General features: G+C 67.6%; 45 protein-coding genes, 3 tRNA genes and 1 pseudogene. 32 read left to right on the plus strand and 17 right to left on the minus strand.

Annotated elements, in window-relative coordinates:
* Positions 1 to 179: 179 nt before the first annotated feature.
* Positions 180 to 1,223: pseudogene (locus Q5H94_RS14225) on the plus strand (RNB domain-containing ribonuclease); the annotation flags it as partial.
* On the opposite strand, the gene Q5H94_RS14230 reads toward Q5H94_RS14225, so the two are convergent.
* Positions 1,171 to 2,502 (minus strand): glycosyltransferase 87 family protein, encoded by a 1,332-nt coding sequence (locus tag Q5H94_RS14230; RefSeq protein WP_304561952.1) that lies wholly within the window; start codon positions 2,500 to 2,502, stop codon positions 1,171 to 1,173. The pseudogene Q5H94_RS14225 and the gene Q5H94_RS14230 sit on opposite strands and share 53 nt — an antisense overlap.
* A gap of 62 nt (positions 2,503 to 2,564) precedes the next feature.
* On the opposite strand from Q5H94_RS14230, the gene Q5H94_RS14235 reads away from it, so the two are divergent.
* Positions 2,565 to 3,305, plus strand: a complete 741-nt coding sequence (locus Q5H94_RS14235) for a 16S rRNA (uracil(1498)-N(3))-methyltransferase (RefSeq protein ID WP_304561953.1) — start codon at positions 2,565 to 2,567, stop codon at positions 3,303 to 3,305.
* Positions 3,306 to 3,471: 166 nt separating this feature from the next.
* Positions 3,472 to 4,860 carry a glutamate--cysteine ligase gene (locus Q5H94_RS14240; protein WP_304561954.1) on the plus strand — a complete coding sequence of 463 codons (1,389 nt, stop codon included), beginning with the start codon at positions 3,472 to 3,474 and terminating at the stop codon, positions 4,858 to 4,860.
* Between the two features lie 99 nt (positions 4,861 to 4,959).
* Here the strand turns inward: Q5H94_RS14240 and Q5H94_RS14245 are convergent, their stop codons facing one another.
* Positions 4,960 to 6,255 carry a methyltransferase family protein gene (locus tag Q5H94_RS14245; RefSeq protein ID WP_304561955.1) on the minus strand — a complete coding sequence of 432 codons (1,296 nt, stop codon included), beginning with the start codon at positions 6,253 to 6,255 and terminating at the stop codon, positions 4,960 to 4,962.
* Here Q5H94_RS14245 and Q5H94_RS14250 point away from each other — a divergent pair.
* From Q5H94_RS14250 to mtnA, 7 genes are all read left to right on the plus strand, one after another.
* Complete coding sequence (locus Q5H94_RS14250; RefSeq protein ID WP_304561956.1) at positions 6,185 to 6,664, plus strand: BrnT family toxin; 480 nt, start codon at positions 6,185 to 6,187, stop codon at positions 6,662 to 6,664. The genes Q5H94_RS14245 and Q5H94_RS14250 overlap by 71 nt on opposite strands.
* Complete coding sequence (locus Q5H94_RS14255; RefSeq protein WP_431312173.1) at positions 6,645 to 7,061, plus strand: BrnA antitoxin family protein; 417 nt, start codon at positions 6,645 to 6,647, stop codon at positions 7,059 to 7,061. The genes Q5H94_RS14250 and Q5H94_RS14255 overlap by 20 nt, the downstream gene beginning before the upstream one ends.
* Before the next feature lie 54 nt (positions 7,062 to 7,115).
* Positions 7,116 to 7,189, plus strand: a tRNA-Gly gene (locus tag Q5H94_RS14260).
* A gap of 20 nt (positions 7,190 to 7,209) precedes the next feature.
* Positions 7,210 to 7,827, plus strand: coding sequence for a methylthioribulose 1-phosphate dehydratase (locus Q5H94_RS14265; RefSeq protein WP_304561957.1), 618 nt, complete (start codon positions 7,210 to 7,212; stop codon positions 7,825 to 7,827).
* Positions 7,824 to 8,360: a 1,2-dihydroxy-3-keto-5-methylthiopentene dioxygenase gene (locus Q5H94_RS14270; RefSeq protein WP_304561958.1), complete on the plus strand. Its 537-nt coding sequence runs from the start codon at positions 7,824 to 7,826 to the stop codon at positions 8,358 to 8,360. Before Q5H94_RS14265 ends, Q5H94_RS14270 begins: the two co-directional genes overlap by 4 nt.
* Complete coding sequence (gene mtnC / locus Q5H94_RS14275; RefSeq protein ID WP_304561959.1) at positions 8,357 to 9,007, plus strand: acireductone synthase; 651 nt, start codon at positions 8,357 to 8,359, stop codon at positions 9,005 to 9,007. The genes Q5H94_RS14270 and mtnC overlap by 4 nt, the downstream gene beginning before the upstream one ends.
* Positions 9,004 to 10,035 (plus strand): S-methyl-5-thioribose-1-phosphate isomerase, encoded by a 1,032-nt coding sequence (gene mtnA, locus Q5H94_RS14280; RefSeq protein WP_304561960.1) that lies wholly within the window; start codon positions 9,004 to 9,006, stop codon positions 10,033 to 10,035. The genes mtnC and mtnA overlap by 4 nt, the downstream gene beginning before the upstream one ends.
* On the opposite strand, the gene Q5H94_RS14285 is transcribed toward mtnA, so the two are convergent.
* The gene (locus Q5H94_RS14285) at positions 10,032 to 11,174 is read right to left on the minus strand and encodes an aminotransferase (protein ID WP_304561961.1); all 1,143 of its coding nucleotides are present in this window, start codon (positions 11,172 to 11,174) and stop codon (positions 10,032 to 10,034) included. The two genes, mtnA and Q5H94_RS14285, sit on opposite strands and share 4 nt — an antisense overlap.
* 112 nt (positions 11,175 to 11,286) lie before the next feature.
* On the minus strand, positions 11,287 to 12,582 hold the full coding sequence (locus Q5H94_RS14290; protein ID WP_304561962.1) for an MFS transporter: 1,296 nt from the start codon (positions 12,580 to 12,582) through the stop codon (positions 11,287 to 11,289).
* 224 nt (positions 12,583 to 12,806) lie between these two features.
* Here Q5H94_RS14290 and Q5H94_RS14295 point away from each other — a divergent pair, with 224 nt between their 5' ends.
* The 3 genes from Q5H94_RS14295 to Q5H94_RS14305 are packed head-to-tail and all read left to right on the plus strand — an operon-like array spanning position 12,807 to position 18,474.
* Positions 12,807 to 15,140: a TonB-dependent receptor gene (locus Q5H94_RS14295; RefSeq protein WP_304561963.1), complete on the plus strand. Its 2,334-nt coding sequence runs from the start codon at positions 12,807 to 12,809 to the stop codon at positions 15,138 to 15,140.
* 60 nt (positions 15,141 to 15,200) lie between these two features.
* A complete protein-coding gene (locus Q5H94_RS14300) occupies positions 15,201 to 16,517 on the plus strand; it encodes an alpha/beta hydrolase family protein (protein WP_304561964.1) in 1,317 nt (438 codons plus the stop codon).
* Positions 16,518 to 16,554: 37 nt separating this feature from the next.
* Positions 16,555 to 18,474: a glycoside hydrolase family 2 protein gene (locus tag Q5H94_RS14305; protein ID WP_304561965.1), complete on the plus strand. Its 1,920-nt coding sequence runs from the start codon at positions 16,555 to 16,557 to the stop codon at positions 18,472 to 18,474.
* A 6-nt stretch (positions 18,475 to 18,480) separates the two neighbouring features.
* Here Q5H94_RS14305 and glpK read toward each other — a convergent pair whose 3' ends face one another.
* A complete protein-coding gene (gene glpK, locus Q5H94_RS14310) occupies positions 18,481 to 19,974 on the minus strand; it encodes a glycerol kinase GlpK (protein WP_431312174.1) in 1,494 nt (497 codons plus the stop codon).
* A 108-nt stretch (positions 19,975 to 20,082) separates the two neighbouring features.
* Here glpK and glpD point away from each other — a divergent pair, with 108 nt between their 5' ends.
* Positions 20,083 to 21,600, plus strand: a complete 1,518-nt coding sequence (glpD, locus tag Q5H94_RS14315; RefSeq protein ID WP_304561967.1) for a glycerol-3-phosphate dehydrogenase — start codon at positions 20,083 to 20,085, stop codon at positions 21,598 to 21,600.
* Here glpD and Q5H94_RS14320 read toward each other — a convergent pair.
* Genes Q5H94_RS14320 through uxaC form a run of 3 tightly spaced genes read right to left on the minus strand, consistent with a single transcriptional unit; the run spans position 21,592 to position 25,098 of the window.
* A complete protein-coding gene (locus Q5H94_RS14320) occupies positions 21,592 to 22,341 on the minus strand; it encodes a FadR/GntR family transcriptional regulator (RefSeq protein WP_304561968.1) in 750 nt (249 codons plus the stop codon). The genes glpD and Q5H94_RS14320 overlap by 9 nt on opposite strands.
* A gap of 31 nt (positions 22,342 to 22,372) precedes the next feature.
* Positions 22,373 to 23,686: a mannitol dehydrogenase family protein gene (locus Q5H94_RS14325; RefSeq protein WP_304561969.1), complete on the minus strand. Its 1,314-nt coding sequence runs from the start codon at positions 23,684 to 23,686 to the stop codon at positions 22,373 to 22,375.
* On the minus strand, positions 23,683 to 25,098 hold the full coding sequence (uxaC, locus tag Q5H94_RS14330; RefSeq protein ID WP_304561970.1) for a glucuronate isomerase: 1,416 nt from the start codon (positions 25,096 to 25,098) through the stop codon (positions 23,683 to 23,685). The genes Q5H94_RS14325 and uxaC overlap by 4 nt, the downstream gene beginning before the upstream one ends.
* A gap of 88 nt (positions 25,099 to 25,186) precedes the next feature.
* On the opposite strand from uxaC, the gene manD reads away from it, so the two are divergent.
* From manD to Q5H94_RS14355, 5 genes are all read left to right on the plus strand, one after another.
* A complete protein-coding gene (gene manD, locus Q5H94_RS14335; protein ID WP_304561971.1) occupies positions 25,187 to 26,395 on the plus strand; it encodes a D-mannonate dehydratase ManD in 1,209 nt (402 codons plus the stop codon).
* A 1-nt stretch (position 26,396) separates the two neighbouring features.
* Entirely contained in the window at positions 26,397 to 27,311 is a 915-nt protein-coding gene (locus tag Q5H94_RS14340) for a sugar kinase (RefSeq protein ID WP_304561972.1), read from the plus strand.
* Positions 27,311 to 28,567 (plus strand): MFS transporter, encoded by a 1,257-nt coding sequence (locus Q5H94_RS14345; protein WP_304562120.1) that lies wholly within the window; start codon positions 27,311 to 27,313, stop codon positions 28,565 to 28,567. Before Q5H94_RS14340 ends, Q5H94_RS14345 begins: the two co-directional genes overlap by 1 nt.
* Complete coding sequence (locus tag Q5H94_RS14350) at positions 28,567 to 30,963, plus strand: glycoside hydrolase family 31 protein (protein WP_304561973.1); 2,397 nt, start codon at positions 28,567 to 28,569, stop codon at positions 30,961 to 30,963. Before Q5H94_RS14345 ends, Q5H94_RS14350 begins: the two co-directional genes overlap by 1 nt.
* A gap of 287 nt (positions 30,964 to 31,250) precedes the next feature.
* Complete coding sequence (locus tag Q5H94_RS14355) at positions 31,251 to 33,752, plus strand: TonB-dependent receptor (RefSeq protein ID WP_304561974.1); 2,502 nt, start codon at positions 31,251 to 31,253, stop codon at positions 33,750 to 33,752.
* 48 nt (positions 33,753 to 33,800) lie between these two features.
* On the opposite strand, the gene Q5H94_RS14360 is transcribed toward Q5H94_RS14355, so the two are convergent.
* The 4 genes from Q5H94_RS14360 to paoA all read right to left on the minus strand — a co-directional run bounded on the left by Q5H94_RS14360 (position 33,801) and on the right by paoA (position 38,493).
* Positions 33,801 to 34,466, minus strand: a complete 666-nt coding sequence (locus Q5H94_RS14360) for a FadR/GntR family transcriptional regulator (RefSeq protein WP_304561975.1) — start codon at positions 34,464 to 34,466, stop codon at positions 33,801 to 33,803.
* 236 nt (positions 34,467 to 34,702) lie between these two features.
* A complete protein-coding gene (gene paoC / locus Q5H94_RS14365; RefSeq protein WP_304561976.1) occupies positions 34,703 to 36,910 on the minus strand; it encodes an aldehyde oxidoreductase molybdenum-binding subunit PaoC in 2,208 nt (735 codons plus the stop codon).
* 3 nt (positions 36,911 to 36,913) lie between these two features.
* A complete protein-coding gene (locus Q5H94_RS14370) occupies positions 36,914 to 37,864 on the minus strand; it encodes an FAD binding domain-containing protein (RefSeq protein WP_304561977.1) in 951 nt (316 codons plus the stop codon).
* Positions 37,861 to 38,493, minus strand: a complete 633-nt coding sequence (gene paoA, locus Q5H94_RS14375; protein WP_304561978.1) for an aldehyde dehydrogenase iron-sulfur subunit PaoA — start codon at positions 38,491 to 38,493, stop codon at positions 37,861 to 37,863. Before paoA ends, Q5H94_RS14370 begins: the two co-directional genes overlap by 4 nt.
* 242 nt (positions 38,494 to 38,735) lie before the next feature.
* Here paoA and Q5H94_RS14380 point away from each other — a divergent pair, with 242 nt between their 5' ends.
* Positions 38,736 to 39,299, plus strand: a complete 564-nt coding sequence (locus Q5H94_RS14380) for a biliverdin-producing heme oxygenase (protein WP_304561979.1) — start codon at positions 38,736 to 38,738, stop codon at positions 39,297 to 39,299.
* Here Q5H94_RS14380 and Q5H94_RS14385 read toward each other — a convergent pair.
* On the minus strand, positions 39,296 to 41,860 hold the full coding sequence (locus Q5H94_RS14385) for an HWE histidine kinase domain-containing protein (RefSeq protein ID WP_304561980.1): 2,565 nt from the start codon (positions 41,858 to 41,860) through the stop codon (positions 39,296 to 39,298). The two genes, Q5H94_RS14380 and Q5H94_RS14385, sit on opposite strands and share 4 nt — an antisense overlap.
* A 185-nt stretch (positions 41,861 to 42,045) precedes the next feature.
* Positions 42,046 to 42,131, minus strand: a tRNA-Tyr gene (locus tag Q5H94_RS14390).
* A gap of 196 nt (positions 42,132 to 42,327) precedes the next feature.
* On the opposite strand from Q5H94_RS14390, the gene rlmB reads away from it, so the two are divergent.
* Both rlmB and Q5H94_RS14400 read left to right on the plus strand, forming a co-directional pair.
* Positions 42,328 to 43,083, plus strand: coding sequence for a 23S rRNA (guanosine(2251)-2'-O)-methyltransferase RlmB (gene rlmB, locus Q5H94_RS14395; protein WP_304561981.1), 756 nt, complete (start codon positions 42,328 to 42,330; stop codon positions 43,081 to 43,083).
* 17 nt (positions 43,084 to 43,100) lie between these two features.
* Positions 43,101 to 43,808, plus strand: coding sequence for a hypothetical protein (locus Q5H94_RS14400; protein WP_304561982.1), 708 nt, complete (start codon positions 43,101 to 43,103; stop codon positions 43,806 to 43,808).
* 73 nt (positions 43,809 to 43,881) lie between these two features.
* Here Q5H94_RS14400 and Q5H94_RS14405 read toward each other — a convergent pair whose 3' ends face one another.
* Positions 43,882 to 44,199: a 2Fe-2S iron-sulfur cluster-binding protein gene (locus tag Q5H94_RS14405; RefSeq protein ID WP_304561983.1), complete on the minus strand. Its 318-nt coding sequence runs from the start codon at positions 44,197 to 44,199 to the stop codon at positions 43,882 to 43,884.
* Positions 44,200 to 44,268: 69 nt separating this feature from the next.
* Between Q5H94_RS14405 and Q5H94_RS14410 the strand changes: the two genes are divergently transcribed.
* From Q5H94_RS14410 to Q5H94_RS14430, 5 genes are all read left to right on the plus strand, one after another.
* A complete protein-coding gene (locus Q5H94_RS14410) occupies positions 44,269 to 44,904 on the plus strand; it encodes a DNA-3-methyladenine glycosylase family protein (RefSeq protein WP_304561984.1) in 636 nt (211 codons plus the stop codon).
* 152 nt (positions 44,905 to 45,056) lie between these two features.
* A complete protein-coding gene (locus Q5H94_RS14415) occupies positions 45,057 to 45,926 on the plus strand; it encodes an S-methyl-5'-thioadenosine phosphorylase (protein WP_304561985.1) in 870 nt (289 codons plus the stop codon).
* Positions 45,927 to 46,032: 106 nt separating this feature from the next.
* Positions 46,033 to 47,487, plus strand: a complete 1,455-nt coding sequence (locus tag Q5H94_RS14420; RefSeq protein ID WP_304561986.1) for an NAD-dependent succinate-semialdehyde dehydrogenase — start codon at positions 46,033 to 46,035, stop codon at positions 47,485 to 47,487.
* A gap of 17 nt (positions 47,488 to 47,504) precedes the next feature.
* A complete protein-coding gene (locus tag Q5H94_RS14425; protein WP_304561987.1) occupies positions 47,505 to 47,801 on the plus strand; it encodes a hypothetical protein in 297 nt (98 codons plus the stop codon).
* Between the two features lie 66 nt (positions 47,802 to 47,867).
* A complete protein-coding gene (locus tag Q5H94_RS14430) occupies positions 47,868 to 48,590 on the plus strand; it encodes a hypothetical protein (protein WP_304561988.1) in 723 nt (240 codons plus the stop codon).
* Between the two features lie 6 nt (positions 48,591 to 48,596).
* Here the strand turns inward: Q5H94_RS14430 and Q5H94_RS14435 are convergent, their stop codons facing one another.
* The gene (locus Q5H94_RS14435; protein WP_304561989.1) at positions 48,597 to 49,397 is read right to left on the minus strand and encodes a DODA-type extradiol aromatic ring-opening family dioxygenase; all 801 of its coding nucleotides are present in this window, start codon (positions 49,395 to 49,397) and stop codon (positions 48,597 to 48,599) included.
* Between the two features lie 518 nt (positions 49,398 to 49,915).
* On the opposite strand from Q5H94_RS14435, the gene Q5H94_RS14440 reads away from it, so the two are divergent.
* The 3 genes from Q5H94_RS14440 (at position 49,916) to Q5H94_RS14450 (ending at position 52,375) form a co-directional block, all read left to right on the plus strand.
* Positions 49,916 to 50,458, plus strand: a complete 543-nt coding sequence (locus Q5H94_RS14440) for a (2Fe-2S)-binding protein (RefSeq protein WP_304561990.1) — start codon at positions 49,916 to 49,918, stop codon at positions 50,456 to 50,458.
* 121 nt (positions 50,459 to 50,579) lie between these two features.
* A complete protein-coding gene (locus Q5H94_RS14445) occupies positions 50,580 to 51,626 on the plus strand; it encodes an RcnB family protein (RefSeq protein ID WP_304561991.1) in 1,047 nt (348 codons plus the stop codon).
* 74 nt (positions 51,627 to 51,700) lie between these two features.
* On the plus strand, positions 51,701 to 52,375 hold the full coding sequence (locus tag Q5H94_RS14450; protein WP_304561992.1) for a prolyl hydroxylase family protein: 675 nt from the start codon (positions 51,701 to 51,703) through the stop codon (positions 52,373 to 52,375).
* A gap of 164 nt (positions 52,376 to 52,539) precedes the next feature.
* Here Q5H94_RS14450 and Q5H94_RS14455 read toward each other — a convergent pair whose 3' ends face one another.
* A complete protein-coding gene (locus Q5H94_RS14455; protein ID WP_304561993.1) occupies positions 52,540 to 54,858 on the minus strand; it encodes a TonB-dependent receptor in 2,319 nt (772 codons plus the stop codon).
* A gap of 437 nt (positions 54,859 to 55,295) precedes the next feature.
* Here Q5H94_RS14455 and recJ point away from each other — a divergent pair, with 437 nt between their 5' ends.
* Both recJ and Q5H94_RS14465 read left to right on the plus strand, forming a co-directional pair.
* Positions 55,296 to 57,056: a single-stranded-DNA-specific exonuclease RecJ gene (gene recJ, locus Q5H94_RS14460; protein ID WP_304561994.1), complete on the plus strand. Its 1,761-nt coding sequence runs from the start codon at positions 55,296 to 55,298 to the stop codon at positions 57,054 to 57,056.
* Between the two features lie 75 nt (positions 57,057 to 57,131).
* Positions 57,132 to 57,206, plus strand: a tRNA-Glu gene (locus Q5H94_RS14465).
* Positions 57,207 to 57,671 lie beyond the last annotated feature (465 nt).

Consider the following 57,671-nt stretch of genomic DNA (forward strand, 5'->3'; position numbering starts at 1 on the left):
CGCGCCGCCCGCCCGGCGCGCCCCGCACCCCCGCGAGGGGGCCGGGCCGCGCCACCCCGCCCCCCCCCCCCCCCCCCCGGGGGGGGGGCCCGGGGGCGGCCCAAGCCTCGCAGAGCGGTCTCTCGGCGAGACTCGGCCCCACCCCCAACCCCTCCCCTGAAGGGGAGGGGCTTAGAGAAATCCTCACCCCCCTCTGGGCGTGCTGGCGGGCGCTGTACAAGGCGCGGAACGCGCGGTCGCCGCTCGATCTCGACCTGCCGGAGCGGCGGGTGGTGCTCGACGAGAAGGGGCGCATCCTGTCGGTCGCGCCGCGCGAGCGGCTCGATTCGATGCGGCTGATCGAGGATTACATGATCGCGGCGAACGTCGCCGCCGCCAAGGCGCTGGAGGCGAAGAAGGCGCCGGTGATGTACCGCGTCCACGAACCGCCGAGCCGCGAGAAGCTCGTCGCGCTGAAGGATTACCTCAAGACCTTCGGGATCGAGTTCGCGCTCGGGCAGGTGATCCGGCCGGGGACGTTCAACCATATCCTCGAGAAGGTCGGCGAGGCGGATTTCCGCCAGCAGATCATGGAGCAGGTGCTGCGCACGCAGACGCAGGCCTATTACGCGCCCGCCAATCACGGCCATTTCGGCCTCGCGCTCGGCAGTTACGGGCATTTCACGTCGCCGATCCGGCGCTATGCCGATCTGATCGTCCACCGTTCGCTGGTCGATGCCTACACGCTCGGGCCCGGCGGGCTGACCGAGGGCGAGGCGGCGTCGATGGAGAAGATCGGCCAGTCGATCTCGATGCTGGAGCGCCGCGCGATGGAGGCCGAGCGCGACACGATCGACCGCTATGTCGCCGCCTTCCTCGCGACGCGGATCGGCGAGGTGGTCGACGTGCGCATCACCGGCGTGGCGAGCTTCGGCTTCTTCGCGACGGTCGAGGGGATCGGCGGCGACGGGCTGATGCCGGTGCGCGATCTCGGCCGCGAATATTTTCGTTACGACGATGCGGGCAAGCGGCTGGTCGGCGAGGAGACCGGCACCGAATATGCCAGCGGGATGCGGCTGCAGTTGCGGCTGGCAGAATCGAACCCGGTATCGGGCGCGCTGCGCTTCGAGATGGTCGAGGGTGGCGCGCGGCCGCCGGTGCGTGACGAGCGCGGCGGCAAACCGCGCGTCATCAAGCGGCGCGGGCGGCCCGCCAATATCCGGCACCAGGGGCGGAAGCGCTGATCCAGCCCGCGCGCAGCGCGATGACGGCCAGCGATGCGCCCAGCATGATCGCCGGGTTGAGCACGACCTGCCACGAGAAGCCGTGCAGGAAGAGATAGTTCTTCGGGCCGAGCAGCAGGCACGCGGCGGCGCAGGCGATCCATTCCGCGGTGTCGGGCCGCCGCCCCTCCAGCGCCGTCTGGCGCGCGACGGCGGCGGGGACGAGGACGAAAACGAGCAGATGGTAGTCGGCGATCACGCTCGACCCGAGGCAATAGGCCGAGCACGTGAGGAACAGCAGCAGCGCGGCCGAAATCCGCCGTCGCAAAAAGAGGACCACCGCCGCCAGCATCACCAGCGCCGCGGGCACCGCCGCCGCCGCCTCGACCCCCGGCCGGTAGCCCGCGAAGAACTGCACCGCGCCCATCAGCGAGGAACCGTAGGCCAGCCCCCAATTGTCGACGATGTAGCGGGTCCGGTAATTGTGCAGGCCGCGCAGGAAGGTGCCAATCGTGTAATCGGGATAGAGCGCGTGGGCGACGGCGAGGCTGAGCGCGAAGATCAGCGCGGTCGCCACCGCCAGCACGGCCAGCGCGCGCCAGCGGCCGGTCTGGAACAGCAGGAGCAGCGGCACCGCGAAGGGCGCGGCGTTGGGCCGGATGTTGAGTGCGACGGCGAGGCAGATGGCGGCCACGACCGGCGCCTTGCCGCGCAGCGCCAGCGACATCGACTGGCAGATCAGCAGCGCCGCGAGGCCGGCGTAGATATTCCCGCGCGAGAGCATCATCAGCATCGGATAGCTGGCGAGGCCGATCGCGGCCCAGGCGATCGATTCGTAGCGCGTCGTGCCGAGGCGCGCGGCGATACTGCACCAGCAGACCAGCATCAGGGCGATGATACCGACGAACAAGGCGGCCGGATCGACGATGTGCATCGCGGCGAGATTGGCGAGGCAGATCACTGCGGTGAGCGGCGGCGCGAGGAAATGGGTGATGCCCGCCCCGCCCAGCCCGTCGACACCGTGATAGGGCGTGGTGGCGATGGCGGCGGCGATGCGATCGTGCAGGCCGAACAGGTCGCTCGGCACGACGCCCGCCCCGCCCGGGAAGGACAGGATGAACTTGTAGTAATCGTCGAACAGCCCGGCGGGATCGAACAGGAAGGACGTGAAGGCGGGTTCGCAGCCGAGCAGGCGCGCGAAGATGTTGAACGCGAGGTTCGCGGCCATCAGCTTCAGCAACAGCTTCACCGCGAAGCCGGCCATGCCTTCCTGCGCAGCCTGAGCGCCTGTCCCGACCATCGTTCCCCCGCATGAGCGCGTGCAACTGGCGGGATGGCCCGATCACGGTTAACGAAGCGATAATGCCCGCTGTCCCCGCCTGGCCCCCGCAATCGACCCCGCGCCTGTTCGTGGAGGCGCCGCTCGGCATCGGGCCGGTGCGGATCGAGGGTCCGCAGGCGCATTATCTCGTATCGGTGATGCGAACCAAGGTTGGCGATCCGGTGAAGCTGTTCGACGGCGTGTCAGGCGAATGGCTGGGCGTGGCGAGCGCGGTGGGCAAGCGCGACCTGATCCTCGACGTGACCGAGCGGCTGCGCGAGGCGGAGGTGGTGCCCGACCTGTGGCTGTGCGCCGCGCCGCTGAAGAAGGGCCGCGTCGACTGGCTGGCGGAGAAGGCGTGCGAGCTTGGCGTCGCGCGGTTGGTGCCGACGCTCACGCGGCGCACCGTGGTGGACAAGCTCAACCTCGACCGGCTGCGCGCGCACATGATCGAGGCCGCCGAGCAATGCGGCCGCACCGCCGTGCCCGAACTGGCCGAGCCGGTGAAGCTGGCGGCGCTGCTGCGCGACTGGCCGGGGGAGCGCGCGCTGTATTTCGCCGACGAGGCGGGCGGCGTGCCGGCGGCGGCAGCGATGCGCGACGGATCGGCGAGCGCGGCGATCCTGATCGGGCCCGAGGGCGGCTTCGACGAGGAGGAGCGGGCGGCGGTGCGCGGCGTTACGGCGGCGGTCGGCGTGTCGCTGGGCCCGCGCATCCTGCGCGCGGATACGGCGGCGGCGGCGGCGGTGGCGGTGTGGATGAGTGTAAGGGGGGATTGGTAGAAAATGCCGTTCGTGCTGAGCGAAGTCGAAGCACGTGTGCCGGAGGCTGCGTGTGTGGCACGCCCTTCGACTTCGCTCAGGACGAACGGTGGCTTTTGTACTGATCGGTTGGAATGACCGCCGCCGCCCTCTAGCGCACCCCATTTTGCCCCGCTAAGGCGCGGCCATGACAACGCGCGCCGACTCCCTCAAGGTATCCCCGATCATCGAGAGTCGCGACCAGCTCGTCGCGAGCTTCGCGCGGGGCGAGAAGCCCAAGGATCGCTGGCGGATCGGCACCGAGCACGAGAAGTTCGTCTATGCGTTCGGCGATCATCACGCGCCGAGCTATGACGAGCCGGGCGGCATCCTCGCGCTGCTCGACGGGCTGAAGGAATACGGCTGGCAGCCGGTCGAGGAGAAGGGCGCGGACGGCAAATACCGCACCATCGCCATGTCGGGCGCGGACGGATCGATCAGCCTGGAGCCCGCCGGCCAGTTCGAGCTGTCGGGCGCACCGCTCGACAATCTGCACGAGACCTGCGCGGAGACCGGGCGGCACCTGGAGCAGGTGAAGGCGGTCGGCGACCGGCTCGGCATCGGTTTCCTGGGGCTCGGCATGTGGCCCGACAAGACCCGCGCCGAGCTGCCGATCATGCCCAAGGGCCGCTATGCGATCATGCTGCGCCACATGCCGCGCGTCGGCAGCATGGGGCTCGACATGATGCTGCGGACCTGCACGATCCAGGTCAACCTCGACTATGAGAGCGAGGCGGACATGGCGAAGAAGTTCCGCGTCGGCCTCGCGCTGCAGCCGCTGGCGACGGCGCTGTTCGCCAATTCGCCCTTCACGGAAGGGCGGCCCAACGGCATGCTGTCGTACCGCAGCCATATCTGGTCGGACACCGACCCTGCGCGCACCGGCATGCTGCCGTTCGTGTTCGAGGACGGCTTCGGCTACGATCGCTATGCCGAATATGCGCTCGATGTGCCGATGTACTTCGTCTACCGCGACGGGCTCTATATCGACGCGGCCGGGCTGAGCTTCCGCGATTTCCTCAAGGGCGAGCTTTCGGTGCTGCCGGGCGAGCTGCCGACGCTCGACGACTGGAACGATCATCTGTCGACCGCCTTCCCGGAGGTGCGGCTCAAGACCTTCCTCGAGATGCGCGGCGCGGACGGCGGACCGTGGGGGCGGATCTGTGCCCTCCCCGCTCTTTGGGTCGGGCTGCTGTACGATGGCGGCGCGCTCGATGCGGCGTGGGACGTGGTGAAGCACTGGAGCATCGAGGAGCGGCAGGTGCTGCGCGATTCGGTGCCGAAGCTGGGGCTCGACGCGCCGATCGCGGGCGGGCGAAAGCTGCGCGAGATCGCGGGCGAGGTGCTCGACATCGCGCATGCCGGCCTCGCGGCGCGGGCGCGCTTCGACGCGGGCGGCAGCAACGAGACGGGCTTCCTCGATCCGCTGCGCGAGGTGGTGCGGAGCGGCAAGGTTCCGGCCGAAGTGCTGCTGGAGAAATATCACGGCCCGTGGGGTGGCGATGTTTCGAAGGTCTATGAGGATATGAAGTTCTGAGAATGCCGTCGCCCCGGCGCAGGCCGGGGCCGCCGAGTTTGGGGCACGCCCGTCGCCAGCCACGCAGCGGCCCCGGCCTGCGCCGGGGCGACGATTGGCTTAGCGCTTGCCGCGCACCCAGGCGAAGAAGCGCGGCACCGCGCCGTTGCGCTCCATCCACTCGCTATACGCGCGGTAGGCGGGGTCCATGCCCAGATGTCGCTCCTCGGTTTTCGCGCGCCAGTAATAGACGCCCGCCACCACCAGCATCAGCGCAGTCGCGCGGACGCCATCGACCCAGTTGCCCGTCGTCAGGAACGGCAGCGTCGAGAGGAACCAGAAGAGGTTCTTCGACAGATAGGCCGGGTGGCGCGTGAACTTGTACGGCCCGTGCGTCAGGATGCCGCGGTGCGTGAGGTTGGAGAAGCGGAAGCCGAATGCCATCGTCGCCCAGGCGTAGATCGCGGTGAGCCCCACGAGCGTCACGCCCGTCACAGCGAGCATGACGGGATGGCCCTGCATCCAGATCGTCCAGCCGTCCGGCCCGCGCGTGCCGGGGTGGTAATCGAGCACGCCGCCCTCCCCCATCAGCACGAACGGCGGGTAGCAGATCAGCGCCGCCAGCCACGCCGCCGCGAACGGATTGGCGCTGCGGATGTGCGAATCGAGCGGCCGCATCGTCAGCACGTAGCCGACCGTCGCGAAGGCCACGTCGATCACGAACATGAAGGTGATGAGCCAGTTCGACAGCGCGACGGGATCGTGCAGGATCTGGCTGGTATCGCCGCGGATGAAATCACCGAAGCCGCCCGGCACGATCGCCAGCATGAAGGCGAGGAAAAAGCCCTTCACCGCCCAGCTGCGCAGGTGGGCGTAGATTGCCTCATGGTCGATCGGCTCCTTGAGGCCCATCAGCCACGCGCCGAGCGTCCAGGCGCCGTCCTTCGGCTCGACGAGATGGCGGTCGAGCCACAGGACATAGGGGATGGAGAGCACGAACAGCGCGGGTGCGGCAGTGCCGAGGCACCACATCGAGAAGAGGTAATTGTCCTCCCAATAGCTGCGCACCACGCCGTAGATCAGGCCGATGCCGGCCCAAGTGATCCACAGGCCCGCGAGCTTGGTAAGGCTGATCTCGAAGGTGTCGCGGAGCGGCTTGGGGTGATCCCAGTCGATGCCGGTCGAGGGGTTGCGGTGGACCTTGTCGACGAACACCGACCACAGCACCATCGGCAACCCGCAGGCGGCGACGTTGCAGAGCGCCGCATACGGCCCGTCCATGCCGTAGATGCGCGCGAGCGTGATCCAGGTAAGCAGCCCCGCGAGCCCCGCGAGGCCGCAGCCGGTGCTGACGGCCGATGCGGGACGCGGATCGGCGGCACGGGCTTCGCGCGCGAGAGCGGTATCGTGGAACATGGCCGGTTGCGTAGCGCGGAAATGGTTAGGGACGGGTGAAGGCGCGTCTGCGACCGACGGCGACGGAACGCATATCGTTCGCACGGAGCAGATCGTAGTAACGATTTTCGTTGCGGATCGCACGAATCGTTACTACAAATATCTCGTGATCATCGTGTGGGACGGGCCTAAACGCGACGCGAACCCCGCCAAGCACGGTTTCGATTTTGCGGAGCTCGGCGAGGAATTTTTCCTCTCCGCACAGGTCGAGATCGCCAGAAGCGATCGGTTCAAGGCGGTCGGTCGCCTGAACGATGGCACGATCGCGGTGATCTTCGCCACACTCGGCACCGAGGGCATCTCGATCATTTCGATGCGCCGTGCCAGCCGTATGGAAAGAAAGCTGATCGATGACGAAAACCTGGCCTAGTTTCATCACGCGCGATCTCGGGGATTCCGACGCCGACCTCACCGAGATGGAGCGGCGCTGGACGGTGTATCGCGACGAGATGCAGAAGGTCATCGCCGCCGGCGGGGTCCATCAGGACGAAGACGGCTGGTGGATCGACGATGCGAGCGGGGAACTGATCGGCCCCGATCCCGAAATCGAGCGCCCTGAGACCGAGCCGGCCAAGACGATCCCGTTTGCGGACGCATTCCCCGAACTGGCTGCGGAAATGCGGCGCTCGCGCGGAAAGCAGAAGGCACCAACCAAGGTCAGCACAACCCTGCGCCTCGATCGCGACGTTCTCGAACGGTTCAAGCAATCGGGTCCAGGCTGGCAATCGCGGATGAACGAAGCGCTGCGAGCGGCGGCGGGAATATAGCGGCGCGGACAGGTGTTGCGCCGCCCGCCCCGCTTCGGTATCTCGCGCTCCATCGCGGGTATAGTACAATGGTAGTACAGCAGCCTTCCAAGCTGAATACACGGGTTCGATTCCCGTTACCCGCTCCAGAGATTTCAAAGGCTTAGCGATGACCGCCACGACTTTCGCCGAAGCGCAGGCGTGGATCGTGAGCGTCGGGCGGTGGCTCGACGGCAAGGGTTGGGCACCCGCCACCTCGGGCAATTATTCGGCGCGGCTCGATGATGGCAGCTTCGCCGTCACCGTTTCTGGGCGGCACAAGGGGCGGCTGACGCCGGACGATGTGATGCGCGTCGATGCGGCGGGCGCGTCGCTCGACGGCAAGAAGCCCTCGGCCGAGACGGCGCTGCACCTCGCGCTCTACACACTGTTCCCGGAGTGCGGGGCGGTGCTGCACAGTCATTCCGCCGCCAATGTCGGGCTCAGCCGCGCGGCCTATGCGGGCAGCTACAGCTTCGCGGGGCACGAGATGCTCAAGGCGCTGCCGGGCAACCCGACGCACGACGCCAGCGTCGCGATCCCGATCGTCGACAACAGCCAGGACATGGCCGTGATCGAGGCGGCGATCGCGCCGCGCCTGCTGGCGCCGGGGGCCGCGCCCGCCTATCTTATCCGCGGCCACGGCCTCTATGGCTGGGGCAAGGACATGGCCGAGGCCGAGCGCGTGATCGAGGCGGTCGAGTGGATGATCGCGGCCGAACTGGCGGAAAGGAGCTTTCGCGGATGAGCCGATTGCAGATTTTCGACGAGGGCGATGCGCAGGCGCTGCTGCTCGACAGCACGGACGAGGCCGAGATCGCCGGGGCGCTCGCGACCATCGGCGTGCGTTTCGAACGCTGGGACACGCGCGAGGTGACGGGCGATGTGCTCGACGCCTATGCGCCCGAGATCGGCCGGCTCAAGGCGGAGGGCGGATACCTTTCGGTCGATACGATCGCGATGACCGCCGACCATCCCGAACGCGGGGCGCTGCGCCAGAAATTCCTGTCCGAACACACGCACGGCGAGGACGAGGTGCGTTTCTTCGTCGAGGGCGAAGGGCTGTTCACGCTCCATGAGCAGGGCCGCGTGTTCAACATGCTGTGTACGCGCGGCGACCTGATCTCGGTGCCGGCGGGGATGAAGCACTGGTTCGACATGGGCCCGGCCCCGCGCTTCACCGCGATCCGGCTGTTCCGCAACCCCGACGGGTGGATCGCGCGCTTCACCGGCGACGATATCGCCGCGCGTTTTCCCCGGCACGAGCCCGTCGCGGCATGAGGGCGATCCTCACCGATATCGAGGGCACGACGACGAGCATCAGCTTCGTCGCCGACGTGCTGTTTATCCATGCGCGCGAGCATCTGGCGGAATACGTTGCAGCGCACCCGGAGGAGACCGCGCCGATCCTCGCCGAAGTCGCCGCGACCGGCGAGAGCGATCCGGTGGCGACGCTGATCCGCTGGATCGACGAGGATCGAAAAGTGACGCCGCTCAAGACGTTGCAGGGAATGATCTGGGCGGACGGCTACATCTCGGGCGCGTTCACCGGCCACGTCTATGACGATGCGGTGGCGGGGCTGCGGCGCTTCCATGCGGCGGGGGTGGCGCTCTACGTGTTCTCGTCGGGATCGGTCGCGGCGCAGAAGCTGCTGTTCGGGCATAGCGACGCGGGCGACCTGACGCCGCTGTTCTCTGGCTATTTCGACACGACGACCGGGCCGAAGCGCGAGGCGGCGTCCTATGCCGCCATCGCTCGCGAGATCGATGTGCCGCCGGAGGAGATCCTGTTCCTCTCCGACACGCCCGAGGAAGTCGGCGCGGCACAGAAGGCGGGGCTCAATGCGCTGCTGATCGACCGCGAGCGCGGCCGCGGGGATATCGCCAGCTTCGACGACATCAAGCTCACGGTGCATACCGTTCAATGATCCTCGAAGGCCATCACCAGCGCTCGATCACCCGCACGCAGGACGGGCGCGGGGCACGGATTCTCGATCAGCGCGAGCTGCCGTGGAAGGTGAAGTGGGTCGAGCTGCGTTCCGCGCACGATGCCGAGGTCGCGATCCGCGAGATGTGGACGCGCGGTGCGCCGATGATCGGGGCGACCGCCGCCTACGGCCTCGCGATGGCGCTGGCGATGGACGCTTCGGACGAGACGCTCGATGCCGCGTACACGCTCTTGCTCGCGTCGCGGCCCACCGCGGTCAACCTGCGCTGGGCGCTCGACCGGATGATGGAGACGGTTCGGCCCCTGCCCGCGTCCGAGCGCGCCGAAGCTGCCTTCGCGCGCGCCGATGCGATCTGCGACGAGGATGTCGCACTCAACAAGGCGATCGGCGAGCATGGCCTTGCGCTGCTGCGCGACCTGCACGCCAAGCATCCCGACCGGCCGCTCAACATCCTGACGCATTGCAACGCCGGCTGGCTGGCGACGGTCGATTACGGGACGGCGACCGCGCCGATCTACCTCGCGCACGATGCCGGGATTCCGGTCCACGTCTGGGTCGACGAGACACGGCCGCGCAACCAGGGCGCGCTGCTGACGGCGTTCGAGCTTTCCGGGCACGGCGTGCCGCATACCGTCATCGTCGACAATGCCGGCGGGCATCTGATGATGAACGGGCAGGTCGACGCGGTGATCGTCGGCACCGACCGCGTGACGGCGAACGGCGACGTCTGCAACAAGATCGGCACCTATCTGAAGGCGCTGGCGGCGTTCGACAACGACGTGCCGTTCTACGTCGCGCTGCCCTCGCCGACGTTCGATCCCGACACGCCGACCGGGCGCGACATCCCGATCGAGGAGCGCCACGGCGACGAGGTGATCCACGTCGCGGGCGAAGGCGGCACGATCCGCGTGACGGGTTCCAGCGCGGCCAATCCGGCGTTCGACGTGACGCCCGCACGGCTGGTGACGGCGTACATCACCGAGCGCGGGGTGCTCGACCGGGTCTAGGGCCGGCGCGCCATCCGCTCCAGCGCGCCGTCGAGCGTCGCGTCCTGCTTGGCGAAGCACAGCCGCACGACGTTGGTGACGGCATCCTGCGCGTAGAAGGCGCTGACCGGGATGGTCGCGACGCCTGCCTCTTCGATCAGCCACTGCGCGAAGGCGACGTCGCTCATGTCCACGCCCGATGCGGCAAGATCGATGTTGAGGAAGTAGGTCGCGGAGCCCGGCAGCACGCTGTAGCCGAGCCCGCGCAGGCCGTCCGCGAGCCGGTCGCGCGAGCGCTGGAAGTCGCGCCGCATCGTCTCGAAATAGCCGATGTCCTTGCCAAGCCCGAAGGCGGCGGCGGCCTGCAGGTTGGGCGGCGTGGTGAAGGTGACGAACTGATGCGCCTTGGCGAGCACCGCGGCGATGGCGGGCGCGGCGCACATCCAGCCGACCTTCCAGCCGGTGAGCGAGAAGATCTTGCCGGCCGATCCGATCTTCACGGTTCGCTCGCGCATCCCCGGCTCGGCGATCAGCGGGCGGTGTTCGGCACCGTCGAACACGACATGCTCCCACACCTCGTCGCAGATCGCGATCGCGTCGTGGCTGACGCAGAAATCGGCGAGGAGCGCGCGCTCCTCCGCCGTCAGCAGGGTGCCGGTGGGGTTGAGCGGCGAGTTGACGATGAGGAGCCGCGTCCTCTCGCTGGCGACAGCCGCCAGCGCCTCGGCAGTGATGCGCCATGCGGGCGGTTCGAGCCGGACGAGCTTTGCCACGCCCCCCGCCCGCTCGACCAGCGGCAGATAGGCGTCGTAGAGCGGCTCGAACATCACGACCTCGTCGCCCGGCGAGACGAGCGCGAGGATCGCCGAGGCCAGCGCCTCGGTCGCGCCGGAGGTGACGATCACCTCCTCGGGCGTGAGATCGAGGCCCTGATGCGCTGCGTAGTGCGCGGCGATCGCCTGGCGCAGCGCGGGCGTGCCCATCATCGGCGGATATTGGTTGGACTCCTCCAGCAGCGCGCGTGCCGCCTCGGCCAGCACGTCTTCCGGGCCGCGTCCGTCGGGGAAACCCTGCCCCAGGTTGATCGCGCCCGTCGCGCGGGCGCGGGCGGACATCTGCTCGAAGATCGTTGTGCCGAGTTTCGTATAGACCGGATTCATCGATCCCAATTCCGTTCGCGCTGCGCCTGTCGCCGCACGTGCCCCGGAACGCGCCCTTCGACAAGCTCCGGGGGCGGGGAATGGGATGAGGATTCCTCATCCGTCCGTCGCGCTACGCCGGTAGATCGGCGGGCCGGTAATCGCGCAGCAGCGCGTGCAGGACGGCGAGCGCGCCGAGATAGGCGAAGGCGGCGGCTATGAAGATCGGCTGGTAGCTGCCCAGCGTCGAGAGGATCGCACCGGCGAATTTCGCCATCAGCATCCCGCCGAGCGCCCCGGCGAGGCCACCGAGACCGACGACCGATCCGGCCGTGCCACGCGGGAACAGATCCCCCGGCAGGGCATAGAGATTGGCGGAGAAGGCCTGATGCCCGGCGCAGGCGAGCCCGATCATCAGCACCGCACTCCACATGCCCGGTGCCGAGGTGGCGAAGGCGATCGGCACCGCGCACAGCGCCGCCGCCAGCATCGCGGTCTTGCGCGCGCGGCCGAGCGACCAGCCACGGCCGATCAGATTCGAGGAAAAGGCGCCGCCCGCGACCGATCCGACATCGGCGAGCAGATAGATGACGACAAGCGGCGGGCCGAACTCGGTCATCTTCAGGTGATACTGGCGGTTGAAGAAATCGGGCAGCCAGAACAGGAAGGTCCACCACACCGGATCGATCATGAAGCGCCCGATCGCATAGGCCCATGCCTGGCGCGTCCGCAGCAAGATGCGGAACGGCACCGCTTTCCTCACCTCCCCGGAACCCGACCCGATCCATGCGAGCTCGCCCGGTGTGACCCAGCCGTGCGCACGCGGTGCGCGGTAGAAGAGGAGCCAGCCGACCAGCCAGACGATCGTCAGCAGGCCGGTGACGATGAAGGCCATGCGCCAGCCGAACGACAGCGCAACGATCGGCACGATCAGCGGCGTCAGGATCGCGCCGACGTTGGAGCCGGCGTTGAAGATGCCGATCGCCAGCGCACGCTCGCGCGCCGGAAACCATTCGTTGGTCGCGGCCAGCGCCGCCGGGAACGCGCCCGCCTCGCCCATCGCCAGCGGAATGCGCGCGATCAGCATCCCGGCGGTCGAGGTGAAGGCGATATGCGCGACATGGCCCGCCGTCCACAGCACGACGGCGATGGCATAGCCGATGCGCGCGCCGACGCGGTCGACGATCCGGCCGAACACGACATAGGATATGCCGTAGACCGCCTGGAACCAGATCGCGAGATCGGCATAGCCCGTCTCGCTCCAGCCGTAGCGCGCCTGCAGATCGGGCTTGAGCACCGGCAGGACGAGGCGATCGATATAGCTCAGCACGACGGCGAAGAAGAGGAAGGCGCAGACGATCCAGCGCACCCGTCCGCGACGCGGCGGGATCGGGAGAATCTCCGGCTCCGTGACGGCTTCTGCGGTCATGCTTTCCCCTCCTGGGTGCCGGCCACCTTTGGCTCCTGGCATGTGCGCTCTGCCCGGCCTTACCACACTGGTCAAGCCAAAGTGCGCCACACGAGAGCGATGCCGATTGATCGGGCCGTGCTGTGCTGCGGAAAATTGGTTATTGCATTTGGCCTTACCAGATCGTAATCGTGGTTCTACCAAAGCTCGTGAGACAACGGGCGAAGCCTTCAGGAGTGGGTGACATGGCGCTTTCAGTCTTTCGTATCGGATCTTCGGTGGCCGCGCTCGGCGCCGCATTGTGCGCAGCCCCCTTGCTCGCCGCCGCGCCCGATCAGGTCGCCCCTACCGATCCCGCCGGAACGCCGGCCCCCGCCGTCGGCCCGGCCGCGCCGGAACCCGCCACGATCGGCGACATCGTCGTCACCGCCAACAAGCGCGCGGAGAATGTGCAGAAGGTGCCGCTCGCGGTGTCCGTGCTTTCGCCTGCGCAGTTGCAGACATCGGGCGCGACTCAGTTCCAGGATCTCGGCCGCGTATCGCCCTCGCTCGTCGTCCGCCCGGCCGAACAGCCGGTCAATTCCAACGTCTCGCTGCGCGGCGTCGGCACCTTCGCCTTCGGCATCGGCGTCGAATCGAGCGTCGCCGTCCTCGTCGACGAAGTGCCGCTCGCCTTCTCCGCGCGCGCCTTCACCGACCTGCCCGATGTCGAGCGGATCGAGGTGCTGCGCGGGCCGCAGAGCACGCTGTACGGCAAGTCGGCCTCGGCCGGCCTGATCAACATCATCACGCGCAACCCGACCGACACCTTCCGGCTCCACGCCAACGCGATGGCGACGACCGATTCCGAATATGGCGCGAATTTCAGCGCCTCCGGCCCGATCAGCGATACGGTCGGCTACGTCGTCTCCGCCGCCTATTCGAAGTGGGACGGCAACGTGAAGAACCTCTTCAACGGCAAGGATACCAACGGCCGCGAAGCCTTCAACACCCGCGCCAAGATCCGCTGGGAGCCGACCAGCGACATCTCGCTGACGCTGTCGGGCAACTACGTTAACGGCAACACGACCGTCGCGCGGCCGTTCGTCAACGTGTCGCCGACCGCGCTCTTCCGCAACACCGCCGGGCTGACGCTGCCGGTCGTGATGCCGGGCGTCACCATCAGCCGCAGCAACCAGAACATCAGCAACAACCTGGATTCGCGCACCCGGTACGAAGGCTATGGCGGCAATTTCCGCGCCGAGATCGGCCTGGGCGAGATGACGCTGACGTCGATCACCTCGTACGACAATTTCCATCTCTACGATTATCTCGATCAGGACGACACGTCCTATTCGGGTACGCTGGGCAACAACAACCAGATCGGCGAATTCAAGGAGCATATGGTGACGCAGGAGGTCCGCCTGCAGTCCCCCGCGAGCAAGCCGTTCCGCTACACCGTCGGCGTCTATTATGCCGACGTGAACTTCGCGCGTCCGTTCGTGCGCGGGCCGTATTTCTCGCTCGCCAACTGGAACGCGACGTCGGAGTCGCGCCAGATCGCGGGCTTCGCGCAGGCGGACTGGGAGTTCCTGCCGCAATTGACCGCGACCGGCGGCGTCCGCGTCCAGAACGAAAAGGTCGAATATACCTATCGCGACAACCTCGCGGTGGCGCCCGCCCCCTCGTTCTTCAGCGGCAACGCGGAGGATACGGCGGTGACGTGGAAGGCCAGCCTGCGCTACGAAGTGACGCCGGACCTGATGTTCTTCGGCACCTATGCGACCGGCTACAAGGGCCAGACCTACGATCTGACCACCGGCTTCAACGCCAACCGCGCGGCCGCCGGCCCGATCAAGCCCGAGCGTTCGCGCGACATGGAACTGGGCGCGCGCATGCAGTTCTTCGAGCGCCGCCTGACCGCCAACCTCACGCTGTTCAACACCGACTATGACAATCTGCAGGCGCAATCGATCGAGACGCTGGCGGACGGCACGTCGAACTACCGCCTCACCAACGTCGGCGGGTTGAACACCAAGGGCATCGAGCTGGAGACGACGGCGCGGCTCGGCAGCGATCTGAACCTCACCGGATCGGTGACGTATCTCGACGCGAAATATACCTCGTTCCCGGTCGCGCAATGCTATCCGTTGCAGACCGTGGCGACGGGCTGCGTCGCGGCCGTGCCGGCGACCCCGACGACGCCCGCCGTCCCGGCCTATCAGAACCTCACCGGCACGCGCGCGGTGCAGGCGCCGGAATGGAAGTTCGCGTTCAGCGCGGATTATTCTCCGTCGCTGGGCGGCAACCTGAAGGGCATCGCGCAGCTCAACTGGCAGTATCAGAGCGACGTCCAATATGCCGCGCGCGACCCGGAACTGTTCCAGGCGGGCTATCACATCGTCAACATCGGCCTGGGCGTGCGCGATGCCGACCGCCGGTGGGAGATCGTCGGCTTCATCAACAATCTGTTCGACCAGCAATATTTCCCGGCGCTGGTGAACACGGCGGGCAATTTCGGCAACCAGATCGCGACGCAGGCGATCCTGCCGCGCGACTTCCGCCGCTATGGCGGCGTGCGGCTGGCGCTGAACTTCTGATCCCCGGGCGGCCGGGTGAGCCCCCTCACCCGGCCAATTCCAGCAAATGGAGAGCGATTGATGCCGCGTCGAATTCAGAGTGGCGTCATGACGGCGGCGCTGCTCGCGCTCGCCCTGCCGAACGCGACGGTCGCGCAAGGCGGCCCGCCCGCCCGGCCGGGCGTGGACGCACCTGAACTCGCGGCGCTCGGCCAATATCCGGTGGGCGTCGCCGACGCCGCGTTCGTGCAGCCGCAGCAGGCCGATCCGCTGCAGGGCAAGGACAGCCCCGCGATCACCGACCGCCGCGTGACGATGAAGGTCTGGTATCCGGCGGCGAAAGCCGGCCCCGGCACCGTCTATCATGCGGCGATGACGGGTGAGACCGGCGCCGACGTCGCCTTCACCGTTCCCGGCCTGGCGACGCCCGGCGCGCCCGGCGCGAAGGGCCGCTTCCCGCTCGTCATCCTCTCGCACGGATACGGCAACACGCCCGAGGCGCTGTCGTGGCTCGGCGAGAATCTGGCGACCAAGGGCTATGTCGTCGTCGCCCCCGCCTTCCGCGATCCGCCGATCAACATCCGCACGGCGGCGGCGATGGCCGGGCCGCTCACGCGCCGGCCGCTCGACATCGTCTTCGTCGCGGCCGAGGCGCAGCGCCGCGCGAATGCGGGTCAGGGCCCGTTCGCCGCCGCCGATGCGTCGCGCACCGCGCTGATCGGCTATTCGATGGGCGGCTACGGCTCGCTCACCGCCGCCGGTGCGCCGCTCGATCCCGGCATGGCCGATGCGACACGCGGCGCGCTCGCGCCCTATGTGGCGGGCGGGCCGAAGCAGGGCGACATCAGGATCGCGAACCTGAAGGCGGTCGTCGCGATCGCGCCGCCCAACGGCGTCCGCGGTATCAAGACCTGGGCCGAGCCCGGCGTCGCCGCGATCCGCGTGCCGACCTTCTTCATCGTCGGCAGCCAGGATCATGTCGTCGGCTACGATCCCGGCGTGCGCACGCTGTTCGACGCCGAGGCGCACGTGCCGCGCTATCTGCTGACCTTCCGCGAGGCGGGACACAGCATCGCGCTGATCGGCGCGCCGCCGGAGATGCGCGGCACCTATTGGGACGAGGACTGGTTCGAGGATGCGGTGTGGCGCAAGGACCGGTTGCTGCCGGTGCAGGCGCATTTCATCACCGCCTTCCTCGATCGCTACGTGAAGGGCGATGTGGCCAGGGCGGCCTATATCGACGGACTGGTGCCGAATTCGGGCGACGGCAAATGGCCCGCCGCGCCGGCCGGGCGCGTCTCGCGGTTCAGCCCCGGCGCGCCCGACGCGACGCTGTGGAAGGGATTCCAGCCGAGCCGCGCCGTCGGCATGTCGCTGGAATTCAAGCCGGCGCAATAGCCGCATCGAAATTCGGATTACAGCGGGAGAGACGGATATGCGTATCGTGACCGGGATGATGGCGGCGGCGATCGCCACCGCGCTTTCCGCAGGCCCGGTGCTGGGGCAATCGGCACCGCTGCCGCCCTCCACCGTCACCTCGTCGCTGCCGCTGGCGACGGTCGAGACCGAGCCGCTGCTGGTCTCCGCCGACATGCGCGACGCGCTCGATCTGTCGGGCGCGTGGCATTATTCGATCGATCCGTTCCGCGCCGGGCTCGCCGGCTTCCACGGCGAGACGCCCGATGCCGGGCAGCGCCGCTTCCTCGACATCGACGTCGCAAAGGAAATGGCGCGCGACACCCGCACGCTCTACGAATTCGATCTCGCCCATGCGCCGCTGGCGATCCTGCCCTCGTCCTGGCTCACCACCACGGCCGAGCTTCGCCATTACCAGGGGCTGATGTGGTATCAGCGCCACTTCGCCGCGCCGATTAAGCGCACCGGGCGCACCTTCCTGCGCTTCGGCGCGGCGAATTACCGGACCTACGTCTATCTGAACGGCCAGCCGGTCGGCCGTCACGAAGGCGGCTTCACGCCCTTCGCCTTCGAGGTGACGAAGCTGCTGCGCGACGGCGACAATCAGATCACCGTCGGCGTGGATTCGCAGGCCACGCCCGAAACCGTGCCGCCGCCCGTCACCGACTGGGAGAATTACGGCGGCATCACGCGCGCCGTGCGGCTGATCTCCACGCCCGACACCTATGTCGACGATGCGTGGGTGCGGCTGACGCGGGCCGGGCGGATCGCCGTCGATCTCCACCTGAACGGCGCCGCATCGGCCCGGCGGGCGGTGCGCCTGCGCATCGGCGAACTCGGGCTCGACGTGCCGGGCAGCACCGACGCGAAGGGCGACTGGCACGGCGAGATAGACGCGCCCGCCGCGCTGACGCGCTGGTCGCCCGAACGGCCGAAACTCTACGACGTGGCGATCGACGCCGGGGACGATCACTGGCGCGACCGGATCGGCTTCCGCACCATCGAGGTGCGCGGTGCCGACATCCTGCTGAACGGAAAACCGATCTTCCTGCGCGGCATTTCGATGCACGAGGAGGAACTCGGCGCGGAGCCGACGCGCGCGATCACCCCGGCGGCTGCGCGGGCGCTGCTCAGCGAGATCAAGGACGGCCTGCACGGCAATTACGTGCGGCTGGCGCATTATCCGCACAGCGAGGTGATGACGCGCGCCGCCGACGAATTGGGCCTGCTCGTGTGGAGCGAAGTGCCGGTCTACTGGATGATCGCCTGGTCGAACCCCGAGACGCTGGCGACGGCGCGCAACATGCTGGCCGAGAACATCCTGCGCGACCGCAACCGCGCCGCGATCGCGATCTGGAGCGTGGCCAACGAAACCACCGTCACCGACGCACGCAACGCCTTCCTGCGCACGCTCGTCGCCGATGCGCGCAAGCTCGACGATACGCGGCTGATCAGCGCGGCGCTGCTCGTCGATCACGGCAAGGGGCCGGGCGCGCCGGTGATGACGTTGGCCGATCCACTCTCCGACGATGTCGATCTGCTCGCGATCAACACCTACAACGGCTGGTACACCGCCGACCGGCTCGCCGATCTGCCTGCGACGACGTGGCACGTGCCGACCGGCAAGCCGCTCGTCTTTTCCGAATTCGGTGCCGATGCGCTGGCCGGCTTCCACGCGCCGCAGAAATTTTCCGAGGAATATCAGGCCGATTATTACCGCGCGACGCTGGCGATGGCGGCGCGCCTGCCGACGCTGCGCGGCATGTCGCCCTGGATCCTCAAGGATTTCCGCTCGCCGCGCCGCCAGAACCCGGATTTCCAGCAGGGCTGGAACCGCAAGGGCCTGATTTCCGAGACCGGGCAGCGCAAGCTGGCCTTCGGCGTGCTGTCCACCTTCTACGAAAGCAAGCGCGAGGCGGACGCCGCTGCCGCGAAATGAGCCGCGCTACGGGTGGCGCAGCGTCCGCGCGAGGGCGTCGCGCCATCCGGCGATGAGCTGCTCGCGCAGCGCCGCGTCCATCTTCGGCGTGAAGCGCTTCGCCTGCTTGCGGGTGGCGGCGAGCGCATCGAGATCGGGCCACAGCCCGACGCAGAGCCCGGCCAGAAACGCCGCGCCGAGCGCCGTGATCTCGAGATGCGCGGGCCGTTCGACCTCGATCTCGAGGAGATCGGCAAGGAACTGGCACAGCCAGTCGTTGGCCGCCATACCGCCGTCGACGCGCATCACCTTGGGCCGGGTGCTGCCGTCATCCACCATCGCCGTCAGCAGGTCGCGCGTCTGGTAGCCGACCGCCTCCAGCGCCGCGCGCGCGAGATGCGCGGCGGTCGCGCCGAGCGTCAGGCCGAAGATCGCGCCGCGCGCGTCCGGGTCCCAATGCGGCGCGCCGAGGCCGACGAAGGCGGGCACCATGTAGACGCCGTGGCTGTCGGGCACGCGGGTGGCGAGATCGTCGGTCTGGCTGGCGCGGGTGATGACGCCGATGCCGTCGCGCAGCCATTTGATCGCCGCGCCGGCGACGAAGATCGATCCTTCCAGCGCATAGGTGGTGCGCCCGTCCAGCCGGTAGGCGGGCGTGGTCAGCAGGCGATTGTCGGACAGGATCGCCTTGTCGCCGGTGTTGAGCAGCATGAAGCAGCCGGTGCCATAAGTGGATTTGGCCATCCCGGCCTCGAAACAGGCCTGGCCCAGCAACGCCGCCTGCTGGTCGCCCGCCATCCCCGCGATCGGGATCGCCGCGCCGAACAGGCCGGGCGCGGTTTCGCCGAACGGATGGCTGTTGTCGTGAACCTCCGGCAACAGCGCCGTCGGCACGCCGATCAGCGCGCACAATTCCTCGTCCCAGCGCTGCGCGTGGATATCGAACAACAAGGTGCGTCCGGCGTTGGTGGCGTCGGTCGCGTGGACCTTGCCGTCGGTCAGCCGCCAGAGGAGGAAGCAATCGATCGTGCCGAAAGCGAGTTCTCCCCGTTCCGCGCGGGCGCGCGCACCGTCGACATGATCGAGGATCCACGCGACCTTCGTGCCGGAGAAATAGGGATCGAGCAGCAGGCCGGTTCGCGCGCGGACCAGATCCTCGTGCCCCTGTTCCTTCAGCGTCGTGCAGACGTCGGCCGTGCGGCGGTCCTGCCAGACGATCGCATTGTGGATCGGCTTGCCGGTCGCGCGGTCCCACACCACCACCGTCTCGCGCTGGTTGGTGATGCCGATCGCGGCGATCGCATCGGCGCCGACGCCGCTCTGCTCGATCGCCTCGCGCGCCGTCGCCAGCGTGTCGCGCCAGATATCCTCGGGATCATGCTCGACCCAGCCGGGATTGGGATAATGCTGCTGGAACTCGCGCTGCGCGGTCGCGACCGGATCGGCGTGGATGTCGAACACGATCGCGCGGGTCGAGGTCGTGCCCTGGTCGATCGCGAGAATATGGGTGCGGTCGCTCACGAGTCTCTCCCGGCACATATTTATTGAATTGGTCTGGCCACTTCATTACCACTGCTTGCGCCGCGGTCAATCTCGCCTTGTGCCGCGCTCACAAAAGGAACGACGAAAGTGCCAGCGCCCGAGATCGACACCGGACCCTATGATCTACTGATCGTGGGCGGCGGCATCAACGGCGCGGGGATCGCGCGCGACGCGGCGGGCCGGGGGCTGAAGGTTCTGCTCGTCGAGCAGGACGATCTCGCCAGCCACACCTCGTCGGCAAGCACGAAGCTGATCCACGGCGGCCTGCGCTATCTCGAATACGGGGAGTTCCGGCTGGTGCGCGAGGCGCTGATCGAGCGCGAGCGGCTGCTGGCGATCGCGCCGCACATCATCTGGCCGCTCGAATTCGTGCTGCCGCAGAAAGGATCGCCGCGACCGGCCTGGATGGTGCGGCTCGGGCTGTTCCTCTACGATCATCTCGGCGGCCGCAAGAAACTGCCGGCGACGCGCACCATCCGCCTCGACGGCGATGCCAAGGGCGACGGGCTGAAACCCGGCATGGGCCGCGCCTTCGTCTATTCGGATTGCTGGGTGGAGGACAGCCGCCTCGTCGCGCTCAACGCGCTCGACGCGGCGGAACGCGGCGCGACCATCCGCACGCAAACGCGGCTGACGGCGGCGCATCGCACCGCCGCGGGCTGGCGCGCGACGATCGAGGACGCGGACGGCGCGCGCGACGTCGATGCCCGCGTGCTGGTCAACGCCGCCGGTCCCTGGGTCGGCGACGTGCTCGGCAAGGCGGGCAGCGCGCGCAACGATCGCGGCGTGCGGCTGGTCAAGGGCAGCCACATCATCGTCCCGCGCCTCTACGAAGGCGGGCATGCGTTCCTGCTGCAGAATGCCGATCGCCGCGTGATCTTCGCCATCCCCTATGAACAGGATTTCACGCTGATCGGCACGACCGATCTGCCGTGGGCCGAGGCGCCCGGCAAGGCGGCGATCTCGCCGGAGGAAACGCGCTACCTGCTCGATACCGTCGCCGCCTTCTTCAGCCGGCCGGTCAGCGAAGCGGATGTGGTGTGGAGCTACGCCGGTATCCGCCCGCTCTATGACGATCACGCCGCCAACGCATCGGCGGTGACGCGCGATTATGTGCTCGATGTCGACGGTGACGAACAGCGGCCGGCGATGCTCAGCATCTTCGGCGGCAAGATCACCACGTATCGCAAGCTCGCCGAACATGCGCTAGAAAAGCTCGCGCCGTTCCTCGAACGGCCCGGCACCGCGTGGACGGCGGCGGCCGCGCTGCCGGGCGGCGACATCGCCGGGGGCGATTTCGATGCGTTCGTGACGGGTCTGGAGCGGACCTATCCGAAACTGCCGGCCGCCCTGCTCCGCCGCCTCGCGCGGGCGTACGGCACGCGGGTGACGACGCTGCTCGGCCCCGATACCGCCACCACCCCCGCCGATCTCGGCGAGGATTTCGGCGGCGGCCTGTTCAGCGCCGAGGTCGAGTATCTGGTCGCGACCGAATGGGCGAAAACGGCCGACGACATCCTGTTCCGCCGCAGCAAGCTCGGCCTCCACGTCCCCCCCGGCACAGCGGAGCGGATCGACGCCTATCTGGCGAAGCCGTCAGCTTAGCGCGCCGTAGCGCCGCCGCTTCGCGTTGATCTCGGCGCGGGCGCGCTCGATCGCCTCGACCTCGGTCGCCTCGAGCAGGTTAGCGATCACCCGCCCGAGGTGATCGCGCATCGCCTTGCGCGCGGCGTCCGCCTTGCGCCCCGCCAGCGCATCGACGATGCGGCGATGTTCGGACACGCGCGGCGCGATGCCGGCGGCGCGCACCTTCTCGGTCAGCAGGGCATATTGCGGCGACCGCTCGCGCGTGTCCCACAGCATGGAGACGGTCATCTCCATCGCGCTGTTCTGCGTCGCGCGTGCAATCTCGAGGTGGAATTCGCGGTCGGCCGCTTCGGCGCGCAGCAGATCCTCGCTCTCCATGTCGGCGACGAGTTCGCGCAGCCGGGCAATCTGGTCGTCGTCGATCATCTGCGCGGCAAGCCCGCAGATCTCCGCCTCGAAGATGCGCCGCGCCTCCAGCAGCTCGAACGGGCCGACATCGGTCGCAGACAGCGCGCCGCCGGTCGGCTGCACCGCGGTGACGTACACGCCCGAATTGGTGCGCACCTCGACCAGCCCGTCGACCTCCAGCGCGATGATCGCCTCGCGGATGGTCGGGCGCGAGACGCCATATTGCTGCGCGAGATCGCGCTCGGACGGCAGCCGGTCGCCGACCGTGTAGCGGCCGGTGGCGAGTGCCTGGCGGATTTCGGCGGCGATCCGCTCGTACAGGCGGCCCTCGGCGCGGGAAGCTGGTGACATGATCATAGCCTGTGACCTTCGCGGCGGCATTTCAAGCAGTCTCTCGCAGCGCAGCAAGCGCGGTGTCGATTTCCGTCTCGGCATGGAAATCGGGAGCGATGCGCGCGAGGATCGCCGACGGCGATTCCGTGCCCCGCGCGATCGGCTGCAATTCGGCCAGCAGCGGGTCGGCGAGGCCGTCGATCCGCCCCAGCGCGACCACCCATCCGGCGACCGCCGCCGCCAGCGCCGGGCTGGCGAGCCCCCGGTCCGACCGCTCGCCCAGCGTCGCAAGCAAGCGCGGCGGCAGCTTCTGCGACCCGTCCGCGGCGATCTGGATCAGGGCATGCGGCAAGGCCGGATTGGCGAAACGCCGGCGCAGCGCCGCACGGTAGGCGGCAACATCGACGACGGCGGCATCGATCGTGACCGCAGCCTCGTCCCAGACCTGCTCGATCAGTGCGGCGAGTTGCGCATCGGCAATCGCCTCATGGACGAAGCGGTGCCCGCGCAGCAGGCCGTGATAGGCGAGCGTCGAATGGGCCGCGTTCAGCAGGCGCAGCTTCGCCGCCTCCCACGGCGCGACGTCGGCCACCAGTTGCACGCCCGCGCTCGCGAAATCGGGCCGTGCGGCGGCGAACCTGTCCTCGATCACCCATTGCCAGAACGGCTCGGTCCAGACGGCGGCGGCATCCTCGCGCCCCAGCAACGCGCTGCTTTCGGCGATCATCGCGGGCGTCGCCGCCGGTGTGATGCGGTCGACCATCGTCGCCGGGAACGCCGCCTGCTCCGCGATCCAGCGCAGCCCCGCATCGCCGATGCCCGCCCCCTGCGCCGCGGCGAGCACCGCGTCGCGCGCGACCGCGCCGTTATGCGCGCGATTGTCGCACGACAGGATCGTCAGCGGCGCGAGGCCGAGGCCGCGCCGCCGTTCCAGCCCGCGCGCGATCAGCCCGGCGGCGCTCGCCGGGCCGTGATCGAGATAGCCCTTCTCGGTAATCGTCAGCGTGACCAGATGCGTGTCGGGGTCCGCCAGCGCCGCGATCACCGCTTCGGGATCCTGCGCGGCGACGAGCAACGCCTTCAGCACGCCGATCACGCGCGGCGCGGCCTCATCCCCGCCGCGCTGCGACAGGCTGTAGAGACCATCCTGCGCGGCCAGTGCGGCGACGACGCCGGGCGATCGCATCGCCACGCCCGTCACGCCCCAGCGCAGGTCGCCGCCCGCCGCCAGCGCGTCGAACACCGGCGCCTGATGCGCGCGGTGGAACGCGCCGAGGCCGAGATGGACGACGCCCGCGGTCATCGCCGCGCGATCGTAGCGCGGGGCGAAGCCGGCGTCGCAAAGCCGTGGCAGGGCGCTCACAGCCGGTACGCCTGCTTGACCAGCTGGTACGTCAGATCGTGCGCCAGTTCCGCCGCCTCGTCCTCCTCCAGCCGGTGCTCGACGACGAGCCGCGCGAGAAAGCCGCAATCGACGCGCCGCGCGACGTCGTGCCGCGCCGGAATCGAGAGGAAGGCGCGCGTATCGTCGTTGAACCCGACCAGATTGTAGAAACCGGCGGTCTCGGTGGTCTGCTCGCGGAAGCGCATCATGCCCTCGGGGCTGTCGTGGAACCACCACGCCGGGCCGAGGCGCAGGCAGGGATAGAAACCGGCGAGCGGCGCCAGTTCGCGCGAATAGACGGTCTCGTCGAGCGTGAAGAGGATCAGCGTGAAGCCCTCCGCGCTGCCGAAGCGATCCAGCAGCGGCTTCAGCCCGGCGACATAGTCGGTCGCCATCGGCATGTCGGCACCCTTGTCGCGGCCGAACGCCTCGAAGGTCGGGCGGTGGTGATTGCGGAAACTGCCGGGGTGGAGCTGCATCACGAGCCCGTCGTCCAGGCTCATCCGCGCCATTTCGGTGAGCATCTGCGCCCGGAACAGCTCGGCATCGGCCGCCGAGAAAGCGCCCGACTCGACGCGCGCGAACAGCGCTTCGGCATCGGCGGGCGACAGATCGGCGGTGCGCGCGGTCGGGTGGCCATGATCGGTCGACGTCGCGCCCATGCTCTTGAAGAAGGCGCGGCGGTCGCGGTGCGCGGCGAGATAGCCGGTCCAGCTCCGCGTATCCTCGCCCGTCAGTTCCGCGAGCCTGTCGAGATTGGCCTGGAAACCTTCGAACTCGGGATCGATCACCGGGTCCGGGCGATAGGCGGTCAGCACGCGCCCGCCCCACCCGCTCTCCCGGATCGCACGGTGGTGCGAAAGCGAATCGAGCGGATTCTCGGTGGTGGTGATGAGTTCGATGTTCAGCCGCTCGAACAGCGCGCGCGGACGAAAGGCCGGGGTTGCCAGCGCCTCCGCGATGCGATCGAAATACAGGTCGGCGGTCTCGGCCGACAGCCGCACGTCGAGCCCGAACAGCTCGGCGAACACCCAGTCGAGCCACATCCGCGACGGCGTACCGCGGAACAGCGGATAGTGGCGGGCGAACAGGCGCCAGATTGTGCGCGGATCGCTCTCCACCGCGCCGCCGTCGCGGCGGGCGATGCCCATCGCCTCCAGCGGCACGCCCTGCGAATGGAGCATACGGAAAACATAGTGATCGGGCACGATCAGCAGCGAGGCGGGATCGGCGAACGCCTCGTCGCGCGCGAACCACGCGGGGTCGGTATGGCCGTGCGGGCTGATGATCGGCAGGCCCGCCACCTCCGCATACAGCCGCCGGGCGACGCCGCGCGTCGCGGGATCGGCCGGCAGCAGCCGGTCAGGATGCAGGAACAAAGTCTGGCTCACAAAACGGCCTTTCCAATCTGGCCTTACCAATATGGACAAAGCTTTGCGGTGCGTCTACCACCGATGAAAGACTTTGGGAGGATAGCCGGTGAGAATCAGGGACGCGCGGGTGATCGTCACGTCGCCCGGTCGCAATTTCGTGACGCTGAAGATCGTGACCGACGAAGGTGTCTACGGCATCGGCGATGCGACCCTGAACGGTCGCGAGAAATCGGTGGTCGCCTATCTCGAGGATCACGTCTGCCCGCTGCTGATCGGTCGCGACGCGCGCCAGATCGAGGATATCTGGCAATTGCTCTATCGCGGTGCCTACTGGCGGCGCGGCCCCGTCACGATGCGCGCGATCGCCGCCGTCGACGTGGCGCTGTGGGATATCAAGGCCAAGACGGCGGGCATGCCGCTCTACCAGTTGCTCGGCGGGCGCAGCCGCGACGGCATCATGGTCTATGGTCATGCCAATGGCTCGGACATCGAGGAGACGGTCGACGCGGTCGGCCAGTATATCTCCCTCGGCTACAAGGCGATCCGCGCGCAGACCGGCGTGCCGGGCATCAAGGACGCCTACGGCGTGGGCCGCGGCAAATTGTTCTACGAGCCCGCCGATGCGGCGCTCGCCAGCGTCACCGGCTGGGATACGCGCAAGGCGCTCAACTACGTCCCCAAGATGTTCGAGAAGCTGCGCGCGACCTACGGCTTCGATCATCACCTGCTGCATGACGGCCATCACCGCTACACCCCGCAGGAGGCCGCCAATCTCGGCAAGATGCTCGAGCCCTACCAGCTCTTCTGGCTCGAGGACGTGACGCCGGCGGAAAATCAGGAAGCGTTCAAGCTGATCCGCCAGCACACCGTTACCCCGCTCGCGGTGGGCGAGATCTTCAACACGATCTGGGACTGCAAGGATCTGATCCAGAACCAGCTCGTCGATTATATCCGCGCGACCATCGTCGGCGCGGGCGGCGTCACGCATCTGCGCCGCATCGCCGATCTCGCCGCGCTCTACCAGATCCGCACCGGCTGCCACGGCGCGACCGATCTCTCGCCCGTCACGATGGGCACCGCGCTGCATTTCGATACCTGGGTTCCGAACTTCGGCATCCAGGAATATATGCGCCACACGCCCGAGACCGACGAAGTCTTCCCGCACGACTACAGCTTCAAGGACGGGTTCCTCTACGTCGGCGAGACGCCCGGCCACGGCGTCGACATCGACGAGGCGCTGGCCGCCAAATACCCCTACGATCCGCGCCAGCTTCCGATCGCGCGCCTGCCGGACGGCACGATGTGGAACTGGTGAGGTGACGCGAATCGTCGCGTTCGGCGAAGGCATGATCGAGATCGCGGGCAACATCGGCTCGACCGGGCTGATCGGCTACGGCGGCGACGTGCTGAACGTGACGGTCGCGCTGGCCCGGCTCGGGCTGGCGCCGAGCTTCATGACCGCGCTCGGCGTAGACGTCTGGTCGGGGGAGCTGGCCGACGCGTGGGCGGCGGAGGGCGTCGACCTGTCGCTGATCGCCCGCCACCCGGACCGCGTGCCCGGCCTCTACGGCATCCGCACCGATGCCGAGGGCGAACGCACCTTCATCTACTGGCGCGGCGTCTCGGCGGCGCGCTTCTTCTTCCAGCTCGCCGAGAGCGAGGCGCTGCTGAAACAGGCGGCCCAGGCCGATGTGCTGTTTCTGTCCGGCATCACCCTGTCGCTCTACAACGCCGCCGCGCAGCGCCGCATCGGCGACCTCGCCGAGACCATTCGCGAGCGCGGCGGGCAGGTCGTGTTCGACGGCAATTACCGGCCGAACGGCTGGCCCGACGCGCGAGCCGCCGCCGATGCCTTCGACGCTTTCGCGCCATACGTCAGCCTCGCCCTGCCGACGGCGGGCGATGAGCAGTTGCTGCACGGCATCGGCGACGGCGAGACGATCGCGCGGCGCTGGCATCAGGCGGGCGCGGAGGAAGTGGTCGTGAAGCTCGGCGCGGAGGGGGCCTATGTCTCGCATCCCGGCGGCACGCATCTCGTCACGACCGAGGCGCTCACCCCCGTCGACACCACCGGCGCGGGCGACGCCTTCGACGCCGGCTATCTCGCCGCGCGCCTCGCCGGTCGCGCTCCGGCGGCGGCCGCCGCGTTCGGCCACCGGCTGGCAGGAGAAACGATCATGCACCGTGGCGCCATTCCCCCGCGCGACGCCGTCGCGGCTATCCGGCCATGATGCGCGTGAAGCATCTGCGCTGGTGGATCGTCGCGCTGATCAGTTGCGGCACGATCCTCAATTATCTCGCGCGCAATTCGCTCGGTGTGCTCGCGCCGGAACTGAAGGGCGCGTTCGACATGACGACGCAGCAATACAGCTACGTCGTCGGCGCCTTCCAGCTCGCCTATACCGTCATGCAGCCCGTCTGCGGCTACATCGTCGACCGGATCGGGCTGCAGCTCGGCTTCGCGCTGTTCGCGGTGGTGTGGTCGGTCGCAAACATGCTCCATGCGCTTGCGGGCGGATGGACCGGCCTCGCCTTCTTTCGCGGCATCCTCGGCATGAGCGAGGCCGCGGCGATCCCGTCGGGCATGAAGGCGATCGCCGAGTGGTTCCCGGCGCGCGAGCGATCGGTCGCGACCGGCTGGTTCAACGTCGGCACCTCGCTCGGCGCGATGATCGCGCCGCCGATCGTCATCGCCGTGTCGCTCGCCGCCAACTGGCGCGTCGCGTTCGTGGTCACGGGCGGGCTCGGGCTGATCTGGGCCGCTGCCTGGTACGTGCTCTACCGCTCGCCCGCGCAGCACAAGGCGATCACGCCGGAGGAAGCCGCCTATATCGCCGCCGACCGTCCGCCGGTCGCGCCGCGCCGCGCCAGCGCGCGCGAAATCCTCACCGCCCCGCGCTTCTGGGCGATCGCGATTCCGCGCTTCCTCGCCGAACCGGCCTGGCAGACCTTCAGCTTCTGGATCCCGCTCTACCTCGCCACCGAACGCGGGATGGACCTGAAGCAGATCGCGCTGTTCGCGTGGCTTCCGTTCCTCGCCGCCGATCTGGGCGGCGTGGCGGGGGGATATCTGTCGCCCTTCCTGATGCGATATGCGGGGATGCGCTTCATCCCCTCGCGCGTGACGGGCATCTGCCTCGGCGCGGTGCTGATGATCGCGCCGGGCTGCATCGGCCTCGCCGCCAGCCCCTATCTCGCGATCGCGCTGTTCTGCGTCGGCGGCTTCGCGCACCAGATGATCTCGGTGCTGATCAACACCCTCTCCGCCGACGTTTTCGCGCCCGAGGAGGTCGGCACCGCCAACGGCTTCGTCGGGCAGGCCGGCTGGCTCGGCGGGCTGCTGTTCAGCCTCGCGATCGGGCAATTGGCGGATCATATCGGCTACGGGCCGCTGTTCGCCTGCCTCTCCGCGTTCGATCTTATCGGCGCGGCGGTGCTGATCCTGATGATCGGCAAACTCACCCCCGCCACAGCAAAGGCCGTCTGATGCGCCGCGCCACCCTCTCCGCCCCGCCCGTTTTCGAGATCGCGGAGCAGGTCCGCGGCCGCATCACGCTGAAGGCCGATACCGGTGCCGTCGCGCACATCTTCGTGCTGGAGGACGATATCGTCCGCCTGCTGCTGCTGCCCGACGGTGCCATCAAGGGCCCGCCGAGCTGGGCGATCGCGCCGGGCGCGGAGGACATCGCCGAGCCGGGCCGCGACCGGATGAGCGTGGAGGGCTTCACCTGCCCCGCCTATGCGCTGACCGTCGCCGGCGCGCTGACGCTGGAGACCGCCCGCATCCGCCTCGTCGTCCAGCTCGCCGGCTTTCACTGCCGCTGGTTCCAGCGCGACGGCGACGACTGGCGGCCGATGGCGGAGGACCGCCCGACGCAAGCCTACGATTTCGGCTGGTGGGACGGCAAAGTCCGCCACTATCTCGCGCGCCAGCCGGGCGAGCGTTTCTACGGGCTCGGCGAAAAGGCCGGGGCGATGGACCGCGCCGGTCGCCGCTTCCGCCTCATCAGCCTCGATCCGATGGGCTATGACGCGGAGCTTTCGGACCCGCTCTACAAGACCATCCCCTACATCCTCGTCGCCGATACCGGGGGCGCCTGCCACGGTGCCTTCTACGACACGATGGCCGATGTCAGCTTCGACTTCGGTCAGGAGATGGACAATTACCACGGTGCCTATCGCTACTGTGTGGCGGAGAGTGGCGATCTCGATCTCTACATGATCGCGGGGCCCGATCCGGCCGCCGTCACGCGCCGCTTCACCTGGCTGTCCGGCCGCCCGGCGATGATGCCGCGCTGGTCGGTCGGCTATTCCGGCTCGACCATGACCTACACCGACGCGCCCGACGCGCAGGCGCAGATGGCGGAGTTCATCACCCGGCTGGAGGAGCACGACATCGGCTGCTCCTCGTTCCACTTCTCCTCCGGCTACACGTCGATCGGGGCGAAGCGCTACGTCTTCAACTGGAACCGCGAGAAGTTTCCCGATCCCGCCGCCTTCGTGAAAAGCTACCGCGATGCCGGGATCGAGCTTGTGCCCAACATCAAGCCGGCGCTGCTCCGCGATCATCCGCGCTATGCCGAAGTCGCGGCCAAGGGCCTGTTCGTTTCCGACGAGGAAGGGAATGTCGTCGAGGGGCAATATTGGGACGAGCTCTGCGCCTTTCTCGACTTCACGAACCCGGATGCCGCCGCCTGGTGGCGCGAGAATCTGACGGGTGCGCTGCTCGATTTCGGCATCCGGTCGACCTGGAACGACAACAACGAATACGGCGTGTGGGATGCCCGCGCCGCCTTCGCTTTCTGGGGCGAACAGCGCCCGGCGGCCGAGGCGCGTCCGCTCCAGGCGATGCTGATGAGCCGGGCGTCACGCGCCGCGCAGCTCGCGCACGATCCCGACCGCCGCCCCTATCTCGTCACCCGTTCGGGCATGACGGGCCTGCATCGCTACGCCCAGACGTGGAGCGGCGACAACCGCACCGACTGGAAGACCATCCGCTACAACACCAAGATGGCGCTCGGGCTCGCGCTGTCGGGCGTCTCGAACAGCGGCCATGACGTCGGCGGCTTCGCGGGCCGCAAGCCCGAGCCCGAACTGTTCCTGCGCTGGGTACAGGCGGGCGTGATGATGCCGCGCTTCAGCATCCATAGCTGGAACGACGATCGCAGCGTCAACGAACCGTGGATGTACCCGCAGGTGCTGCCGGCGATCCGGCGGCTGATGGCGCTGCGCCAGACGCTGACGCCGTTCCTCTACGATCTGCTGTGGCGGTATCACCGCGATTACGAGCCGGTCGTCCGCCCGCTCTGGCTCGATTTCCCGGCGGACCAAGATGCCTGGACCGACGGCGACGACCATATGCTCGGCCGGGATCTGCTCGTCGCGCTCGTCTGCGACGAAGGCGCGACACGCCGCGAGGTCCGCGCGCCCGCCGGGGCGGACTGGATCGACGTGTGGACCGGCGACATCGTCCGCGGCGGCGAAACCGTGACGCTGCATGCGCCGCTCGACGGACCGCCGCCGCTGCTCGCCCGCGCCGGATCGGGCATCGCCGTCGATCTCGCGCGCGGCGGCTTCCGCCCCGGTCCGTTCGTGCGCGGCCTGTGGCTGTTCCCGACCGTCGGCGACGGCCGCTTCTCCTGGAGCTTTGCCGAGGACGAGGGCGAAGGCCTGTCCGCAGGCGACACCTGGTCCGGCGACTGCGTCTGCGACGGCGACGAAATCCGCGTCGATGTCCACCGCGAGGGCCCCGGCGGCTTCGGCGACAACCGGATCTCGATCCTGCTGCCTCCGGGCGAGAAGCGCCGGCTCTCGATCGAAAATGGCGAGAGCCGGGCGATCGAAATCGACGGCCGGCGGGGCGTCACCACAACCGTGTCCTGACGCCCTCGCGACGGACGACTCGTTGATATCCCGGTCGCGTCGCCCAGCCCGGCGGGGCCGGCACCGTTGCCCCATATCCGCCCTGACGACGACTTCCCGCACGGCACACCGGCCCGGCGCGACAACGCTCCGGCTCATCAAACGGCACGCGAAAGCCTTTAATTGATATCAGTTACTGCAAGTTGAGCCTCTCGGAATTAGGATATTGCACTTCCCGTCGCTAAAATGATAACACTTATGTCATCAAACGCCGGAGCAACCGGCAATGAGACCGGGGGGATATCTGAATGTCTATTTTCACGTCCAAGCTGCGTGCGATTGCGAAAAATGGCGCAATATCGAGCTTTGCGCTGGCCATCGGGCTGCTGGCGACACCAGCACATGCGCAGAGCGGCAAACCGCTGACGACGGTGCCGGACGAAACGACGGCTGAAAACCCGGCGCAATCACAGGCTTTGGATGACATTGTTGTCACCGCGCGGCGCGTGAATGAAAATCTCCAGGACGTGCCCGTCGCGATCACCGCATTCTCCGGCGCGCAACTCGAAGCCAAGAACATCACGTCGATCGCCGACATCGGCTCCGTCACGCCCGGCTTCTCGATCGCACCGAGCCCGCGCAGCGGCACCGCCTTCGCCCTGTCGATTCGCGGCCAGGTGCAGAACGACGTGCTGGCGACGGTGGAGCCCTCGATCGGCACCTATGTCGACGAAGTCTATTGGGCGCGCGCCTATGGTCTCTATGCCGGTCTGGTCGACGTCGCCAACGTGCAGGTGCTGAAGGGGCCGCAGGGCACGCTGTTCGGGCGCAACACGTCGGGCGGCGCGATGCTGATCCAGACCAACGACGCCGTCCTCGACGAGTTTTCCGGGCGCGGCACGCTGACCTACGGGCGCTTCAACGAACGCACCGCGGAAGGCATCATCAACGTGCCGATCGGCGACCGTGTCGCGCTGCGCGGTGTCGTGAAATATTCGGCGCGCGACGGCTGGGCACGGCAGGTCGTGCAGTTCAATTCCGCCGGCGTGCGCGACAATCGCCTGATCCCGGATGGCGTGATCCGCGAAACCGGCAAGCGCTACAGCGACAAGGAAGAAATTCAGGGCCGTTTGAAGGCGACCGTCAAGATCTCCGACGCGACGACCTTCCTCGCCTCCGGCGAATGGTACAGCTACGATACCAACGGGCCGTCGCGTCAGACCGCTTACAAGATCCAGGATAACATCGTCGGCGTGACGCCGATCAACGCCTATATCGACTATTTCAAGACGCATCCCGATGCGACCGGCGTCGACGGCCACAATTGCGACGCGGCGGTTTCGACGACGAGCGGCCCGACCTGCACCAGCAGCCTCGTCCAGAAATTCGACACCTACACGAAGCTGCGCACCGAAACCTACGTGGCGAAACTGGTGACCGAAACCTTCTTCGGTCAGGCCAAGCTGATCGGCGGATATCGCCGGGTGAAATCGAACGCCCTGCTGGAACTCGACGGTTCGAGTTCGCTGCTCCACACCACCGAAGCGGACATCGACCTGAAGCAATATTCGGTCGAGGCCCAGATTACCGGCAAGGCCTTCCACGACTTCCTCGATTTCGCCGGTGGCGCGACCTATTTCCGCGAAACCGGCCTGGACCGGACCTATTCCTTCTCGAACTCGGGCGGCAACCCGACCGCAACGGTATCGCGCCAGAACGCCCTGATCGAGAATGACTCGTTCGGTTTCTATGCCCAGTTCGGCGCGCATCTCACCGACAAGCTGACGGTGACGGGCGGCGTGCGCTATTCGCTGGACGACAAGAAGATCCGGCTCGGCACCGCGCTGGCAACGGATCGCAACACCGGCATCCCGCTCGCCTGCGCGATCGGCAACACCGTCGCCAACGATTGCCTCGTCCCCAATCAGGCGACCTTCAACGCGATCTCGTGGATGGCATCGGTCGATTACAAGTTCAGCGACGACATTCTCGCCTATATCAAGGCCAGCCGTGGCTATCGCTCGGGCGGGCACAATCTCGGCGCATTCAGCGCGGCGCAGTACGTGCCGTTCGGCCCCGAATTCGTCTACGAACAGGAAATCGGCCTCAAGACCGAATTCTTCGATCGCCGCGTGCGCGTGAACCTTTCCGCCTATCACAACCTGCTGGAGGGGGCTCAGCGCACCGCGATCCGTTCGTTCGCCGGCAACACGCAGACGCTCGTCTCCAACGCCGCCTCGGCGCGCAATCTCGGCATCGAGGGCGATATCCAGATCCGGCCGGCACGCGGCCTGTCGCTGTCCGCATCGGGCTCGTTCAACGACTCCAAGTACCTCGATTTCTCCGACGCCGCCGGCGACCGGCGCAGCGAGCGCTTCATCTTCGTCCCGAAATATCAGTTCAACCTGGGCGCTGAATATCAGACCAACCTGACGAGCCGCATCTCCAGCCGCTTCAATCTGGATTATTCCTGGATCGACAGCCGTGCGACGACCGAGTGCGTCGCATCCAGCACGCGCCTGGCCTCGATGTGCTACACGACCGGGCCCGACATCAACGGCCGCACGATCCAGCAGATCAGCGCCGATATCGTCGCGGCGACGACGCTGCCCGCGGCGGGGGTGCTGAATGGTCGCATCACGTTCGGGCTGGCCGATGACGCTTATACGATCTCGATCTGGGGCAAGAACCTGCTCGACGATCGTTCGGTTGTCGGGTCGCTCTACACGCCCGCTCCGCAGCGCAACTATGTGTCGGTGCAGCGCCGTGAGCCCGTCACCTACGGCGTAACCGCCTCCGCCAAATTCTGAACCTGCACGGGGGAGGTCCGGGCAGCGCCCTCCCCCCTTTTCCCCGGATCAGGCACCAGCTGGCGGTATCGCGGTGCCGTCCTCCTCCAGCCACTGCTGGAGCATCCTGCTCGCCCGCACAGACAGCAGATCGACGATCTGCACATCGCCGTCGACAACCGCGCGTGTAAATTGGACGACCGTCCGCGCGCGCGTCTCGACCCGGTCGGGGCGATCGCGAAAAAGCTGCTTGCCGACGTGCCGCCCACCCAGTTCGTACAATACCGACATGAACAGGGCGAGCGCGGGATTTGCCGCCATGCCGGACACGAGATCGGTCAACTCGCGCTCCCGCATCAGATATTCGGCTAGCGGAAGACGGTCGACGGAAAGCCGTTCAAAGTCGTCCAGTGCGTCCGCCAGCGCGTTGCGCGCCGTGTCGTCCGTCGATTGCGTTGCGAGGCGGGCGATCGTCCGCATCACCCCGTCCGAGGCTTCGATGGCATCTTCCAGCGTGCAATGCTGAAGCTTCAGGTCCAGCGCGGCCATACGGATGGTATCGTTGTGATCGGGCCGGCGCGTGAAATAGCCGCCGCCCCAACCCCGCTTCACGACGACGAGCTTTTCATGCTCCAGCACGCGCATCACCTGCCGCAGTGTCGGGCGGCTGGTATTGTACCGCTTCTCGAGATCATCGTGAATCCCGAAAAGGCTGTCTTGCGGCGCGAGCAGCACGTCCTGGCGGACGAGACGAAGGAGCGTGGCGACGGCAGACTGATCGAAGCGCTCCGACTGATCTATCTCGGTCTTTCGTCTGCTCGTCATATATGTTCCGAAATATGCTCCGCCGGGTGCCGGGGGCCCCGCAAATCAATACTAGCCCCGCATAAGAGGCCCGCAAAGGGCACTACGGGGGGTTCACCGCCCGCCGTGGGCATCATCATCGTTGCTGCGGGGAAATGCCGCCCGGCTCAGGCGACCGGCGGCAAGCGGTCGAGATATTTGTCGAGCGTGATCGGATAGTCGCGAACCCGGATGCCGGTCGCGTTGTAGATCGCGTTGGCGACCGCCGCACCGACGCCGCACAGCCCGAGTTCGCCGACACCCTTCGCCTTCATCGGCGAGGATATCGGATCCTCCTCCTCGAGGAAGATCACCTCCTGATGCGGGATGTCGGCGTGGACCGGCACCTCGTACCCGGCAAGATCGTGATTGACGAAGAAGCCGAACCTCTTGTCGACCGCCAGCTCCTCGATCATCGCCGCGCCGACGCCCATCGTCATCGCGCCGATCACCTGGCTGCGCGCCGCCTTCGGGTTGAGGATCCGCCCCGCCGCGCACACCGCCAGCATCCGGCGGATGCGCGTCTCGCCGGTCGCGGCATCGACCGCCACCTCGACGAAATGCCCGGCAAAGGTCGATTGCTGATATTTCTTGTCGAGGTCGCCGTATTCGATCGTGTCCTCGGCCACGATCTCGCCGGTCCTCGCAGCCTCGCCGAGCGCGATACTGCGGTTGCCCGAATGGACCTTGCCGTCGGCGAAATCGACCTCGGTCGTGTTGAAGCCCAGCCGCTGCGCGACCGTTTCGCGCAGCTTCATGCAGGCGGCATAGACCCCGGAGGTCGAGTTGTTCGCCCCCCATTGCCCGCCCGACCCGGCCGAGGCGGGGAGATCGGAATCCCCCAGCGTCACCACCACCTTGTCGATCGGAATCCCCATCATCTCGGCCGCCGTCTGCGCGAGGATCGTGTACGTCCCCGTGCCGATATCGGTCATGTCGGTCTCGACCGTGACGATGCCCGCCTGATTGAGCCGGACGCGCGCGCCGGATTTCATCAGCAAATTGTTGCGGATACCGGCACCGACCCCCATGCCGATCAGCCAGCGCCCCTCACGCACGCTGCCCGGTCCCTTGCGTTTGTCCCAGCCGAATTTCTCCGCGCCGAGCTCCAGGCATTTCACGAGCTGCCGCTGGGAGAATTTGCGCTCGGGCTTTTCGGGATCGACCTGGGTATCGTTGATGGCGCGGAACTTGATCGGATCGATGCCGAGCTTTTCCGCCATCTCGTCCATCGCGATCTCGAGCGCCATCAGCCCCGGCGCTTCCCCCGGCGCGCGCATCGCGTTGCCTTCCGGCAGATCGAGCACGGCGAGGCGCGTCTTGGTCATGCGATCGGCACCGGCGTACAGCAGCCGGGTCTGGTTCACCGCCGTCTCCGGGCCACCGCCGGGCAGATCGCCCGACCAGCCCTCGTGCCCGATCGCGGTGATCTTGCCGTCCTTCGTCGCGCCGATGCGGATGCGCTGGATCGTCGCCGGGCGATGCGTCGTGTTGTTGAACATGAAGGGCCGCGTCAGCGCGAGCTTCACCGGGCGGCCAGACGCCTTCGCCCCCAGTGCGGCCAGGATCGCATCCGCCCGCACGAACAGCTTTCCGCCGAAGCCGCCGCCGATATAGGGCGAATCCAGCCGGACATTCTCCGGCGCGATGCCCAGCGTCTTGGCGACGTCGCCCTTGCTCCACGCGATCATCTGGTTGGCGGTGTAGAGCGTCAGCTTGTCGCCCTCCCACAGCGCCGTCGTGGCGTGCGGCTCCATCATCGCGTGCGCCTGGTCGGGCGTGGTGTAGAGCGCGTCGAGCTTGACCGGAGCCGCGGCGAAACCCTTCTCGAAATCGCCGACCGCGGTGTCGGGCTTGCCACCGGGCCCGTCCGCGACAGGCTTCACCGCCGTATCCTTGAGCGCCGCAAGATCGAAGTTCCCGGTGGCGCGGGCGTAGTTGACGGTGATGAGCGACGCAGCAGCCCGCGCCTGCTCGAACGTTTCGGCGACGATGACGGCTACGGCCTGATGATAATGTTCGATATCAGGCCCGCCGAGGAGTTTGGCGGTGTTGAACTGGCCCTTTTCGAGCTTGCCGGCGGTATCGGCGGTGACGATGGCGAGCACGCCCGGCATGGCCTTCGCGGCGGCGAGATCGATCGCGGCGATCTTCCCCTTGGCGATCGCCGAGCCCAGCACGTAGCCATAGGCCGGGTTCCTGACCTTGTCGTGCCGCTCATAGGCGTAGGGCGCGAGGCCGGTGGTCTTGAGCGGGCCGTCGATGCGGTCGGTGGCCTTGCCGACCACCTTGAGCCGGTCGATCGGGTTCTTGGCGGCGGGCGTGTCGAACTTCATGGCTCAGCCCCTCGCTTCGGCCAGCACCGCGCCGAGCGTGCGCTCGACGAGTGTCAGCTTGAACTGGTTGTCGTGCGTCGGCTTTGCGCCGGCGAGCAGCCCCGCCGCGACGGCTTTCGCCCCGCGCGGCAGATCGGCCTCGGACGCTTCGACGCGCCACGGCTTGGGCGCGATACCGCCCACCGCCACGCGGCCGCTGCCGTCCTTCTGGACGATCACCCCGACCGACACGAGCGCGAAGGCGTAGGACGCCCGGTCGCGGACCTTGTGATAGACATGCGTCCCGCCGACCGGCTTCGGCAGCGTGACCGCGGTGATGAGCTCGCCCTTGCCGAGCGCGGTCTCGATGTGGGGGGTGGCACCGGGCAGCCGGTGGAAATCGGCGATCGGGATCGCGCGCGCGGTGCCGTCGGGCCGCACGGTTTCGACCGTGGCATCGAGCGCGCGCATCGCGACCGCCATGTCGCTCGGCTGGGTGGCGATGCACGCATCGCTGACGCCGATCACGCCGAGGCTGCGGCTGAAGCCGCCGATCGCGGCACAACCGCTGCCGGGCTTGCGCTTGTTGCACGCCTGATTGGTGTCGTAGAAATAGGGGCAGCGCGTTCGCTGCAGCAGATTGCCCGCCGTCGTCGCCTTGTTGCGCAACTGGCCCGATGCGCCCGCCAGCAACGCGCGCGACAACAGGCCGTAATCGCGCCGGATGCGCATGTCGGCGGCAAGATCGGTATTGCGCACCAGCGCGCCGATACGCAGGCCGCCCTCCGGTGTCGGTTCGATCTTGTCGATGCCGAGGCCGTTGACGTCGATCAGATGCTGCGGCGTTTCGATCTGCAATTTCATCAGATCGAGGAGATTGGTGCCCCCGGCGATGAATTTCGCGCCCGGCGTACGCTCGGCAGCGGCGGCAGCGGCGGCCGGGGTGCGCGCGCGTTCGTAGCTGAACGCCTTCATGCTTTCTCTCCCGCGACGTCCGCCATCGCCTCGGCAATGTTCGAATAGGCACCGCAGCGGCAGATATTGCCGCTCATCCGCTCGCGCATCTCAAAATTGGTGATCTGGGGCTGATCGGTCAGGCTGGCGCTGACATGGCTCGGGATGCCGCGCCGGATCTCGTCCAGCACCGACACCGCCGAACAGATCTGCCCCGGCGTGCAATAGCCGCACTGATAGCCGTCGTGCCTGATGAAGGCGGCCTGCATCGGGTGGAGCTTTTCGGGCGTGCCCAGCCCCTCGATCGTGGTGATGCTGTCGCCCTCATGCATCACGGCGAGCGTCAGGCAGGAGTTGATCCGCCGCCCGTCGACGATGACGGTACACGCCCCGCACTGGCCGTGATCGCAGCCTTTCTTGGTGCCGGTCAGGTCGAGATGCTCGCGCAGCGCATCGAGCAGCGTCGTGCGCGTGTCGAGCGCGAGCTCTCGGCGCTTGCCGTTGACCTCGAACGCGACCTTTTCGATATGAGCCATTGTCTGCTTTCTCGGGACTTGGGCCTCGACGGCGGGAACGGTCGTAACGGCGACCGTGACCGCCCCGCCGACGATGACGCCGCGACGCGATGGGGTGAACTCGTCGAAATCCATGCGAACCCCTTCCCCTGAATTGCGCGCGCACCACAGCCTGAGTTGCCGCCTGGAGCTTCCGTGTCGCCCTAACGTCCGAAACCGGGCGCGGTTGCCGGGGGGCAGGCTATCTTTGCGCGGCCGCATCCACCAGCGGAAAGAGTGCGTGCTGCCGCCGCACCCGGCAAACGCGCGCGGACCGGGACGGAATACCGCCGGCCCGCCTGTTTACATATCCGCGCCGCCCCCATAGCTGCCGCAGGATGGACGCACGCAATACTGAAGGCACACGGCGCGGGCCCAACGTCGCTCATGCGGAACTCCGCCGCCTGACGCGCCCCGATCACGAAAGCGTGGACGCGGCATTCGCAGGCTATGATCTCGCGACGCCGGACGGCTATCGTGGTTTCCTGCTGGCGCATGCGCGCGTGCTGCCGGGCGTCGAAGCGGCCTTGGCACCGACGGCGCTGATCGCGGGCTGGGTCGGCCGCACGGATGCGTTGCTGGCCGATCTCGATGCCCTTGCCGCGCCCGTTCCGCCGGTATCACCGGTCGTTCTTCCTTCCGGCGAAGGCGCACGGTGGGGCGCTTTCTACGTGCTGGAGGGCTCGCGGCTCGGCGGCGCGTTTCTTGCGCGCCAGGTCGCCGCCGGTTTCCCCAAGGCTTATCTGGAGGCGGTGCATGCGCCGGGCCGCTGGCAGCACATCCTTGCCGCGCTCGATCGCGCCGCCGGGGGACCGGACTGGATCGCCGACGCGGTCGCCGGGGCGAAAGCGGTGTTCGCAGCCTATGGACACGCCGCGGGCGAGACCCGCCCCGGCGCCTAGATCGCCGCCTCGCCGATCAGGTCTTCGATGGCCTTGGCGATGTTGTGCGTCGTATAGGGTTTCTGCACCACCGCGACCGAACGGTGCTCCATCGGCATGTTCGCCTGCTCGCCATAGCCCGACGCGAAGAAATACGGGATGGCCAGTTCGCGCAAGCGATCCGCCACGCCGAAACTGGTCTGATCGCCGAGGTTGATGTCGAGAATGGCGAAATCGACGCGGTTGTTGTCGAGAAAATCGTGCGCGGCCTCCGGCGTCGATGCCGTCGATACGGACGCCCCGAAGCGATCGAGAATATCCTCGGCGTCGAGCGCGATGATCAGGCTGTCCTCGACCAGCAACACCGATTTCTGGCCGATGAGCGACGCATCCACCGGCTTCTGGCTGGAAACGGCGCGCAGCGGCAGGCGGACCGGCGTGCCGGCGACCTTGCGCGCTTCCGACACGTGCCGCGCCGGGATGCAGAAGGTGGCGCGCACGCCGTCGGGCGCATAGTCGATGCTCGCCTCGCCCCCCAGATCGTACGGGACCGAGCGGTTGACGATCGTCGTGCCGAAACCCTTGCGCTTGGGCGGCGTGACGGGCGGTCCGCCCACTTCCTGCCAGGTGAAGATCAGATCGCCCGCATCGTTGAGCGCCCAGCCGACATGCACCTCGCCCGTGCCCGAAAGGCTGCCGTATTTGGTCGAATTGGTGACGAGTTCGTGGATCACCAGCGCCATCGTCGAATAGGCCTGCGGATTGAGCAGGACGGGGTCGCCAGCGGCGATGATCGCGCTCTCGCGATCGGCGGCGAATGCGGCGGCTTCCGCCTCGATCAGCGCCCCGAGCGGTGCCGGGCCCCAATGATCGTCGGTGATCTGGTTGTGCGCGCGGGCAAGCGCGTGGATGCGCCCGTCCACCAGCTTGACGAAATCCTTCACCTCGGGGCTCTCGGGCTGCGACTGCCGGATCAGCCCGCGAATGACGCCGAGGATGTTGCGCACGCGGTGATTGAGCTCGGCGATGAGCATTTCCTGCCGTGCCGTCGATTGCCGCCGTTCGGCCGCCGCTTCGTCCGCCAGCCGCAGCACCACCTCGATCAGCGTCGCGCGGATCGTCTCCGCCACGCGCACCTGCGAGACGGTGAAGGGCTCGGCCTTGCCGGTCACGGTCTCCTGCCACTCGGCGAAGCTCTCGCGCGGGGTCAGCCGCGGGCCGTTCGGGCCGTATTCGATCGGCTTGTGCGGGTCGCCCGCCCAGCGCACCGACTGTTTCAGCTCCTTGCGGAACAGGATGACGTAATCGCGCGGCGAGCGTGAGATCGGGATCGCCAGCAGCCCGGCGGCACGGTCGGCGAACCCGCCCGCTTTCTCGATCAGCGATCCGATATGATCGGTGGTGTAGACGCGGCCCGCCGCAAGCCCGTTGAGCGCGCGCACGATCCGGCGGAAATCCTCGGTCGGCGGCGTCACGCCGGAGAAGGCGTAATTGCCGTTGATCCATACGCCCACGCCGTCGGCGGGGATCGCACTGGTCAGGATGTCGCCGAGCCAGTCGGGATCCTGCAGCAACGTCTCGTCCGAAGCGACCGCGCCGAGCAGCTGATCCGAGATGTCGCGCGCGCGCTGCTCATACTCACCGATCAGCCGCCGCTCGCGCGATTCCAGCCGCATCGAGAACATCTCGGCGAACAGCTCGCATACCGAGCGGCGCTGGAACGTCGGCGAGCGCGGCGAATAATTGTGGCACGCGAACAGGCCCCACAGCTCGCCGTCGACCACGATCGAGATCGACAGCGACGCGCCCACGCCCATGTTCTTCAGATATTCGATATGGATCGGCGAGACCGAGCGCAGGATCGAGAGCGACAGGTCGATCCGCTTGCCGACGGCATCCACCTCGGGAACGATCCCGACAGGTTCCGAATTCACGTCGCGGATGACGCGGACCAGATTGCGCTTGTAGAGTTCGCGCGCCTGGCGCGGGATGTCGCTCGCGGGGTAGTTCAGGCCGAGAAAGCTGCCGATCCCGGATTTGCAGGCCTCCGCCACCACCGCGCCGGACCCGCTTTCGGCGAATTTGTAGACCATCACGCGATCGTAGCCGAGCAATGCGCGGACCTGCCGCGCACCCTCGCGGTAGAAGGCCGTGATGTCGGGCGTGCGGTCGAGCCGCGCCATCATCGCGCGTACGGCGTTGGTGGAATCGCCCCCGGCCGCCGTGCCGGGCTCGGCCTCGATCACGATCTGGCCACCCGAGAAATGGACGGCCACGTCGTAGAGCTGCCCCGATGCGCCGATGCTGCAGCCGAACAGCCGCTCGACCATGTCGGGCGCGGACAGCAGCGAAATGCGATTGCGCAGATCGTGCAGCAACGTCGACGGAATATAGTCGGGGAGCGGCGCGCCGATGAGATCCTCTGGATCATACCCCAGCAGATCGCGGATGTTCTTCGAGACGCGCGCGATCAACCAGTCGGTGCTGACCGCGATCAGGAAACCGGGTTGCTGGATTGCGCCGAGAAGATGGATCGGCTCGCGATCGCAGTTCGTCAGGTCGACCTTATCGATATCCGCCACTGTATCCCCAAAAACACGGTAATCCCGGCAGCCGGTATCGACCCCCGATCCCGTAACGCCTCAAGGCCGCATCGGGTTGCGTGGAAAGGTAGCCGACCGGCGGCCGTTTGAAACTGATGCAGATAAAGACGATCGGTTCCGCAGCGCCGCGGCGATCCCGTCCGGGGCCGATCGCGCCGGGAGGATGGTGGACAGGGCTGGATTCGAACCAGCGTACGCTTGCACGGGCAGATTTACAGTCTGCTGCCTTTAACCACTCGGCCACCTGTCCATTGGGCCGCTCAAAAAGCGAGGCGGTCCAATGCCGACCGCAAGCGGTGCTGTCAACGAAGAAGACTGTTGGAACTCGGGCCCAAGGCTTGCGCCCGGTGCGCGCGGCGCATACCGAGCGTGCGATCCCGCCCGCCGCTACCGGCCAAGCCGGGGGTGACCGATCCGTTTTCGTACAAAACCGAGGAAGAGTTCTGATGGCACGCCGTGGACACCGCCCTTCGCAGGCGCCCGCCAACCGCCCGCGCTTCTGGGGCCGGCACGCCGTCACCGCCGCGCTCGCCAACCCGGAGCGCAACGTGCGGAAAATCTGGGCGACGCGCGAGGCGCTGGCGAGCCTCGACATCCCGCCGGTGATCCCGATCGTCTATGCCGAAGTGACCGATCTCGCGCGGCTGGTGCCGGGCGACGCGCCGCATCAGGGGCTGGTGGCGGAGGTCGATCCGCTCGAGGATATCTGGCTCGGCGACCTGCTCGAACAGGGCGCGGACGATAACCGCACCCTGGTGATCCTCGACGGCGTGACCGATCCGCACAATGTCGGCGCGATCCTGCGCTCGGCCGCCGCGTTCGACGCGCTCGGCATCATCACGCCGGATCGCAACGCCCCGCCCGAATCGGGGACGATCGCGCGCTCGGCCTCGGGCGCGCTGGAGATCGTGCCGTGGGTGCGCGTCGTGAACCTCGCCCGCGCGCTCGACGAGATCGCCGAGGCCGGATACTGGCGCGTCGGCCTGGCGGGCGAGACGCACCAGACGCTCGACAAGGCGATCGGCATGCAGCGCCGCGTCGCGCTGGTGCTGGGTGCCGAGGGCGAAGGCATGCGCCACAACACCGCGCAGCATTGCGACGAGCTTGCGCGCCTGCCGATCTCGCCTAGAGTGGAGAGCCTGAACGTGTCGAACGCCGCGGCGATCGCGCTCTATGCGGTGACGACGCGGAATATCGACTGACCGGGGGGAGACGGGATATGGCGCGGCTGTTGAGAACGATGGCCGCGCTGCTCGCGCCGCTGGTGCTGACCGGCTGCCTGCTGTCGCCCGGCAAGTTCGTATCCACCCTGCGCATCGACGCCGACCGGCATTTCACCTTCACCTATGTCGGCGAGGTGATCGACGCCGAGCCCGATACCGACGGCGGTGGTTCGAGCAGCAGCGACGACAAGCCTTCGCCGGAAGAGGTGAAGGAGAAGGCGGAGAAGGCCGCCGCCAAGAAGGCCGAGGCCGATGCCAAATACCGCGCGCTGGCCGTGACGCTTTCCAAGGAGGCGGGCTATCGCAAGGTCGCCTATCTCGGCGATGGCAAGTTCGCGGTCGATTACAGCGTGTCGGGTACGCTCGACCACATTTTCATCTGGCCGTTCAACCTCGACGGCGAGGTCATCATCCCCTTCGTCGCGATCGAGCTGCGCCAGGACGGCGTCGTGCGCGTGAAGGCCCCCGCCTTTGCCAACGACGAGAAGAAATCGAGCATGGGCGGCGGCATGCCGGGGATGCCGAGCGGCGGCGGTGGCGGCAGCAAGGCCGACGGCGTCTTCACGCTCGACACCAACGCCGAGATCGTCAGCCAGAACAACGAGGACGGCGCGAAGACGGCCGGCGGGCGCAAGACGATCGCGTGGAAGGTGACGCCCGCGACGAAGGATGCGCCGAGCGCCGTACTCAAACTTTCGAAGTAAACCACCGCGAAGGCGGGAGCCCAGACTGTGTTCCCGCCTTCGCGGGAACACAGGTTATTTCGCGGAACCTCGGTTAATCCTCCGCCCCGATCGTCACCTTCAGCCCGTCCAGCGCCGCGCTGAACGGAAGCTGGCACGACAGGCGCGAATATTCGTTCCGGTCGCTGGTGGAATCGAGCAGGTCGTTCTCGTCCTCGCTCATCGGCGGCAGTTTGGCCGCAAATTCCGGGTCGACATGGACGTGGCAGGTCGCGCACGAGCAGCAGCCGCCGCACAAGGCGAGGAGCTCGTCGATGCCCGCGTCGCGGATCACTTCCATCACCGAATGGCCGTCCGCACCGTCGAGCTCGCGTTCTTCCCCTTCGCGGGTGACGACGATAAGCTTGGGCATCCAGTCTCTCCGAAATCAATGTCGCAGCCGACATGCCGTGCGAGTGCGGCCAAATCAAGGAAACAAGAAATGGGCCTGAGCGCCGAGCAACTGCGCACCGCGCTCGACGCGCTGTCGGCGGGGGAACCGGTCTTTGCCGAAGCGCTCGCCCGCGTCGGCTATCCCGAGCCGCGCATCCGTGATCGCGGGTATGAAACGCTGCTGCGCACCATCGTCGGCCAGCAGATCAGCGTGAAGGCCGCGCAGGCGGTCTGGTCGAAGATGGAGACCGTCGTCGGCGACCTCACCGACCCCGCGACCATCGCCGCCGCGAGCGACGAGCAACTCCGCGAAGCCGGGCTTTCGCGGCAGAAGGCCGGTTACGCCCGCAGCCTCTCCGACGAGGTGACGAGCGGCCGGCTCGACCTCGCGCACTTGCCGGAGGACGACGAGGAAGCGATCAAGGCGCTCGTCCGCATCAAGGGCATCGGCCGCTGGTCGGCGGAGATATACCTGCTGTTCGCCGAAGGCCGCACCGACGTCTGGCCCGCCGGCGACCTCGCCGTGCAGATCGAGATCGGCCGCCTGCTCGGCCACGACGAGCGCCCGAGCGAGAAGCTGCTGCGCGAGCTGGCGGAAGGCTGGCGTCCGCACCGCGGCGCGCTCGCGATCTTCGCCTGGCACCATTACGGCGCGGATATGGGCAAGGACATGGAGGTGATCTGACTCCCATCCCGTTCGTGCTGAGCGAAGTCGAAGCACCGCCCCACAGGACACCGCCTGTAACACGTCCTTCGACTTCGCTCAGGACGAACGGTGGGTGGAATAGTTCGCTTCATCTCCTAAATGCACTCCGCCAGCAGGATAGGGACTCGCACATGACCAAATGGACGATCGGGATCATCGGCGGCTCCGGCCTGTACGCGATCGACGGCTTGCAGAACGCCGAATGGCGCAGCGTCGAGACGCCGTGGGGCAGCCCTTCCGACGAGCTGCTGTTCGGCACGATCGGCGACGTCGATCTCGTCTTCCTGCCGCGCCACGGGCGGGGGCACCGCATCTCCCCGTCCGAGCTCAACTTCCGCGCGAACATCGACGCGCTGAAACGCAGCGGCGTGACCGATATCCTCGCCATCTCCTCGATCGGCAGCCTCCAGGAACAGCTCGAACCCGGCAAGTTCGTCGTGGTCGATCAGTTCATCGATCGCACCGTCGCGCGCGATTCCACTTTTTTCGGCAGCGGCATGGTGGCGCACGTCTCGATGGCCGAACCCACCTGCCCGCGTCTCTCGGGCTTCGCCGCCGCGGCGGTCGAGGCGGCGGGCGGCAAGGTCGCCACCGGCGCGACCTATGTGGCGATGGAAGGCCCGCAATTCTCGAGCAAGGCCGAGAGCCTGCTCTATCGCCAATGGGGTGCCGACGTGATCGGCATGACGGCGATGCCCGAGGCCAAGCTCGCCCGCGAGGCGGAGCTGCCCTATGCCCTCATCGGCATGGTCACCGATTACGATTGCTGGCGCGAGAGCGAAGCGCATGTCGAGGTGAGCGAGGTCATCAAGCAGATGCACGCCAACGGCGAAACCGCGCGGCGGACGGTCGCTGCGTTCGTCGCCGCGCTCCCGCCCGAACGCACGTCCTCGCCGCTCGACACCGTGCTCGACTATGCGCTCATCACCGCGCCCGAAGCGCGCGATCCCAAGGTTCTGGCGAAGCTCGACTCGATCCTGTCGCGCGTGCTTTCCAGCTAAATCCCGTTCGGGCTGAGCCTGTCGAAGCCCTGCCCTTTCTTCTCGACGCACGAAGAAGTGCAGCCCTTCGACAAGCTCAGGGCGAACGGCTTTTAAGGAGTTGCCCATGACGACCGCCGAATACACCCCCAAGCTCGGCCTCTACATCGCCGGCGAATGGCTGAGCGGCGAGGGCCGCGACACGCACCGCGTCGTCAATCCCGCGACCGGCGAGGGCCAGGCCGACCTGCCGCTCGCGACCGCGGCCGATCTCGATGCGGCGCTGGCGGCGGCGGAGCGCGGCTTCAAGACCTGGCGCGCGACCCCGCCCGAACAGCGCGCCGCCGTGCTGGTCAAGGCCGCCGCCCTGCTGCGCGAACGCGGCGATCACATCGCGCGCATCGCCACGCTCGAACAGGGCAAGATCCTCGCCGAGGCCAAGGGCGAAATTCCCGCCTCGGCCAACCTCCTCGAATTTCATGCCGGCGAGGCGCAGCGCATCTACGGCCGCGTGCTGCAACGCCCGGCGGGCACGCGCAGCATGGTGCTGCAGCAGCCGATCGGCCCGGTCGCGGCATTCTGCGCGTGGAACTTCCCGATCATGAACGTCGTGCGCAAGATCGCACCCGCGCTCGCCGCCGGCTGTTCGATCATCCTCAAGCCCAGCGAGGAGACGGCGGGCAGCGCGTGCGAAGTGATGCGGTGCTTCCAGGATGCGGGCGTCCCCGGCGACGTCGCGCAGCTCGTGTTCGGCGTGCCCGACATGGTCTCGCGCCAGTTGCTGGCGTCGCCCGTCACGCGCAAGCTCAGCTTCACCGGCTCGGTGCCGGTCGGCAAGCACCTCATGCGCCTCGCCGCCGATACGATGATGCGCGCGACGATGGAGCTCGGCGGCCACGGCCCGGTGCTGGTGTTCGACGATTGCGATCTGGAAAAGACGCTCGATCTGCTGGTGGCGCACAAGTTCCGCAACGCCGGGCAGGTCTGCGTCTCGCCCACCCGCTTCCATGTGCAGGAAGGCATCTACGACAAATTCGCTGCAGGCTTTGCCGAGCGCAGCAAGCGCCTGAACGTCGGCGACGGCCTCGCCAAGGGCACGCAGATGGGCCCGATGGCGAACCCGCGCCGCCCGGAGGCGATCGACGCCTTGGTGCAGCAGGCCAAGGGCGCCGGTGCGCGTGTGCTGGCGGGCGGCGAGCGGATCGGCGGAGCCATCGGCGGTGGCGGGGGCTTCTTCTACGCCCCCACGGTGCTGGCCGATGTCCCGCTCGAGGCGCAGGCGATGAACGAGGAACCGTTCGGCCCCATCGCCCTGCTCCGCCCGTTCGCCACGCTGGAAGATGCGGTCGAGCAGGCCAACCGCCTGCCCTTCGGTCTCGGTGCCTATGCCTTCACCGAAAATGCGCGCCGCCAGAACCTGCTGATCGACGCGGTCGAGGCGGGGATGCTCGCGATCAACACCGTCCGCCTCAGCTGGCCCGATGCGCCCTTCGGCGGCGTGAAGGATTCAGGCTACGGCAGTGAGGACGGCCCCGAAGGCATCGCCGCGCACATGGTGACGAAGTCGGTCCATATCGCGTGATCGGAAAGGGTGAAGCGGTGAGCGAGGACATACGGATCGTCGCGCTCGATGCGACATCCTGGGCGAGCCCGGAGGATTTCCACGCCGCGCTGCTCGTCGGGCTCGGCACGCCCGCCGGATCGCCTCTCGTCGATGCGGTGATCGCCGCCGAACCGCCGCTGCGCGTGGAGATCGCCAATCTCCACGCCGCGCAGGAGGCGGCGATGGACGCCGTCTACGCGGCGTTCAACGCGCTCACGCTGGCGGGCGCGAAGACGCGCATCGGCCGGGACGGCATCGCCACGATCGAACGCCCCCTTCCCGCCCGGCCGTGACGCGCCGTTGGACCTGAAGCGCCGCGACAGGTAGAAGGCGTCTCGGGTTCGCAAGGGGGAATTGGGATGGCCAGCGTCATCATGCCGGGGCAGCGGCGCAGGACGGTCGGCCGCCCCTTCTACCTCGTCATGTCGCTGGCGATGGCCGCCGTCATCGTCGGCGGTTTCTCGACCACGGTGCCGGAGGATTTCACGCACCGTCCCGGCCTGCCGCTGCTGCTGCACGTTCACGGCGCGGTGTTCACGCTCTGGGTATTGGTGTTCGTGGCGCAACCGGCGTTCATCGCACGCGGGTCGGTCGCGCTGCACCGCAAGATCGGCTGGGTCGGTGCGGCGCTGGCGGCGGCGATGCTGGTGATGGGCGTGGCGGCGACGCTGTTCGCGATCCGCTACGGCTTCGTCCCGTCGTTCTTTCCGAAGCCGATCTTCCTGGTGATGAACCTGATCGGCATCCTCGTGTTCGCGGGGCTCGTCGCCGGCGGCATCGTGCTGCGCAAGCGTGCGGAGTGGCACAAGCGGCTGATGCTGTGCGCGACCGTGTCTATCCTCGGCCCCGGCCTCGGCCGGTTGTTGCCGATGGGATCGTTCGGCGCGGCGGCACCGCTGGTGATGTTCGGCGCGATCGCGCTGTTCGCCTTTGCCGGGCCGGTCGCCGATATCGTCGTGCGGCGGCGCATTCACCCTGCCTATTACTGGGGCGTCAGCGCCATCCTGCTCAGCATGGTGCTGATCGGCCCGATCGCTTTCTCACCGCCGGCGATAGCGTTGCTACACGTCGTGCAGGGTTAAGCCGCCCTAGCCGAAGCGGTAGCCCGATACGGTCCAGCCGAGCACATGGTCGCGGTAGTCGCACACCGCCGCCCCCTCCCCGCCCGCGCCGAGCGCGACCATCAGCGGCAGCAGATGCTCGGCCTCCGGGTGCGCGAAGCGGGCGTGCGGCAGATCCTCCCACGCGGCGACGCGCGCGGCACGGCGCGCCGGATCGGGATCGGTGACGGCGGCGGTCAGCGCGGCGTCCCATGCGTCGGCGACCGGCGTCACCTGCGGGCCACGCGCGCGCAGATTGTGGAAGCTCATGCCCGATCCGACGATCAGCACGCCCTCGTCGCGAAGCGGCGCGAGCGCGCGGCCGATGGCGATATGCGCCTCCGGGTCGAGGTCCGCCCGCAGCGACATCTGCGCGAGCGGAATGTCCGCACCGGGCACCGCCACCATCATCGGAATGAACACGCCATGGTCCCAGCCACGCTCCGCTTCCTCTCGCGTCGCGAAGCCCGCATCCTGCAGCAACGCCGCAGCACGGCGCGCAACATCGGGCGCGCCGGGTGCGGGCCATTGCAGGCGATAGGTATGCTCCGGGAACCCGTAATAATCGTAGAACAACGGCTGGCCGTCGCCGACATGCACCGTCACCTCGGGCGCCTCCCAATGGCCGGAGACGAGCAGGATCGCCTTCGGCCGCTCGGGCAGCGCGGCGATCAGCCCGGCGAGATACGCCTGCATGGGCTGCCACATCGGATCGGGCGGGCCGCCGGCCGGGTCCATGAAGAAACAGGGGCCGCCGCCATGCGGCACGAAGAGCGCGGGAAGTGTCATGCCACCGATATCGCGCGCCCCGCACGCGCCGACAATGCAAGCACCGGAAACGCTCCGTTGCCCGCACGCGCCGCATGTCCGCTAGCGACCCATTGCGGACATTCGCACGTCGGCGCTCGACGGCGGCTACCGCCCCAAGAGCGGACGTTTGCCCCCATTCGTCACCCCGGCCTTGAGCCGGGGTGACGATCGGCTGGTGCAAACGGCAGCTAACCACCCATCCCGGACATTCCCGCTGTCCTACACATTACCGATCTGCGATATCGCGCCGCCGCTCTTTGAACCGTCGACCCGCCGCTCGCCATTCCCGCGAAGACCGTTCTCGCGCCCGCGCCGCGCCGCCGTCGGAAAGGAGCGACAGGCGCAGACGTAGCGTAAACTTTGTAAACTTCCGCGCAGAAACCGTCCAAGACGGGAGCGCCCGCACACCCCCGGACCAGTGTGACCTTAGTGTGACTTTCCGCGCCCCGAATCGCCCGTTTCCCAAACCCGCGCAATCGGCCTAAGCTGCCCCCACGATGACCAAGTTCACCGTCAACAATCAGCCGGTCCAGTACAAGATGGACCCCAAGACGCCGCTGCTCTGGGCGCTGCGCGACGCCTCGAACCTGACCGGCGCGAAATACGGCTGCGGCAATGGCGAGTGCGGCGCGTGCATCGTCGATGTCGACGGGGCGGCGGTGAAATCCTGCCAGACCGCGATCGGCGCGATCGAAGGCAGCTTCGTCACCACGATCGAGGGGCTGTCGCGCGAACGATCGCACCCGGTGCAGCTCGCGATCATCGCCAAGAACGTGTCGCAATGCGGCTTCTGCATCCCCGGCATCGTCATGGCGGCGGCGATCTTCCTGAAGAAGAACCGCAACCCGAGCGAGGACGAGATCAAGACGACGATCACCAACCTGTGCCGCTGCGGCATCTATCCCCGGCTGGTCGAGGCGATCGAGCTTGCCGCGCAGGTCCAGCGCGGCGACGTGCGGATCGAGGCGGGCGTCTCCCCCGGCACCACGCCCGGCGCGGCGGCGGCGCGCGTTCCCGCTTTGACACCGGCCAAGCCGTAAAGGCTCTGGTGAATCCTTTCGCAATGCTGTCATTCGAATTCAGACACGCGACAGCGCACGCGGCCCAATAGGATCATAACGGCCCGCGAATCGTTCGTATGGCCGCAGGAGGAATTCTTCGATGCGTAAGTATGTGCTTGCCGCGATCATGGCGGCGACTGCGCTGGTCCCCGCGGCGGCTTCCGCGCAGACCCGTGGCAACTGGCAGGGCCGTGGCGGCGACGGCAGCGGCGACCGTGGCAGCTTCCAGCGCCCCGAACGCGCGCAACAGGCCCCGCAGGCCCAGCCGCAGCAACAGCCGCAGCAGGCCCGCCCGCAGGAGCAGGCGCGTCCCCAGTTCCAGCCCCGCGCCGAGACGCAGGTGCGTCAGGACGGTGCCGGCCGCTTCTATCGTTCGAGCGGCGACGGCCAGCGTGGCGGCTGGGGCGGCGGCGCGCGCGCGGAGGCGCAGCCCCAGGTCCAGGCGCAGGTTCAGGCCCAGCAGGACAATCGCGGTGGTGATCGCTCCAACTGGCAGGGCCGTGGCGGCGACCGCCCGAACTGGCAGGGTCAGAATGTTCAGGGCCAGAACGGCAATCGTCCGAACTGGCAGGGCAACGGCGGCGACCGTCCCGACTGGCGCGATCGTCAGGCGCAGGCGCGTGGCGGCCGGAACTGGAACGGTCAGCGCGACGACAACAATCGCGGCAACGACTGGCGCCGCGACAATCGCAACACCGGCACCTTCCAGAACGACCGCACCTGGAACGACCGCAACAGCGACGCGCGTCGCTTTGCCGGCAACACCGGCCGTTATGACAATAACGGCTGGAACGGGCGCGGCTCGAACGGGCGCGGCTGGAACGGCCAGGGCGGCAACTGGAACCGTGGCTGGCGGAGCGACAACCGCTACAACTACAGCGGCTATCGCAATTCCAACCGCAACGCCTTCCACCTCTCGCGCTACTATGCGCCCTACGGCTGGGACTATGGCTATCGCCGCTTCTCGATCGGCTTCGCGCTGAGCGATATCCTGTACCAGCAGGATTACTGGATCGATCAGCCGGAATATTACCGCCTGCCCCCGGCCTACGGCCCGTATCGCTGGGTGCGCTATTACAATGACGCGCTGCTGGTCGATATCGACACCGGCGAAGTGGTCGACACGGTCTACGATATCTTCTGGTAAGCCGACCCTCGGGGCCGGGTGGGAAACCACCCGGCCCCTTGTTTTTCTGGTGTGAGCGGGCAGAAAAGCGGGCGATGTTCTTCACCAAGAAACCCGCCCAGGCCTCCCCCTTACGCGCGCTCTACGGCGAATCGGTCACGCTGCGCCTCGCCAACAATCCGGCGATGAAGCAGGCCAAGAGCGACATGGTGCAGCTCTATTATTACCCGGATTTCCTCGACGCCGCCCAGTGCGGCGCGCTCGTCCGCATGATCGACGCCAAGCGCCGCCCCTCGACCGTACTGTCCGAGGCGAACGCCGATTACCGCACCAGCGAGAGCTGCGACATGGATCGCTGGTCCGAGGATGTGCGCCCCACCGACGAGGCGATCGCCGCGCTGCTCGGGCTCGATCCCGTCCACGGCGAAACGATGCAGGGCCAGCGCTACGCCCCCGGCCAGCAATTCCGTGCCCACAACGATTATTTCCGCGAGGACCAGCCCTATTGGCCGGCGATGCAGGCGAGCGGCGGGCAGCGCACCTGGACGGCGATGATCTACCTCAACGAGGTCGAGGAAGGCGGAGCGACGTGGTTCCCGCTGGCGGGCCTGCGCATCAACCCCAAGCGCGGGCTGCTGCTCGCGTGGAACAACATGAACCGCGACGGCAGCCCCAACGAAAAGACGATGCACGAAGGCGTCGCGGTGATGCGCGGCACCAAGTACATCGTCACCAAATGGTTCCGCGAAGGAAACTGGATCAAGCAATAGCCTTCCGTCCTATCCTCTCCCGCCTTCGTGGGAGAGGCAACGGAGACTTGGTCCGCATTCTTCATGCGGGCCTAGTCGTAGTCGGTGAGGGTCTTTCCTTCCGCGCGTCGAGAAGAAGAAGACCCTCCCCAGCCCCTCCCGCGAAAGCGGGAGGGGAAAGCCGATCAGAACTTGCCGCTCAGCTGCACGCCGATGATGCGCGGGTCGTTGAAGACGGCGGCGTTGTAGTTGTCGAGCACGCCCTTCAGGTTCTTCTCGTTGGTCACGTTGCGCGCGAACACGGCGATCTCATACTTGCCCTCGGGCGCGGTGTAGCCAGCCTTCAGGCCCGCCTCGAACGTGCCGTCGGTGGTGTATTCGATCGTCTTGTACGGCACGAGGCTGGTGTAGCCCTGCACGGTGATGTCGCCGCCGAGGAAGATCTTGCCGCCGTTGCCGAGCGGCAGGTCGTACCGCGCGTTGGCATCGAGCTGCCACTTCGGCGCATTCGGCAGGGCGTTGCCGTTGATCTGCGCCAGCGTCGCCGTGCCGACGTTGATCGTCGGGTTGAGCACCGTGCAGGTAACCACGCCGTTCAACTTGCAGACCGGCGTGTACACGCGCGTGTCGTTGATCTCGGTGTGCAGCACGCTCGCGCCGAGGCCGAAGGTGAACTCCTGCACCGGACGCCACGTCAGCTCCGCCTCGCCGCCCCAGGCCTGCGCCTGGTTGGCGTTGAACAGCAGGCCGTTGTTGTTCGAATCGTTGCCGTTCAGCTGGATGTTGCTGACCTTGTAGTAGAAGCCCGTCGCGTTAAAGCGCAGCGTGTTGCCGAACAGGTTCGACTTGAAGCCCGCCTCGTACGACATGATCGTCTCCGACGTCGCCGTCACGAACGCCGAGCTGAACACCGCGTTGCGGCCCTGGATGGTCGGGCCACGGAAGCCACGTGCGACGCGCGCGAACACGTTGACGTCGGGGTTGATCTCGTAGCGCAGGCTCGCGTCCCAGCTCGGCTGCGTGTCGGCGAGGCGGACGTTGGTCGCCGCCGTTGCCGGGAAGGTCACGACGCCGGCCGCGTTGCGCGGCGGCGTGACGAGGCGCGTGATCTTCTCGTCATAGGTGACGCGCACGCCGCCGGTCAGCGTCAGCTTCGGGACGATCTCGAAGCTGGCCTGTCCGAAGCCGGCGTACGACGTGTTGGTGTCGCGCAGCACGACGAAGTTGTTCGGGTTGGGCAGCGTGCCGTTGAGATCGGCCGTGCGCAGGAAGAAGCCGCGCTGGTCGAACTCGGTCGTGTCCTTCGATTCGAAGTAGATGCCGCCGATCTGCCACTTAAAGCGGCCGGTGCTGTTGCTCGACAGGCGCACTTCCTGGCTGAGCTGGTCGAGGTCGCGGACCCGGCCCTGGCTCTGGCCGTAGAAGCGCGGGCCGGCGAACGCGGTCGCGACGCCGCCGTCGGTGTCGCCGCGGCTGTAGCCCGACGTCGTCTCCCACGCGCTGATCGAGGTCAGCGTGACCGGGCCGAAGTCGTTCTTCAGGTTCAGCGACATGCCGTAGGTCTTGTACGCCTGCGGGTTGTTGCCGCCCTCGTCGAGGCCGACGCTGTCGCGCGGCTCGGCGCTGACGTCGTTCGAACCGAGCTTGATCGCGCCGCGATGGAAGATCGTCGAGCTGCCCTTGTAGTCGCGTCCGTGCGCCGAGAGGATGCCGGTGAAGCCGGTGTCCGGCGGGGTGAGCATCAACTGGACGCGCACGTCCTTCTCGTCGAAGCCGCCCATCACGTCCTTGCCGCCGACGGTGCCGTCCGCGCTGGTGCCGGTGAAGGTGTTCGAGATCCAGTTGTCGCGGTGCTGGTACAGGCCCGACACGCGAAAGCTCAGCACGTCCTTGACGATCGGCCCGCCGACGCCGGCATCGACGTTGACGGTGTTGTACGTGCCGTAGGACGCGGTCGCGCGGCCGGTGAACTCATTGGTCGGCCGGTTGGTATCGAACTTGATGATGCCCGCCGTCGTGTTGCGGCCGAACAGCGTCCCCTGCGGACCACGCAGCACTTCGATCTGGTTGACGTCGAACACCGGGTTCGACTTCAGCACGACATGCTCGAGCACGACGTCGTCCTGGATGATCGACACCGGCTGCGACGCGCCGAGGTAGAAATCGATATTGCCGAGGCCGCGGATGTAGAAGCGCGGGAAGATCTTGCCGGTCGTCGTCTCGGCATAGAGGCCGGGGACGCGGTTGGCGAGTTCGAGCAAAGTGTCGCCACCGCCCGACGTGTAGGTGCGCAGCTCGTCGCCCTGCAGCACGCCGACCGAAAGCGGAACCTTCTGCAGGTTCTCGGAGCGGCGCTCGGCGGTGACGACGATGTCGCCGAGGCCGGTCTGGTCGCTGGTCGCGGCGGCGGTGACGGGGGCGTCCTGCGCCGATGCGGCGGTCGCGAACGACAGCGCGGCGGTGGCGGCACCGATCAGGAGAAGGGAGCGGGTGAAAGTCGACATGGAGTGTTCCTCAAAGGAGAATGGAAAAGTCTGCGGACGCACGAAATCCCCCGGCCGTTCGCGAAGAACAGCCGATCGATCTCGTTGCGTGTGACCCCCGGATGTAAGCGCCGTTAGGGTCGGATCATTATGTTTTGATGACAGGGAATATGCCGGTGCGGTTGTGATGACCTCGCGATAAGCCTCGGGTATTCCTGCCTTCCCGGTGCAGGTCGCGGGGCCTTTGGCCGCAAACCGCCCGCCGCGCCACCCCCGATCTCGCAGTCGCAGCAACATTCCGGCAAAGTGTGGCAATCCGCCCACACCTGCTGTTTGGCGATGGTGCCGCCGGCCCGCTCCCCCACCGCGCCTCCCATCGGCATCATGAACCGGGAGGCGGGGTGGGGGAGCGGGCCGGCACCGCTATCCAGCTCTGCTGGATCAAACTAAGGGGAGGCATGGAAGTCCTCAACATCACCAACTCGATCCTCGGCCAGCCCTGGCGCTGGCGGATGACGGCGGCGGATGCGCGCGATCCGGGCTTCGCGCCCGACGATCTCGTCACGCAATTGCTGCTGGCGCGCGGATGCCCACGCGACGCGCTCGATGCGCACAAGGCACCGAGCATCCGCGCCTTCATGCCCGATCCCTCGATCTTCCGCGACATGGACCGCGCCGCGGAGCGCCTCGCCGATGCCGTGCAGGCGAACGAGGCGGTGACGATCTTCGGCGATTACGACGTCGACGGCGCGACCTCGGCCGCGCTGCTCGTCCTGCTGCTGCGCGATCTCGGGCTGGAGGCGCGCGCCTATATCCCCGACCGGCTGATGGAGGGCTACGGCCCCTCGGGCGAGGCGCTGGTGCGGCTCAAGCAGGAAGGCGCGGCGCTGATCGTCACCGTCGATTGCGGCGCGCAGGCGTTCGAGGCGCTGGAGATGGCGCGCGTTGCCGAGGTCGACGTGATCGTCGTCGATCACCACAAATGCGCGCTCGCCCTGCCCCATGCCCACGCTTTGGTAAACCCCAACCGGCTCGACGAGACCGAAGGCGCGGCGCACGGCCATCTCGCGGCGGTCGGCGTCGCGTGGCTGCTCGGCGCGGCGCTCGTGCGGACGCTGCGCGCGCGCGGATATTTCAACGGCCGGGCGGAGCCGCGCCTGCTCGACCTGCTCGATCTCGTCGCGCTCGGCACCGTCGCCGATGTCGCGCAGTTGAAGGGCCTCAACCGCGCCTTCGTGGCACAGGGCCTCAAGGTGATGGGCCAGCGCCGCAACATCGGCCTCAACGCGCTGATCGGCGCGGCGCGGCTGACGCGCGCACCGGCCTGCTCCGATCTCGGCTTCGCGCTCGGCCCGCGCATCAACGCTGGCGGCCGCGTCGGCAAGTCCGACCTCGGCGTGCGCCTGCTCACCACCCGCGACCCGGACGAGGCGGAGGCCATCGCCGCCGAGCTCGACCGGCTCAACGGGGAGCGCCGCGCGATCGAGGCGCTCGTGCAGACCGGCGCGGAGGAAATCGCCGCGCGCAAAGGCAACCGCGCGGTGATGGTCGTCGCCGGGCGCGGCTGGCACCCCGGCGTGATCGGCATCGTCGCGGGGCGGCTGAAGGAGAAGTTCGGCAAGCCCGCCATCGTCATCGCGCTCGACGATGCGGGCGTCGGCAAGGGCTCGGGCCGCTCGATCGCCGGCGTCGATCTCGGCGGCGCGGTGCTGGCGGCGAAGGACCACGGCATGCTCGTCGCGGGCGGCGGGCACGCGATGGCGGCCGGCCTGACGATCGCGGAGGGGCAGATCGACGCCTTCACCGATTTCCTCGAGGAGAAACTGGAAGCCGCCGTCACCCGCTCGCTCGGCGACCGCGCGCTGCTGCTCGACGCGCTGCTCGCGCCGGGCGGCGTCAACCCGGCGCTGGTCGAGGCGATGGAGGCCGGCGGGCCCTACGGCATGGGCTGGCCCGCGCCGCGCATCGCCGCGGGGCCGGTGCGCATCGTCAAGGCCGATGTCGTCGGCAACGGCCATGTCCGCGCGATCGTCAGCGGCGACGACGGCCGCCCGCTCAAGACCGTCGCCTTCCGCGCCGCCGACAGCGCGCTCGGCGCGGCGTTGCTCGGTGCCCCACCGCACCGCCGCCTGTGGCTGGCGGGCCGCGCCAGGATCGACGACTGGGGATCGCGCCCGGCCGCCGAGCTTCATCTAGACGATGCAGCGTGGGCGGATTGATTGGGGCCGACTGAATCCTTGACCTTCGGCGCGGCTTTCCCTAGCAGCGCCCAACGCACGCCCTCGGGCGAGTATGGCCCCTTCGTCTAAGGGTTAGGACGCGGCCCTTTCACGGCTGAAATACGGGTTCGAATCCCGTAGGGGTCACCAGGTTTTTCAATGACTTAGGTGACGAAATTTCGCTCTCGAGCGAATTTGTCTATTATTTGTCTAGAATACATTCTTGGACGTTTGGGGGCGTGCGGGGATCGTCAAAGCCTCGCCTTGGTTCTAAAACTTCGGCTGGAGTGCGCGAACAGCGCTTCGCTGCCGGAAGCACTTCGACTTCCCGCACGCATTGAATTCGGTCTTCTGTTGAGGCGCGGGCCCGTTCTGAACGAAGCGCTTCCCTACGTGGCCGAACGGCCGACAACGCGGCGAGCAACCGCTGCACGAAGGCTTTCGACGAGTATCAAGGTGCTTCGCCGGTCTTTTGCTACCTGAAGCTCTCCAGAGGCGATCAACTCGTAGAGACGAGATCGGCTAAATCCAGTCATTGCTACGGCGGCCGGGATGCGCACGCTTATCGGTTCAAACGAAGGCTTGCCGCCCGATTCTACGTTAGCGTCGGGATTC

The organism is Sphingomonas immobilis (assembly GCF_030580995.1).
GTDB classification, from domain to species: Bacteria; Pseudomonadota; Alphaproteobacteria; order Sphingomonadales; family Sphingomonadaceae; genus Sphingomonas; species Sphingomonas immobilis.

Coding starts and splice junctions, on each gene's coding strand:
- paoA (WP_304561978.1), bottom strand. CDS start 38,493: ATGGATTTCGACGAGTTCACCCCATCGCGTCGCGGCGTCATCGTCGGC.
- Q5H94_RS14345 (WP_304562120.1), top strand. CDS start 27,311: ATGCGCGTGAAGCATCTGCGCTGGTGGATCGTCGCGCTGATCAGTTGC.
- Q5H94_RS14420 (WP_304561986.1), top strand. CDS start 46,033: ATGACGACCGCCGAATACACCCCCAAGCTCGGCCTCTACATCGCCGGC.
- paoC (WP_304561976.1), bottom strand. CDS start 36,910: ATGAAGTTCGACACGCCCGCCGCCAAGAACCCGATCGACCGGCTCAAG.
- Q5H94_RS14230 (WP_304561952.1), bottom strand. CDS start 2,502: ATGGTCGGGACAGGCGCTCAGGCTGCGCAGGAAGGCATGGCCGGCTTC.
- Q5H94_RS14245 (WP_304561955.1), bottom strand. CDS start 6,255: ATGTTCCACGATACCGCTCTCGCGCGCGAAGCCCGTGCCGCCGATCCG.
- Q5H94_RS14285 (WP_304561961.1), bottom strand. CDS start 11,174: ATGAATCCGGTCTATACGAAACTCGGCACAACGATCTTCGAGCAGATG.
- Q5H94_RS14370 (WP_304561977.1), bottom strand. CDS start 37,864: ATGAAGGCGTTCAGCTACGAACGCGCGCGCACCCCGGCCGCCGCTGCC.
- Q5H94_RS14445 (WP_304561991.1), top strand. CDS start 50,580: ATGCGTAAGTATGTGCTTGCCGCGATCATGGCGGCGACTGCGCTGGTC.
- Q5H94_RS14295 (WP_304561963.1), top strand. CDS start 12,807: ATGGCGCTTTCAGTCTTTCGTATCGGATCTTCGGTGGCCGCGCTCGGC.
- Q5H94_RS14320 (WP_304561968.1), bottom strand. CDS start 22,341: ATGTCACCAGCTTCCCGCGCCGAGGGCCGCCTGTACGAGCGGATCGCC.
- rlmB (WP_304561981.1), top strand. CDS start 42,328: ATGGCACGCCGTGGACACCGCCCTTCGCAGGCGCCCGCCAACCGCCCG.
- Q5H94_RS14410 (WP_304561984.1), top strand. CDS start 44,269: ATGGGCCTGAGCGCCGAGCAACTGCGCACCGCGCTCGACGCGCTGTCG.
- Q5H94_RS14270 (WP_304561958.1), top strand. CDS start 7,824: ATGAGCCGATTGCAGATTTTCGACGAGGGCGATGCGCAGGCGCTGCTG.
- Q5H94_RS14290 (WP_304561962.1), bottom strand. CDS start 12,582: ATGACCGCAGAAGCCGTCACGGAGCCGGAGATTCTCCCGATCCCGCCG.
- Q5H94_RS14435 (WP_304561989.1), bottom strand. CDS start 49,397: ATGACACTTCCCGCGCTCTTCGTGCCGCATGGCGGCGGCCCCTGTTTC.
- Q5H94_RS14400 (WP_304561982.1), top strand. CDS start 43,101: ATGGCGCGGCTGTTGAGAACGATGGCCGCGCTGCTCGCGCCGCTGGTG.
- Q5H94_RS14305 (WP_304561965.1), top strand. CDS start 16,555: ATGCGTATCGTGACCGGGATGATGGCGGCGGCGATCGCCACCGCGCTT.
- Q5H94_RS14235 (WP_304561953.1), top strand. CDS start 2,565: ATGCCCGCTGTCCCCGCCTGGCCCCCGCAATCGACCCCGCGCCTGTTC.
- Q5H94_RS14255 (WP_431312173.1), top strand. CDS start 6,645: ATGACGAAAACCTGGCCTAGTTTCATCACGCGCGATCTCGGGGATTCC.
- Q5H94_RS14300 (WP_304561964.1), top strand. CDS start 15,201: ATGCCGCGTCGAATTCAGAGTGGCGTCATGACGGCGGCGCTGCTCGCG.
- Q5H94_RS14455 (WP_304561993.1), bottom strand. CDS start 54,858: ATGTCGACTTTCACCCGCTCCCTTCTCCTGATCGGTGCCGCCACCGCC.
- Q5H94_RS14265 (WP_304561957.1), top strand. CDS start 7,210: ATGACCGCCACGACTTTCGCCGAAGCGCAGGCGTGGATCGTGAGCGTC.
- Q5H94_RS14430 (WP_304561988.1), top strand. CDS start 47,868: ATGGCCAGCGTCATCATGCCGGGGCAGCGGCGCAGGACGGTCGGCCGC.
- mtnC (WP_304561959.1), top strand. CDS start 8,357: ATGAGGGCGATCCTCACCGATATCGAGGGCACGACGACGAGCATCAGC.
- Q5H94_RS14355 (WP_304561974.1), top strand. CDS start 31,251: ATGTCTATTTTCACGTCCAAGCTGCGTGCGATTGCGAAAAATGGCGCA.
- Q5H94_RS14240 (WP_304561954.1), top strand. CDS start 3,472: ATGACAACGCGCGCCGACTCCCTCAAGGTATCCCCGATCATCGAGAGT.
- Q5H94_RS14405 (WP_304561983.1), bottom strand. CDS start 44,199: ATGCCCAAGCTTATCGTCGTCACCCGCGAAGGGGAAGAACGCGAGCTC.
- Q5H94_RS14380 (WP_304561979.1), top strand. CDS start 38,736: ATGGACGCACGCAATACTGAAGGCACACGGCGCGGGCCCAACGTCGCT.
- mtnA (WP_304561960.1), top strand. CDS start 9,004: ATGATCCTCGAAGGCCATCACCAGCGCTCGATCACCCGCACGCAGGAC.
- Q5H94_RS14415 (WP_304561985.1), top strand. CDS start 45,057: ATGACCAAATGGACGATCGGGATCATCGGCGGCTCCGGCCTGTACGCG.
- Q5H94_RS14450 (WP_304561992.1), top strand. CDS start 51,701: ATGTTCTTCACCAAGAAACCCGCCCAGGCCTCCCCCTTACGCGCGCTC.
- recJ (WP_304561994.1), top strand. CDS start 55,296: ATGGAAGTCCTCAACATCACCAACTCGATCCTCGGCCAGCCCTGGCGC.
- Q5H94_RS14350 (WP_304561973.1), top strand. CDS start 28,567: ATGCGCCGCGCCACCCTCTCCGCCCCGCCCGTTTTCGAGATCGCGGAG.
- Q5H94_RS14440 (WP_304561990.1), top strand. CDS start 49,916: ATGACCAAGTTCACCGTCAACAATCAGCCGGTCCAGTACAAGATGGAC.